50 protein-coding genes are annotated in these 57,671 nt (G+C 71.3%); 26 read left to right on the top strand and 24 right to left on the bottom strand.

The window, feature by feature from the left end; all coding sequences use genetic code 11:
* Positions 1-67: 67 nt before the first annotated feature.
* From ACH442_RS36495 to ACH442_RS36485, 3 genes are all read left to right on the top strand, one after another.
* Positions 68-1,081, top strand: a complete 1,014-nt coding sequence (locus ACH442_RS36495) for a LacI family DNA-binding transcriptional regulator (RefSeq protein WP_396342651.1) — start codon at positions 68-70, stop codon at positions 1,079-1,081.
* A gap of 45 nt (positions 1,082-1,126) precedes the next feature.
* Positions 1,127-2,914: a Xaa-Pro dipeptidyl-peptidase gene (locus tag ACH442_RS36490; protein ID WP_396342650.1), complete on the top strand. Its 1,788-nt coding sequence runs from the start codon at positions 1,127-1,129 to the stop codon at positions 2,912-2,914.
* 168 nt (positions 2,915-3,082) lie between these two features.
* A complete protein-coding gene (locus tag ACH442_RS36485; RefSeq protein WP_396342649.1) occupies positions 3,083-3,274 on the top strand; it encodes a DUF397 domain-containing protein in 192 nt (63 codons plus the stop codon).
* On the opposite strand, the gene ACH442_RS36480 is transcribed toward ACH442_RS36485, so the two are convergent.
* From ACH442_RS36480 to ACH442_RS36470, 3 genes are all read right to left on the bottom strand, one after another.
* Complete coding sequence (locus tag ACH442_RS36480; protein ID WP_396342648.1) at positions 3,208-3,975, bottom strand: DUF6082 family protein; 768 nt, start codon at positions 3,973-3,975, stop codon at positions 3,208-3,210. The two genes, ACH442_RS36485 and ACH442_RS36480, sit on opposite strands and share 67 nt — an antisense overlap.
* Positions 3,976-4,053: 78 nt before the next feature.
* Positions 4,054-4,788, bottom strand: coding sequence for an enoyl-CoA hydratase/isomerase family protein (locus ACH442_RS36475; RefSeq protein ID WP_396342647.1), 735 nt, complete (start codon positions 4,786-4,788; stop codon positions 4,054-4,056).
* Positions 4,789-4,907: 119 nt separating this feature from the next.
* Positions 4,908-6,077 carry an endonuclease gene (locus ACH442_RS36470; RefSeq protein WP_396342646.1) on the bottom strand — a complete coding sequence of 390 codons (1,170 nt, stop codon included), beginning with the start codon at positions 6,075-6,077 and terminating at the stop codon, positions 4,908-4,910.
* Positions 6,078-6,274: 197 nt separating this feature from the next.
* Here ACH442_RS36470 and ACH442_RS36465 point away from each other — a divergent pair, with 197 nt between their 5' ends.
* A complete protein-coding gene (locus ACH442_RS36465; RefSeq protein ID WP_396342645.1) occupies positions 6,275-8,029 on the top strand; it encodes a hypothetical protein in 1,755 nt (584 codons plus the stop codon).
* Between the two features lie 56 nt (positions 8,030-8,085).
* Here the strand turns inward: ACH442_RS36465 and ACH442_RS36460 are convergent, their stop codons facing one another.
* On the bottom strand, positions 8,086-10,707 hold the full coding sequence (locus ACH442_RS36460) for a TIM barrel protein (RefSeq protein WP_396342643.1): 2,622 nt from the start codon (positions 10,705-10,707) through the stop codon (positions 8,086-8,088).
* Between the two features lie 4 nt (positions 10,708-10,711).
* Complete coding sequence (locus tag ACH442_RS36455; RefSeq protein ID WP_396342642.1) at positions 10,712-11,509, bottom strand: citryl-CoA lyase; 798 nt, start codon at positions 11,507-11,509, stop codon at positions 10,712-10,714.
* A gap of 235 nt (positions 11,510-11,744) precedes the next feature.
* Between ACH442_RS36455 and ACH442_RS36450 the strand changes: the two genes are divergently transcribed.
* From ACH442_RS36450 to ACH442_RS36435, 4 genes are all read left to right on the top strand, one after another.
* A complete protein-coding gene (locus ACH442_RS36450; RefSeq protein WP_396342641.1) occupies positions 11,745-13,424 on the top strand; it encodes a PQQ-binding-like beta-propeller repeat protein in 1,680 nt (559 codons plus the stop codon).
* Positions 13,425-13,544: 120 nt separating this feature from the next.
* Positions 13,545-13,847 (top strand): hypothetical protein, encoded by a 303-nt coding sequence (locus ACH442_RS36445; protein WP_396342640.1) that lies wholly within the window; start codon positions 13,545-13,547, stop codon positions 13,845-13,847.
* Positions 13,844-14,785, top strand: a complete 942-nt coding sequence (pqqB, locus tag ACH442_RS36440) for a pyrroloquinoline quinone biosynthesis protein PqqB (RefSeq protein WP_396342639.1) — start codon at positions 13,844-13,846, stop codon at positions 14,783-14,785. Before ACH442_RS36445 ends, pqqB begins: the two co-directional genes overlap by 4 nt.
* A gap of 137 nt (positions 14,786-14,922) precedes the next feature.
* The gene (locus ACH442_RS36435; protein ID WP_396342638.1) at positions 14,923-15,837 is read left to right on the top strand and encodes a shikimate dehydrogenase; all 915 of its coding nucleotides are present in this window, start codon (positions 14,923-14,925) and stop codon (positions 15,835-15,837) included.
* Between the two features lie 5 nt (positions 15,838-15,842).
* Here ACH442_RS36435 and ACH442_RS36430 read toward each other — a convergent pair whose 3' ends face one another.
* Positions 15,843-17,024, bottom strand: coding sequence for a CaiB/BaiF CoA transferase family protein (locus ACH442_RS36430; RefSeq protein WP_396342637.1), 1,182 nt, complete (start codon positions 17,022-17,024; stop codon positions 15,843-15,845).
* A gap of 21 nt (positions 17,025-17,045) precedes the next feature.
* Complete coding sequence (locus ACH442_RS36425) at positions 17,046-17,807, bottom strand: IclR family transcriptional regulator (RefSeq protein ID WP_396342636.1); 762 nt, start codon at positions 17,805-17,807, stop codon at positions 17,046-17,048.
* A 242-nt stretch (positions 17,808-18,049) separates the two neighbouring features.
* On the opposite strand from ACH442_RS36425, the gene ACH442_RS36420 reads away from it, so the two are divergent.
* Genes ACH442_RS36420 through ACH442_RS36390 form a run of 7 tightly spaced genes read left to right on the top strand, consistent with a single transcriptional unit; the run spans position 18,050 to position 26,625 of the window.
* Positions 18,050-19,525, top strand: coding sequence for an aldehyde dehydrogenase family protein (locus tag ACH442_RS36420; protein ID WP_396342635.1), 1,476 nt, complete (start codon positions 18,050-18,052; stop codon positions 19,523-19,525).
* Positions 19,525-21,279 carry a thiamine pyrophosphate-binding protein gene (locus ACH442_RS36415; RefSeq protein ID WP_396342634.1) on the top strand — a complete coding sequence of 585 codons (1,755 nt, stop codon included), beginning with the start codon at positions 19,525-19,527 and terminating at the stop codon, positions 21,277-21,279. The genes ACH442_RS36420 and ACH442_RS36415 overlap by 1 nt, the downstream gene beginning before the upstream one ends.
* A gap of 15 nt (positions 21,280-21,294) precedes the next feature.
* A complete protein-coding gene (locus ACH442_RS36410; protein WP_396342633.1) occupies positions 21,295-22,449 on the top strand; it encodes an ABC transporter substrate-binding protein in 1,155 nt (384 codons plus the stop codon).
* Positions 22,450-22,452: 3 nt separating this feature from the next.
* Entirely contained in the window at positions 22,453-23,322 is an 870-nt protein-coding gene (locus tag ACH442_RS36405; protein ID WP_396342632.1) for a branched-chain amino acid ABC transporter permease, read from the top strand.
* Positions 23,319-25,172, top strand: a complete 1,854-nt coding sequence (locus tag ACH442_RS36400; protein WP_396342631.1) for an ATP-binding cassette domain-containing protein — start codon at positions 23,319-23,321, stop codon at positions 25,170-25,172. The genes ACH442_RS36405 and ACH442_RS36400 overlap by 4 nt, the downstream gene beginning before the upstream one ends.
* Positions 25,169-25,906, top strand: a complete 738-nt coding sequence (locus ACH442_RS36395; RefSeq protein WP_396342630.1) for an ABC transporter ATP-binding protein — start codon at positions 25,169-25,171, stop codon at positions 25,904-25,906. Before ACH442_RS36400 ends, ACH442_RS36395 begins: the two co-directional genes overlap by 4 nt.
* A gap of 44 nt (positions 25,907-25,950) precedes the next feature.
* Positions 25,951-26,625 (top strand): TetR/AcrR family transcriptional regulator, encoded by a 675-nt coding sequence (locus ACH442_RS36390; RefSeq protein ID WP_396342629.1) that lies wholly within the window; start codon positions 25,951-25,953, stop codon positions 26,623-26,625.
* A 28-nt stretch (positions 26,626-26,653) separates the two neighbouring features.
* Here the strand turns inward: ACH442_RS36390 and ACH442_RS36385 are convergent, their stop codons facing one another.
* Positions 26,654-27,058: a YkvA family protein gene (locus ACH442_RS36385; RefSeq protein WP_396342628.1), complete on the bottom strand. Its 405-nt coding sequence runs from the start codon at positions 27,056-27,058 to the stop codon at positions 26,654-26,656.
* 93 nt (positions 27,059-27,151) lie between these two features.
* Here ACH442_RS36385 and ACH442_RS36380 point away from each other — a divergent pair, with 93 nt between their 5' ends.
* From ACH442_RS36380 to ACH442_RS36365, 4 genes are all read left to right on the top strand, one after another.
* Positions 27,152-28,429 (top strand): cytochrome P450, encoded by a 1,278-nt coding sequence (locus ACH442_RS36380; RefSeq protein ID WP_396342627.1) that lies wholly within the window; start codon positions 27,152-27,154, stop codon positions 28,427-28,429.
* Between the two features lie 179 nt (positions 28,430-28,608).
* The gene (locus ACH442_RS36375; RefSeq protein WP_396342626.1) at positions 28,609-29,079 is read left to right on the top strand and encodes a group II truncated hemoglobin; all 471 of its coding nucleotides are present in this window, start codon (positions 28,609-28,611) and stop codon (positions 29,077-29,079) included.
* A 187-nt stretch (positions 29,080-29,266) separates the two neighbouring features.
* Positions 29,267-30,001, top strand: a complete 735-nt coding sequence (locus ACH442_RS36370) for a DedA family protein (protein WP_396342625.1) — start codon at positions 29,267-29,269, stop codon at positions 29,999-30,001.
* Between the two features lie 265 nt (positions 30,002-30,266).
* Positions 30,267-30,596: an STAS domain-containing protein gene (locus tag ACH442_RS36365; RefSeq protein WP_396342624.1), complete on the top strand. Its 330-nt coding sequence runs from the start codon at positions 30,267-30,269 to the stop codon at positions 30,594-30,596.
* Positions 30,597-30,609: 13 nt separating this feature from the next.
* Here ACH442_RS36365 and ACH442_RS36360 read toward each other — a convergent pair whose 3' ends face one another.
* Positions 30,610-30,834, bottom strand: coding sequence for a hypothetical protein (locus ACH442_RS36360; protein ID WP_396342623.1), 225 nt, complete (start codon positions 30,832-30,834; stop codon positions 30,610-30,612).
* A gap of 150 nt (positions 30,835-30,984) precedes the next feature.
* On the opposite strand from ACH442_RS36360, the gene ACH442_RS36355 reads away from it, so the two are divergent.
* The 4 genes from ACH442_RS36355 to ACH442_RS36340 are packed head-to-tail and all read left to right on the top strand — an operon-like array spanning position 30,985 to position 35,430.
* Positions 30,985-32,937: a cytochrome c oxidase assembly protein gene (locus ACH442_RS36355; protein ID WP_396342622.1), complete on the top strand. Its 1,953-nt coding sequence runs from the start codon at positions 30,985-30,987 to the stop codon at positions 32,935-32,937.
* Positions 32,938-32,990: 53 nt separating this feature from the next.
* Positions 32,991-33,533: a copper chaperone PCu(A)C gene (locus ACH442_RS36350; protein WP_396342621.1), complete on the top strand. Its 543-nt coding sequence runs from the start codon at positions 32,991-32,993 to the stop codon at positions 33,531-33,533.
* The gene (locus tag ACH442_RS36345; RefSeq protein WP_396342620.1) at positions 33,530-34,699 is read left to right on the top strand and encodes a Dyp-type peroxidase; all 1,170 of its coding nucleotides are present in this window, start codon (positions 33,530-33,532) and stop codon (positions 34,697-34,699) included. The genes ACH442_RS36350 and ACH442_RS36345 overlap by 4 nt, the downstream gene beginning before the upstream one ends.
* 20 nt (positions 34,700-34,719) lie before the next feature.
* A complete protein-coding gene (locus ACH442_RS36340; RefSeq protein WP_396342619.1) occupies positions 34,720-35,430 on the top strand; it encodes a copper resistance protein CopC in 711 nt (236 codons plus the stop codon).
* 110 nt (positions 35,431-35,540) lie between these two features.
* Here ACH442_RS36340 and ACH442_RS36335 read toward each other — a convergent pair whose 3' ends face one another.
* The 10 genes from ACH442_RS36335 to ACH442_RS36290 form a co-directional block, all read right to left on the bottom strand.
* Complete coding sequence (locus ACH442_RS36335) at positions 35,541-37,721, bottom strand: putative bifunctional diguanylate cyclase/phosphodiesterase (protein ID WP_396342618.1); 2,181 nt, start codon at positions 37,719-37,721, stop codon at positions 35,541-35,543.
* Between the two features lie 98 nt (positions 37,722-37,819).
* Positions 37,820-39,406: an NAD(P)-binding domain-containing protein gene (locus ACH442_RS36330; RefSeq protein ID WP_396342617.1), complete on the bottom strand. Its 1,587-nt coding sequence runs from the start codon at positions 39,404-39,406 to the stop codon at positions 37,820-37,822.
* A gap of 230 nt (positions 39,407-39,636) precedes the next feature.
* Positions 39,637-40,533, bottom strand: a complete 897-nt coding sequence (locus tag ACH442_RS36325) for a hypothetical protein (protein ID WP_396342616.1) — start codon at positions 40,531-40,533, stop codon at positions 39,637-39,639.
* 205 nt (positions 40,534-40,738) lie between these two features.
* Positions 40,739-40,885 carry a hypothetical protein gene (locus ACH442_RS36320; protein ID WP_396342615.1) on the bottom strand — a complete coding sequence of 49 codons (147 nt, stop codon included), beginning with the start codon at positions 40,883-40,885 and terminating at the stop codon, positions 40,739-40,741.
* A 14-nt stretch (positions 40,886-40,899) separates the two neighbouring features.
* A complete protein-coding gene (locus ACH442_RS36315) occupies positions 40,900-41,817 on the bottom strand; it encodes a patatin-like phospholipase family protein (protein WP_396342614.1) in 918 nt (305 codons plus the stop codon).
* A gap of 430 nt (positions 41,818-42,247) precedes the next feature.
* Positions 42,248-43,585, bottom strand: coding sequence for a nickel pincer cofactor biosynthesis protein LarC (larC, locus tag ACH442_RS36310; RefSeq protein WP_396342613.1), 1,338 nt, complete (start codon positions 43,583-43,585; stop codon positions 42,248-42,250).
* 39 nt (positions 43,586-43,624) lie between these two features.
* Positions 43,625-44,287: a nickel pincer cofactor biosynthesis protein LarB gene (larB, locus tag ACH442_RS36305; protein ID WP_396342612.1), complete on the bottom strand. Its 663-nt coding sequence runs from the start codon at positions 44,285-44,287 to the stop codon at positions 43,625-43,627.
* On the bottom strand, positions 44,280-45,107 hold the full coding sequence (gene larE, locus ACH442_RS36300) for an ATP-dependent sacrificial sulfur transferase LarE (protein ID WP_396342611.1): 828 nt from the start codon (positions 45,105-45,107) through the stop codon (positions 44,280-44,282). The genes larB and larE overlap by 8 nt, the downstream gene beginning before the upstream one ends.
* A gap of 9 nt (positions 45,108-45,116) precedes the next feature.
* A complete protein-coding gene (locus ACH442_RS36295; RefSeq protein WP_396342610.1) occupies positions 45,117-46,343 on the bottom strand; it encodes a lactate racemase domain-containing protein in 1,227 nt (408 codons plus the stop codon).
* 129 nt (positions 46,344-46,472) lie between these two features.
* Positions 46,473-47,381: an alpha/beta hydrolase family esterase gene (locus ACH442_RS36290; RefSeq protein WP_396342609.1), complete on the bottom strand. Its 909-nt coding sequence runs from the start codon at positions 47,379-47,381 to the stop codon at positions 46,473-46,475.
* 81 nt (positions 47,382-47,462) lie between these two features.
* Between ACH442_RS36290 and ACH442_RS36285 the strand changes: the two genes are divergently transcribed.
* Together ACH442_RS36285 and ACH442_RS36280 are read left to right on the top strand one after the other, a co-directional pair.
* Positions 47,463-48,059 carry a TetR/AcrR family transcriptional regulator gene (locus tag ACH442_RS36285; RefSeq protein WP_396342608.1) on the top strand — a complete coding sequence of 199 codons (597 nt, stop codon included), beginning with the start codon at positions 47,463-47,465 and terminating at the stop codon, positions 48,057-48,059.
* Positions 48,060-48,069: 10 nt separating this feature from the next.
* Positions 48,070-48,588, top strand: a complete 519-nt coding sequence (locus tag ACH442_RS36280; protein ID WP_396342607.1) for a DUF6985 domain-containing protein — start codon at positions 48,070-48,072, stop codon at positions 48,586-48,588.
* A 321-nt stretch (positions 48,589-48,909) separates the two neighbouring features.
* Here the strand turns inward: ACH442_RS36280 and ACH442_RS36275 are convergent, their stop codons facing one another.
* The 5 genes from ACH442_RS36275 to ACH442_RS36255 form a co-directional block, all read right to left on the bottom strand.
* Positions 48,910-49,737 (bottom strand): patatin-like phospholipase family protein, encoded by an 828-nt coding sequence (locus ACH442_RS36275; protein WP_396342606.1) that lies wholly within the window; start codon positions 49,735-49,737, stop codon positions 48,910-48,912.
* 189 nt (positions 49,738-49,926) lie between these two features.
* Positions 49,927-51,897, bottom strand: coding sequence for a protease pro-enzyme activation domain-containing protein (locus ACH442_RS36270; protein WP_396342605.1), 1,971 nt, complete (start codon positions 51,895-51,897; stop codon positions 49,927-49,929).
* 98 nt (positions 51,898-51,995) lie between these two features.
* Positions 51,996-53,681: a GNAT family N-acetyltransferase gene (locus ACH442_RS36265; RefSeq protein WP_396342604.1), complete on the bottom strand. Its 1,686-nt coding sequence runs from the start codon at positions 53,679-53,681 to the stop codon at positions 51,996-51,998.
* A gap of 76 nt (positions 53,682-53,757) precedes the next feature.
* The gene (locus ACH442_RS36260; protein ID WP_396342603.1) at positions 53,758-56,031 is read right to left on the bottom strand and encodes a putative bifunctional diguanylate cyclase/phosphodiesterase; all 2,274 of its coding nucleotides are present in this window, start codon (positions 56,029-56,031) and stop codon (positions 53,758-53,760) included.
* Between the two features lie 445 nt (positions 56,032-56,476).
* Positions 56,477-56,950, bottom strand: coding sequence for a hypothetical protein (locus ACH442_RS36255; RefSeq protein ID WP_396342602.1), 474 nt, complete (start codon positions 56,948-56,950; stop codon positions 56,477-56,479).
* A 109-nt stretch (positions 56,951-57,059) separates the two neighbouring features.
* Between ACH442_RS36255 and ACH442_RS36250 the strand changes: the two genes are divergently transcribed.
* Positions 57,060-57,338 carry a hypothetical protein gene (locus ACH442_RS36250; protein WP_396342601.1) on the top strand — a complete coding sequence of 93 codons (279 nt, stop codon included), beginning with the start codon at positions 57,060-57,062 and terminating at the stop codon, positions 57,336-57,338.
* Positions 57,339-57,671: the final 333 nt, after the last annotated feature.

The following is a 57,671-nucleotide window of genomic DNA, read 5'->3' as shown; positions in this document are numbered from 1 at the left end:
GTGACGCGGCGGTGGCGGTCCGGGGTGACATACTGGGGCCCTCCGCCGACTGCGCACCCGGAGTGACATGCCCGCCGATGATCCGGCCGTCCGGCTGCCGACCCTGAGTCAGGTCGCGGCGCTGGCCGGTGTCAGCCTGAAAACCGCCTCCCGGGCCCTCAACGGTGAGCCCAACGTCGCCGAGGAGACCGGCCAGCGGGTCCGTGCCGCCGCCGAGCAACTCGGTTACCGGCTCAACGGCCTGGCCCGCGAGCTCCGCCGCGGCGGCCGGTCCGCCATGGTCGGCCTGATCAGCGGCGACCTGGCGAATCCGTTCTACTCCGCGGTGGCCAGTGGCGCCGAGCGGGAACTTCGCCGGCACGGGTTGCTGCTGGTGACCGCCAACAACGACGAGAACGTCACCCAGGAGCGGCAGCTCGTCGACGTCTTCCTGGAACGCCGGGTCCGTGCGCTGCTGATCGTGCCCAGCGGCGGCGGTCAGGAGTACCTGGCCCGCGACGACACCGGTGGCGTACCGGTGGTCTTCCTGGACCGTCCGCCGCAGGGCCTCGCCGCGGACAGCGTCCTGATCGACAACGAGGGCGGTGCCCGCGCGGCCGCCGAGCACCTGCTCGCCGGTGGGCACCGCCGGATCGCGCTGGTCGCCGACCTGGCCCGGACAGCTTCGCAGCGCGCCCGCATCGACGGTTTCGCCGCGGCGATGCGCCGGGCCGGGAACCCGGACTGGGACCGGTATCTGCGCACCGACGTGCACGACGCGGCCACCGCGGAGCGGACGATAGGAGCACTGCTCGCCCTCGACGAACCGCCGACGGCGATCTTCACCACCAACAACCGGCTCACGACCGGCGCGTTGCGGGTGCTGGCCGGCCGTCCCCGGCCGCCGGCACTGGTCGGTTTCGACGACTTCGAACTGGCCGACGTGGTCGGTACCACGGTGGTGGCGCACGACATGGTGGCCCTGGGCCGGGAGGCGGCTCGGCTGGCCTGCGCCCGGATCAGCGGCCACGCCGGCCCGCCGCAGACCGTGGTGATCCCCGCGTCACTGATCCCGCGTGGCTCCGGCGAGATCGCCCCCTGACCGCCGCGGTCGCGCGGGATCGATGGGCGGCGATATGGTGGCGCGATGCGACTTGCCGCATCGATTGCTGTGATTGCCGTGCTTCTCACGCCGTCGGCCGCCACCGCCGCGCCACCGACGGCCACGCCACCGGGCACCCGGCCGACCTACGACTACACGCAGGCCATCCGCGAACAGGTGTGGGTGCAGACCGGTGTGGACAGTGACTTCGACGGGCAGCCCGACCGGGTCGCTGTGCGGATCATCCGCCCGGCCGCGAGCAGGAAGGTTCCCGTCATCTTCCAGGCGAGTCCGTACTACGCCGGGCTCAACGACGTACCCAATCATGACGACATCGACCGGAGCGGCGCCGCCGGCGTCGCGAAAAGCTCCGCCGTGAACCGGGCGGAGAACATCACCTTCGCCGGCTACCTGGACAATTATTTCGTGCCCCGGGGATACGCGGTGATTTTCGCCGACAGTCTCGGCACCGGCGGATCGACCGGCTGCCCGACCTCCGGCGGCCGCAACGAGACGCTCGGGATGAAGTCCGTCGTCGACTGGCTCAACGGGCGCGCGAAGGCGTTCGACGCCGACGGCAACCGGGTCCGCGCGGACTGGTCGACCGGGCGGACGGGGATGATCGGCGTCTCCTACAACGGCACGCTGCCGAACGCGGTCGCGTCGACCGGCGTGGCGGGCCTGGAGACGATCGTCCCGATCGCCGGCATCTCCAGCTGGTACGACTACTACCGCGCCAACGGCGGCGTCGTCGCGCCCGGCGGCTACCAGGGCGAGGACCTCGACGTTCTCGCCCGAGCCGTGCTGACCAGGCAAAATCCTGAAGTGTGCGCGGGCGTCATGGACGCCGTCGAGCGGGCACAGGATCGGGAGACCGGCGACTACAGTGCGTTCTGGGCCGAGCGCGACTACACGCGCGACGTGAACAAGGTGCACGCCAGCGTGTTCCTGGTGCACGGACTGCACGACGAGAACGTCCGCACCCTGCAGGCCGGTCAGTGGTGGGATGCCCTGGCCGCGCGGCACGTCCCGCGCAAGATCTGGCTGCATCAGGCCGCGCACACCGACCCGTTCAACATCCGCCGGGACGTCTGGCTGTCGACGCTGAACCGGTGGTTCGACTACTGGCTGTACCGGATCGACACCGGCATCATGCGCGAGCCGATGGCCGACGTCGAGGTGGCGCCGAACCAGTGGCGGACCGCGCCCACCTGGCCGGTCCCGTCGACGCGCCCGGTGTCGTTGCGCCTGGGCCAGGGCGCCCGGCAGACGTTCGCCGACAATCCGGCGCGGACGGCCGAGGACCTGACCGCCTCCCCGGAGACCGATGACCCGAACCGCCTCGTCTACCTGTTCCCGGCCCTCGCCAGGGAAACCCGCATCTCCGGTACGCCGGAAATCACCGTCCGCGCTGACGTCGACGGCGAGTCCCCCTACCTGACGGCAATGTTGGTCGACTACGGCGCGGCCGAGCGCTATGCAGGGGTGCGGACGCTGCCCGAGCAGGACTGCGTCGGCCCCGGCATCGAGGGTGATCCGGGTTGCTTCAACCGGCGTGAGTACGTGACCGCCACGACGCCGTACGAGATCGTGACCCGCGGCTGGCTCGACGTCCGCAACCGCACGTCACCGGCGCGGACGACACCGGTCGTGCCGGGGCGCCCGTACACGTTCACGTGGAAGCTGCAGAGCACCGACCACGTGTTCGCCCCCGGCCACCGGCTCGGCGTGGTGCTCGTCTCCACCGAGCGTGACCACACGCTCCGCTACCCGGCGGGCACGGTCGTCGGCGTCCAGCCGTCCCTGTCGAGGCTCGACATCCGCCTGGGCTGACCGTCGCGACGACGGGCAGGCGGCCGACGACCCTCGGCTGTCTGCCCGTCGTCCGTTTCCGACTTGCTCGGTGCACAGACCCGTGCGAGTAACAATGCTGCCTCTGGCGCCTGTCCGGGGATACGCTCGGCCCGTCGAGGAAATCGCGGCCGGACAGGATCACACGTGATGTCAGATTTCAAGAAAAGTTCCTACTCGGTGGCCAACAGCGCCTGCGTCGAAGTCGCCATCGACGAGAATCGCGGTGTCGTCATGATGCGCGACTCCAAGGATCCTGCAGGCGCGATCCTTCATTATGAGTCCGAATCCTGGCGAGCCTTCATCGACGATATCCGTGCGGATCGGTTGCGGCGCCTGTAGAGTCCGCCGAGCACTATTCCGCCGGTCAGGGCGATCAGCCAGGGAAGGGCGTGACCTACGCCTCGGGTGGCGGGGCGGGGGCGAGTTGTCGGCGGATCGCAAGCCGCGGCGGCTTCGTGCTCCCGGGTAATTATCTCCAGGAATCGATGACGTTCCGGGCGTAACCGAGTCCCGATCCACTCGCTGCCCACCCGCGACCACCACTGCCGGCTGATGTCACTGCGGAACATGCTCCTGGCCATTCCGTGCAGTTCGGCGTCATCGATTTCGCCGAGTTGCCATATCGCCAGCCAATACATCATGGTGAGATTCGCGTAGATCTCATGTCGTGGATGAGTTGTCGCAGCGGTCTCGCTGTCGAGGACTTCGATCAGTTCCGGATGTTCGATGGCGAGTTTCAGCAGTTCCATGTGCTGCTGGCGATCCAGGTCGGCGAGTTCCTGCCTGATCTGGCGCTGCTGGAAAAGCAGGGACGCACCGACTCCACTGAGCGCGAGCGCGGAGAGAACGGCCGAGACACCGCCGAACGCGTCGCCCACGTCCGCCAGCCTCGCCCACGGCAGGGCGGTGACCGAGAGAAGCATCATCAGCAGAGGCACGGCCAGTGTGAGGACGGCGACCAGGGCGACGCCGGTCGACCACCGGTGTATCCGGTTCCGCCGCATGCCTGCGGGTTTTGCCACGTTGACCCATGCGACCATTCCCTCAGCATGGCCACTCAGGGCAATCGATCGAACACGTGGCGTCGTGAAGGAAACGTCGCCGGCTCGTGATCAGGCCTATCGGGAGCGGAGAGTGGACATGTACCGGCGGAGGCGACCGTCCTCCGTGGCGCGCAGCCAGAGTCGCAGCACGCGGGGGTCGGTGCTCATCCGCTGCACGGCCGGTGCCTGGAGTTGCTCCTTCGTCAGGCGGAAGATTTCCGGCGGGGTGCGTTCCGCCAGTTCGGCCGCCCTGGCCACGGCCGTGGCGAGCAGGCTTTCGGCGGACGCGAGTTCGTCGACCCGGCCGGTGGCGAGGGCGGCCGCGGGGCCGAGCGTGTCGGCGCAGAGTACTGCCCGCCGGGCCTGCGGGACGCCGTAGGCATGGGCCAGGATCTCCAGCGCGGTCGCCGGGAACGGCACGCCGACGGGAAGTTCCGTCACCCCGATGGTGCCGGCGGCCATGACGCGGTGGTCGCACGCGGCGGCGAGGACGGCGCCACCGGCGATCGCGTGACCGTTGAGGGCGGCGACCACGGGCTTGCCGATGCAGAAGACCGCCCGGAAGGCTGCTTCCAGGGCGGGGAGGAACGCATGCACGTACGCCGCGCCGCCGTCGACGATGCGCCACAGGTCCACTCCGGCGGAGAACGCCCGGCCGCTGCCGGTGAGCACGACTGCGCGCGACGAGTCGACGTCGAGCTGGGCGAACGTGGCGGTGAGATGGTCCAGCAGTTCGAGGTCGAGCGCGTTGACCTTGCCGTGGGCGAGCCGCGCCACGGTCACGCCGTCGGTGTTGTCGAGGTCGATCACCGGCACCTCCCGGGTCGGGCTTCTCGACCATACGCCCGGAACCACGTCGGTGGTTCCGGGCGCGGGCGGGACTCCACGGCCGTACCGGAGGAAAGGTTTCGACCGGAACCGGGAGCCTGTCAGAAGATGGACGAGACCCATTCCGGGTGGTCGATGAACGGGTTGCGGTTGTGCTGGTAGGTCGCGTAGATGACCTGGTTGCGGTTCTTCTCGAAGGCGTCCGGCGGGTCCTGGGTGTTCCACTGCTTGAGGACCGAGAGCTTTCCGATGTACGGGTTGGTGCCGTTGCTGACCGACTCGTTGACCTCGAGGTCCGGCCAGGAGTCGTCGCCCTCGTAGCGGACCGCCATGTAGAAGATCATCCGGGCGACGTCGCCCTTGACCGCGTTGCGCGGCTCCCACGAGTCGCCGTCGGTGTAGTTGCCGGGAGCGCCGGTGGCCGCGCTGCCACCGCTGTCGAAGTCCTTGTTGTTGCGCAACGAGTTGACCGCCACGTCCTCCGGCCGCAGGTGGTGCAGGTCGGTGCCGGGGCCGGTGGCGGTGCCGAAGTCACCGTGCGACTTGGCCCAGACGTGCTCGCGGTTCCAGTCGCCGGAGTCGCCGCCGTTGAGCGTCTTCGAGCGGCTGATGCCGGAATAGATCAGGATCACGTTGGCGGAGTTCGACGGGTCCTGGTCGGTGACCTTCAACGCGTCCCAGACAGCGTCGTAGGAAATTTTCGTCACCCCGGTCGAGATGATCGTGTGCAGGGCGGCCTTGAGCGCGGTCCCGGACTTGCCGGAGGCGGCCGCATAGTAGGCGTCGGTGCTGCTGGAGGCGGTCGGGGTGACGGTGCCGGTCGCGGTCGGGCCGGTGGTCGAGGAGGTCCCGAGCGTCATCGCGCTCGGTGACTTGAGGCCGGCGTGCGTGAAGTACGCGGTGAGCGTGCCGGTCACGGACAGCTGCTTGCCGATCAGCGAGGGGTTGCTGAGCAGGCCGAACGACGCCCGGTAGGAGGCGGTGATCTGGACGTACAGCATCTTGGTGGTGCTGGTTTCCGTCTTGCTGTCGGCGATCGCCAGGGCGGTGTCGCCGGTGAAGTCGCTGAACCGGACGGTGCTGGTCGCGGTCGGCTCGCCGACGATGTAACCGGCGACGGTGCCGGAGGAGCCGGTCTGGCTGCTGATCGCCTGCGCGACGGTGAGCGTGGTCGCGGCCGCGGCGGGGACCGAGGCGAGCGTGAACAGCAGCGCGAGGAAGCCGAGGAGGGCGGGGAAGGAGAACGCGAATACGCGTTTCGGTACGGGCATGGGGCTGCTCCGTTCGCCAAGGTTGTATAGACAGCTATATAAGTCTCAGTGATCGCATCGCCCGGGTATCCATACCGAACAGGTCATATGGAGAAGGTTCGTCCGTCGTTCACCTCCCGGTGCCGCCCTCCTGCCTGCCGGGCGTGACCCGGCGGTGGATAACCTCGGTTGGCGAGGGCGAAGGGAAACGGATCGGCTTGGGCATCGAGGAAGACCTGGCGCTGCTGCGTGCCTTCGAACCGGTGGCCAAGTTCACGGAGGGTGAGTGGTTCTACCCGGTCTCCGTGCAGCGGTACGTCGACCGGGCGAGTCTCTGGCGGGTGGAACCCGGCAACAGCCCGGTCCAGGTGGTGCCGCCGGGCGGCCTGAGCGTGGACACCCTGGCCCGGGCCGGAGGCGCCGAGCAGGGCTTGAAGCACTCGTTGTCCGGCATCGGCGGGACGGAGAAACAGCTCGCGCACATCCCGCTGCGCGAACGGCCGCCGCACCTGGCCCGCGCCAGCCGCCTCGCCTCGGTCGGGCTGACCGCGCGCCTGGTCGACGCGATGAACCGGTTCTCGCTGCTGTTCCGCGGCAGCGTCCCCGGTGGCAGCGCGGCCCGCTCGTTCCTGCTGCAGCGTGATCACCTGCGGCCGGACCAGCCGACCTACTACGGGCGGGTGCTGCGCGACGACCCGTGGATCGTCTGCCAGTACTGGATGTTCTACTCGTTCAACAACTGGCGCTCGGCGTTCGGCGGGGTCAACGAGCACGAGGCCGACTGGGAACAGGTCACGGTCTACCTGGACGGCACCGGCGTCACCGGGCCGGACGGCCTGCCGCCGGCCCGGTGGGTGGTTTTCTCGGCCCACGACGAGACCGGCGACGATCTCCGCCGGCGGTGGGACGACCCGGACCTGAGCGTGCACGGCGGCCGCCACCCGGTGGTCTTCGTCGGCGCCGGTTCGCACTCCGGCGCTTATCTTCCGGGCGATTATCTGATCACGGTACGGCCACCGAAGCTGCGCGGACTGGTCGGCCTGCTCCGGGGCTCGGCGCGGCTGGTGGCCCCGTGGTCGGCCGAGGACCGGCACACCGTCGGCATCCCGTACGTCGACTACGCGCGCGGCGACGGCCGCATGATCGGTCCCGGACAGGGCGAGGGCTGGAATGCGGTCCTGATCGGCGACGACACCCCGTGGGTCCGCGACTTCCGCGGCCTGTGGGGCCGGGACACCCGTGACCGGCTCGGCGGCGAACGTGGCCCGGCCGGCCCTCGCTACAGCCGCAACGGCACCGTCCGGCAGGCCTGGGCCGACCCGGTCGGCTGGGCCGGACTGGCCAAGGTCGTCCCCAACCTGCAGGCCGAGCAGCAGCTCATCGAGATCCGTACCCGGCAGAACAGCGACCGGCTGGCCGAGCTGGACCGGGAGATCGGCACTCTGCGGCACGATCTCGCGGTTGCCGCGGCCGGGCTGCCCGTCGCCGGTCCCGAGGTGCGCGGCCTGCTCGCCGAGGAGCAGCGCCTTCGCGGCCTGCAGATCGAACGCACCCGCCTCGCCGATGAGCAGCAACGGTCAGCCACCGCCACCCCGATCGCCCACGACCCGCACGCGCACCTGCTGCACCGGCGGCTCCCGATGGAACCGCAGGCCGGGCTGCTCGGCCGCGCCCGCTCGTGGTGGGCGGTGCTGAGCACCCCGCTGATCCTGCTCGCGCTCGGTGCGGTGGTGAACCCTCGCGGCGTCGCCGGGTCGGAGACCGCCCTGGTCCTGCTGCTGGTCCTGCTCACCGTCGAGGGCGCGGTCCGGGGGAAGTTCCTCGCGGTGCTGCTGCGGCTGCTGCTGTGCTGCGTGGCGATCGGGATCCTGGTGGTGCTCTGGCTCGACGGCCGGTACGTGGTGACGTCGGTCTTCTTCCTGGCCGCGGTGCTGGTGCTGCTGGTCAACATCCGGGAGGCATGGCGCCGGTAGCCGGCCCGCGGTTCTCCCGGCGGCCACCGGCGTTGCTTGCCGCTGCTGACGCGCAGTCAGTGCGGCGGCGTGGTGAGGTAGTCACGGGTGGCGGCCAGTGCCATCCGCGCGTGCTGCTTGCCGCCGACCTGCGCGACCAGCGTCGCCCGCGGGATCTCCAGGGCGTAGGGCAGCCCGGGCGGCAGCGCGCCCAGAATGCCGTGGATGTCGATGCCCCCCTCGCCGGGGAACAGCCGCTCGAACCGCGCGGTGTGGATCAGGCCCGCGTTGGTCGACGGCACGGCCGGCGGCGCGTCGCACACGTGCACGAAGTGGAACCACTCCGGCGGCAGTTGCCGCAGCTCGGCGATGCTGGAACCGGACCGCGCGAAGTGCAGCAGGTCGATCAGGATCCCGGCGTTCGGCTGGTCCGCCTCGCGCAGGATCCGCACCGTGGTGTGCAGGTCCGGCGTCTCGGTCCAGGACGGGAACTCCAGATCCAGGGTCAGGCCGAACGGGCGCGCCATCTCGCACAACCGCGCGTGCCGGTCGATCTTGCGGTTCCGGTCCGGATCCGGCAGCTGCGCGATGACGTGCCGCGCCCCCAGCTCGGCGCCGGCCTCCAGGAACCGCTGGAAGTCGGCCGGATCGTCGTCCGGGCTGATCCGGGCCAGCTCGATGTCGAGCACCTCCACCCCGGTCGCGGCGAGGCGGACCTTGGTGGTGCGCATCAACGCCGGGTCGGTGGCGAGGGGATAGTGCGGTTCCTGCGGGGTGACCCGGGTCAGCCGCAGCCCGACGTAGCGGTAACCGCCCTCGGCCGCCGCGTCGACCAGCTCCGGCGGGGACAGGCTCAGCGCCGTGAGGTGCGCCAGCGAGAAGTCGTGCCGGGTCGCCGGGGCGGTGTCGCGCAGCGCGTGCAGCCGTTGCGAGCGGTGCGCGGCCATCCGGACCGGCGAGCTGACCGCGCCGCCGTACCCGCGGTGGTCGCCGATCCGCTGGATCACCGCGAAGAACAGCCGCGAACCCACGATCTCGGTGTAGAAATGCAGGTAGGCGCCGTGCTCGTCGCGGTCGTAGAGGATCGAGTACGCACGCAGCCGGTCGAGCAGTTCGGCCGGCAGGTCGAGCCGGGCGTCCAGATCGGCGAAATAGTTCTCCGGAATCCGGAGCACCGGAGCACCGAGGGAGCGCATGACCTTCGCCGTGGCGACGGCATCCTCGGTACGGAACGCGACGTACTGCGGATCGGCGACCGCCGGCGCCCAGTCCCCGCGCCGCAGCGGTGCCGTGTTCAGCGCGATCCGCACCCGCTGACCGGGGTCGGTCGCCGCCCGGCTCCGGATCATCCCGAAGGGCGCGGCGACCTCCGAGGTCGCGCTCACCGTCAGCTCGAACAGAGCGCGGTAGAAGAGGGTGTCCTCGTCGAACGCGTCGACCGAGGTGGTCAGCGAGACGTGGTCGATCCCGGTGATCCCGGCGCCGGCCGCGGTGTTCCCGGTCGGCGTGAAATCCCGCAGCCAGGTGTCCCGGTCGGCACCGGTGCGGACCAGGAACACCGCCGTGCCGTCCGGCGCGGCGACGGAGTTGAGCTCGGCCTCGCCGGGTTCGCGCAGGCGCGGCAGCACCGGCGCGAGCAGCATCTCCGCCCGCCGCGTCGAGGTGGCCGGGTCGGCGCCGGCCACGGCGAGGGCGCAGACCGCGGCGGTGCCGGGTGCGACCGTACGCTGTGATCCGAAATTGAGCAGGACGCGGGCGGCATCCTGTTCCCAGAGCTGGACCGGCTTGGTGCGGTGCCGGCCGGTGTGGGCGAAACCCAGCCCGGTCAGTGTCCGCGCCACCAGCGGCCCGGACACCTCGTCGACCGCGATCTCGGTGAACGCGTGCCCGCCCAGCTCCGGCGCCGCCGGCAGCCCGCCGGCCCGGAGGGATTCCTGCAGCGCCAGCAGCGAGCGCATCCCGTCGATCGCCGCGTGCCGGGGATCCTCCTGGCGGTAGACGTCGTTGAAGACCTCCAACGAGAGCGGCCCGTCGTAACCGGTGCTGCGCACGTGGGCGACGAAACCGGTCAGGTCCAGCGAGCCCAGCCCGGGCAGGACCCGCCGCTGCCGGTCCGTCGCATCGGCCACCTGCAGGTGCAGGATCTTCTCGCCGGGAATGACGCGGATCCCGGCCGGGTCGTCGCCGGTCGCCAGCACCTCGAAACTGTCCAGGCACAACCCGAGCGCCGGGTGCCCGGCCCGCCGCACGATCCGCCACGCCCGTGCGTACGTGGTCACGAACCGCCCGCCGGCCTGCGGCTCGTAGGCGATCCGCAACCCCCGCGCCGCCGCCCGTTCCGCCAGCGCGGCGAGCTGCTCCGCCGCCAGGTCGTCGTCGTCCACGGTGTCCCGCGACGCGGAGGAGCGCACCAGGAGCGTCGTCGACCCCAGTTCTTCCAGTACGCCGAACGTCCGCTCGGCCCAGCGCAGCGTCGCCGCGAACTCGCGCGGTGCGACGGCCTCGACGTCACGCGGCGCCTGATAGAGGTCGACGGTCAGCCCGCGCCGCGCGCACTCCTGCCGGATCCGCGCCGGGGACCACGGCGAGGCGACCAGGTCGCTCTCGGCCAGTTCGATGCCCTGGAACCGGGCCGCCGCGGCCGCGGCCAGTTTGTCGTCGAGGATCCCGGAGAGCGAGGCAGTGGCGATCGAGAGCATGACGTCACCCCAGGTAGGTCGGCCGGACGGCGGGCGGGACCGGACCCTTGTTGCGCCGGCCCTGGCCCATCTCCTCCCAGGCGTGGGCGAGTACGCCGACGCTGCGGCTGAGTACGAACAACCCGCGGGCCAGCGGTGCGGGGAAGCCCAGTTCGGCGTAGACGACGGCGGTGGCGCCGTCGATGTTCATCGGTACCGGGGTGGCGCGCCCCCGGGCGAGGACGACCTCGACCGCGCGAGCGGCCGCGACGAACGAGCCCCGGACCACCCCGGCCGCGGCGGCCTCGTCGACCAGCGTCAGCAGCGGATCCCGTCGCGGGTCCCGGGTGTGGAACCGGTGCCCGAACCCGGGAAGGTAGCGGATGCCCCGCGCCCGCCAGGCCGCGACGACCTCAGCGGCGGTTTCCGCGATGTCCTGCGCGGTGGCGCTGTCCGTCGTACCGTCGACGATCTCGGTCAGCAGCTCGACGCACTCCTGGCCGGCTCCGCCGTGTGAGTCGCCGAGCGTGTTGATCGCGCTGGCCATCGCGTTGTTGATGCCCACTCCGCAGGTCGCGGCGATCCGGGCGACCGCGATCGACGGCGCGTGCGGCCCGTGATCGACCCCGGCCACCAGAGCCGCTTCCAGGAGCCGGGCCTGCGCCTGATCCGGCCGCGATCCGCGCAGCATCAGCCACACCATCGCCGCGAATCCGGTGGTCCCGATCAGGTCCTGCACCGGGATGCCACGCAGTTCGATGTGATCGGGCTCGATCCGGGACACCGCGGTGCCCCACCAGTCAGCGACCTCGGTGTCCGTCATACCCGCACTGTAACCCTGGTCCGCTGAGCGGTCCATAAGGTCTGAAGAGTGGAACGTCATCGATGCTTGCATCCGCGCGGACATCGTCTCTATATTGGGCCGGACCGAAAGGCGGCTCATCTGGTCCGCCTGGCGGATCCCGCCGGAAGGGTGGCAACTCCATGGCGAAACTTCCCCGCCGCGCGGTCCTCAGGGGCGCCGCCGTGACCGCTTCTCCACCTCGGGCTCCAACATCGTGTACGCCCTCGACCAGCGCACGGGCGCGATCGTGTGGCAGAAGGCGCTGATCACCACCGGCGAGGGTGGCGCCGACAGCGGCTGTGACCCGGCCAACGGGCAGTGCGGCGGACTGACCGGCACACTGGCCGGCGCGATCGTCCACTTCGACGGGCTGATCTACGTCGGCATGGAGGGCAGCACCGGCGGTGCGCGCGGACGGGCGTACGCGCTCGACGCGGCCACCGGTGAGATCGCCTGGACGTTCTGGTCGGCTCCCGGGCCGGGCGAATTCGGCAACGACACGTGGGCCGGGGACTCCTGGAGGACCGGAGGCGCGGTGCCGTGGATCCATCCCGCGATCGACCCCGAGCTCGGGCTCGTCTACTGGACGTTCAGCGGGCCGTACCCGCGCACCGACGGGTCGTCACGCGCCGGCGACAACCTGTTCGCGAACTCGATCGTCGCGCTCGAGGCGAAGACCGGGAGACGGCGCTGGCACTTCCAGTCCGTCCACCACGACATCTGGGACATGGACAACGTGATGGCGCCGGTCCTCGTGGACGTCCGCGTCGACCGGCGGGTACGGAAAGTCGTCGTCTACGGCAGCAAGGTCGGCATGTACTACCTCCTCGACCGGCGCACCGGCGAGGCCGTGCACGGCATGACCGAGAGACCGGTGCCGCAGGACGTACGCCAGAAGACCGCACCCACGCAGCCGTTTCCCGGAGGGAAGCCGTTCGTCCCGCAGGAGCCGCGGATCGACAAGGCCACCCGCCCGGTGCCGTTCTACGAGACCGGCGGGCTGTACACGCCGCACTGGGACCGGCCGGTGATCATCTTCCCGGGCGCCGGTGGTGGTGCCGACTGGACGCAACTTTCCTTCAGCCCGCACACCGGGTGGATCTACGTCGGCTACGGACTGATCAACTCCGGGTACTCCAACGCCCGGGACGGCCGGGTGAACACGTCGCGGCCGCTGGGGGAGTACTTCGCCGGCGGACTCGCCGCGGTCGACCCGGCCACCAACACTCCCGTCTGGGTCAAGGACGGCGAGTGGTCGCTCGCCCACGGCAACGGCATCCTGACCACCGGCGGGCGGGTGATGTTCCAGGGCGGGCCGGACGGCGTGCTGCACGCCATGAACGACGTCGACGGCGAGGTGCTCTGGAGCTTCCAGACCGGCGCCGGCGTCCACACCAGCCCGATCTCGTACGAGATCGACGGCGAGCAGTACGTCGCGGTGCTCGCCGGTGGCAACGGGCTGCCCTATCCCGACATCCCGAAGGGCGACCACCTGTGGGCGTTCAAACTCGGCGGCACCGTCGCGCCGGCGCCCGCCCCGGTACCGCCGTCGAAGCGCAACGACGTGCGCGCCGCCGCGGTGACCGGCACCACCGTGACACTCGGCCGGGTGTGGAACTCCGCGACCGGTTCGCCGGGGCCGACGGAAAACACCGTCGCACAGAACGCGATGGCGCCGCAGCACCTCGCCGTTGCGGTGGGCGCGACGGTGACCTTCGTCAATCCGGCGGGCAACCGGTTCGCGCACGCGGCGGTTTCCTTCTTCGAGGACGAGTTCGACACCGGAGTTCTGATGCCGGGGGACTCGTACCCGCACACGTTCACCACACCGGGCACCTATTTCTACAACGACGCCGTTTTCCCGCAGAGCACCGGCAAGATCGTTGTGTCCTGACCAGGCTGTTCGTGACATCCGGACGGAGAGAGCACCGATGAGCAAGACCTGGACCAAGGCGAAGACGCAGTGCCTCGAGTCCCGGCCGCAGGTCTGCGCCCACGCCGGGGACGGCCGGCCGTGGCCGCGGACCCGCTGATCGCGGCGCTGCCCGCCGCGGACCCGCTGATCGCGGCGCTGCCCGCCGCGGACCCGCTGATCGCGGCGCTGCCCGCCGCGGCCTCGCCGGACCGATCCTGCTCACCGGGGGCCACGGCGGGTGAGGACCATTCCGGGGCCGGGGTCCCGAGCCGTGCCGGGTTCGCGGCGGCACTGCGTGCGCTGACCGATCCGGCGTGCCGCCTGTCACCCGGTCACGGCCGTTTGCTCGCGGCGATCGAGGTGTCCACGCGCCCGGCGATGATCCCGCGCCGGTGCCGATGAGGATCCGGGTTCTCGGCAGCGCGGCGGGCGGTGGCCTGCCGCAGTGGAACTGCGCCTGTGCGGTCTGCCGGGAAGCACGGATCGAAGGAAACGTTCGCCGTCAGGACACGGTGGCGATCAGCGGTGACGGCATCGCCTGGTATCTGATCAACGCGGCGCCGGACGTGCGCGCGGGAATCCTGTCGACGCCCGAGCTGATGCCGGGTCCGGGACCGCGAGACACGCCGCTACGTGGTGTCCTGCTCACGACGGCCGAGTTGGATCACACGCTCGGGCTGCTGAGCCTGCGTGAGGCGGTGCGGCTCAGCGTCTACGCCACCGCGACCGTCACCGGGGCCCTGACCCGTGCGTTCCCGATCCTGCCGACCCTCGGCCGGTACACCTGCCTCACGACCAACGACCTGTCGGACCTGGTCACGCTGGAGGGTGGGCTGCAGGTTCAGCGCTTGACCGTCGGTTCCCGGCGACCGAGATATACCGACGACTCCGCGTCAGCCGGCGACCAGGGTGATGGTCGCGCGGCCCCCGGCCGGAGCCGGGGCGCGCCGGTCGATGCCGGCCAGACCGGCCGTGCACGGTCCGCCCGCCGATCCGGGGACGCGGGGCCGGGGGACTGGGTCTCCGCGCTGCGGATCACCGACCTCGGGACGAAGGAGGTCTTCGTCTACGCGACCTGCCTGCCCGAGTGGACGACAAGCTTCGACGCGTTCGTCGACGGGGCCGACGACGTGCTGCTGGACGGCACTTTCGGGACCGAGGACGAGCTGACGGCGATGACCGGCGGGCCGGGAGGTGCGCGGTCGACGGGCCACCTCCCGATGGACGTCTCGCGACGTCATGCGGCCCGGCATCCGGGAACGCGGTTCCGATTCAGCCACCTGAACAACACCAACCCGGCCACCGGAGGCGACATCGTTGCCGATGGTGACCGCTTCTGATCAGCTGCGCGAACAACTTCGGGCCGGGCGGCCCGTTCGACGGCGGGGAGATCCTGCCGCGGTTGACCGTCTCTTGACATCGGCAGGTGTCTACGTCGATAACTAACGTACTGGTTCGTACAAAAGGCGGTGGTCCTATGATGACCCGGTCGGATCAGCGATTCCTGGTGGGGCTCATCGGCGCCGGCATCGGCACCTCCATGAGCCCGCCGTTGCATGAACTCGAGGCGGACCGGCAGGGCCTGCGGTACTACTACCACCTGATCGACCTGCAGCACCGGGGACAAACGGTCGGTGAGTTGCTCGGCGCGGCTCGCCGGCTCGGCTTCCGGGGTCTCAACATCACGCATCCGGCGAAGCAGGAAGTGCTCGAGTACCTCGACACCCTGAGTCCGGAAGCGGCCGAGGTCGGCGCGGTCAACACGGTGGTCTTCGAGCCCGGGCGCGCCGTGGGGCACAACACCGACCGGTACGGGTTCGCGGCGGGACTGGCCCGGGCGCTGCCGGAGGTCTCCTTCGGGCACGTGGTCCAACTCGGTGCCGGTGGCGCCGGAGCCGCCGTGGCGTCGGCGCTGGCCGCGGCCGGAGTACGCCGGCTGACCCTGGCGGACCCCGACGGCGAACGGGCCCACCGGCTGGCCGGGGCGATGGCGGTACATCCGTCGATGACGGTGGAGATCATCGTCCCCGGCGAGGTGCCCGGCCGGCTGGCAACCGCGGACGGGCTGGTCAACGCGACTCCGATCGGGATGGAGGGACACCCCGGGGTGCCGATCGCGCCGGAGCATCTGCATCCGGGTCTCTGGGTGGCCGACGTCATCTACCGGCCGCTGGAGACCGAGCTGATCCGGGCGGCGCGCGACCGCGGCCTCCGGGTGGCTGACGGCGGGGGCATGGTGGTGTCCCAGGCGGCGGCGTCGTTCCGCCTCTTCACCGGCCGCGAGCCGGATGAGCGGCGCATGCTCGCGGACTTCGCCCGCCTCGCCGCCTCAGGCCCACGTCACCGGAGCCCGCGCGGCCCGGACGCCGACCGGGAGAGCGCCCGGCCATGAGGACGTCACCTCCGGGACCACCGTTTCAGCAGCGCCGGCAACTCGTCGTTGTGTTCGCCCAGCACCGGCGGACTCCCGGCCGGCGCCAGCCGCTCCCCGTCGAACAGGACGCCACTGCCGGACACCCGGAGAGCCTCGTCCCGATTCAGCACGGCCGGGAACGGCACATCGGCGAGGAAACCCCGCTGCGCGACCTGCTCGGCCGCGACCGCCTGTGCCACCGTCAGGATCCGGGCGGCCGGGACGCCGGCCGCCGACAGCATCCGCTCCCACTCGGCCGCAGGGCGCCGGGCCAGGGCCGCGTTGAGCTGGTCGTTCAGCTCCGCGCGGTGGGCCTTGCGGGCTTCTCGCCCGGCGAACCGCGGGTGCGTGATCAGATCCTCGCGACCCACCAGGCGGCACAGCGTCTCGAACTGCTCCTGGCGGTTGGCGGCGATGTTCAACGGACCGTCGGAGGCGGTGAAGGTGCCCGACGGTGCCGCGGTCGCGTTCTGGTCGCCCATCGGCTGGGGTTCGACACCACTGACCACGTAGTTGGAGACGGCCCAGCCCATCGCGGACAGCGACGCCTCCAGCATGGACACGTCCAGGAACCGGCCCCGGCCGTCGCGCTGGCGCCGGGCCAGCGCCGCCGTGACGGCCAGGGCGGCGCTGAGCCCGCCGACGGTGTCGGCGACCGGGAACCCGACCCGCGTCGGCGCGGTCTCCGGCGTTCCGGTCACCGACATCATCCCGGACAGACCCTGGATGATCTGGTCGTAGGCCGGCGCCTGGCTCATCGGCCCGTCCTGGCCGAACCCGCTGATCGCGCAGTAGATCAGCCCCGGGTTCAGGCCGGACAGCCGCTCCCAGGGGAAACCGATCCGCGCCAGCACCCCGGCCCGGTAGTTCTCCACGAGCACGTCCGCGTGCGTGACCAGATCGGCGAAGATCTCCTTCCCCCGCGGTTCCTTCAGATCGAGCTCGACGGATTTTTTCCCCGCGTTCTGGGCCAGGAAGGAGGCGCCCAGCCCGGCGGCGTTGAGTTCCGGGTCCGGCCCCAGCCGCCGCGCCAGGTCACCGCGCCCAGGAATCTCGATCTTGACGACTTCGGCGCCCAGCAGCCCGAGATGGTACGTGCAGTAGGGGCCGGCCAGGACGTTGGTGAGATCGAGGACGCGTACCCCGTCCAGCGGCCGCTCGTACATGCCTGGTACTCCCGTCGTGTCTCAGAACAGGGGATGGTCGAAACCCCGCTCGTTCAGGTGATCAGCGGCGGCGCCGAGTGCCTTGGCGAACTCGGAGACGCGCTCCTCGGTGAAGCGGACCGTGGGACCGCTGAGGGTCAGCGCCGCGACGACGGTGCCGGCCCGGCCGAGGATCGGCACGGCCACCGCGGACAGCCCGTTCTCCCGCTCGCCGTGACTGGCGGCGAATCCGGCCTCGGCCGCCTCGTCGATCCACTCGCGCATCCGGCGGACATGCCCTTCCCCGTACGGCGAGGACCGCGCGACCCGTTCCAGCAGCGCGGGCGAGGCGTTGCGCAGCAGGATCTTCGCCGACGCCCCGGCCCACAACGGCAACTCGTCACCGACGTGGACCACGTGCCGCAGTGGCTGCGGGGACTCCTGCTGGGCGATGCAGACGCGCACGACGTCGCGTACCACGTAGACGTTGACCGTCTCCCGCTCGCGGGAGGCGAGTTCACGCATCAGGCGCTGGGTCTCCGGAGGCAACTCCCAGCCGCGGCGGGCCAGGTGCGCCCACCGCCACAGCCCCGGCCCCGCCATGTATCCGGAGCTGGTCGCCCACAGCAGACCGCTCTGTTCCAGGGTCTGCACGATCCGGATGACGGTGGTCTTGGCCAGGCCGGTGGCGGCGACGATGTCGCGCACGGCGATGAGCGGACGGTCCTCGCTGAGCAGCGACAGGATGTCCAGAGCGCGCTGGATGCTGCGCACTCCCTGGCCGTCGGCGGGCTCGTTGGTCACGGTGCTTCACTTCCTCCCTCGCGCCGCAGGTGCCGTCGCGGCGCGATCCGGCCGCGTCGTGCGGCCGCAGATGTCGTGGACACCTGCGATTCTGCCGTCCCGGCCGGCGTGTCATCGCCTCGCAACTTTTCGACGTCCGCCTATTGCCTTCGGCTCGCGGCCAACCGTACGTTACACCGGAGTCCACACAGTGGTCCAGAAAGCCATTTGCGGTCCGTGCAGCGGACCTTCTGGAGGTCTCGATGCTCTCCGCCATCCTCGACACCCCATCCGGCGCCGTGGTCGCGGCGCCGTCCCTGCTCGCCGGGAAATGGATCAGCGACGGTCCCGCGGCCGAGCGTGTCGGCCCGTTCAGCCGGACCGTCGTCAGCCGCGCCCGGGTGGCGCAGACCGCCGACGTGCGGCTCGCCGCCGAGTACGCGAGAACCGGTGCCCGTACGATCGCGCGCCTCGCCCCGGCCACCCGGGCCACCGTCCTGGAACGCGCCGCGGCCCTGGCCACCGACCGGCGCGAGGAGTTCGCGCGGCTCATCGCGCGGGAACTGGGCAAGCCGCTCAAGGACGGCCGGGGTGAGCTGGACCGGGTCGCCGACACCTTCACCGTCTGCGCGGCCGAGGCCCGGCAGATCGGTGGCGACCTGCTCCCGGTGGCCGGGTGGGCGCGCGGGGTCGGCACCACCGCGCTGACCTACCGGGCACCGGCCGGCGTCGCGCTGGCGATCACGCCGTTCAACGCGCCGGCCAACCTGCTCGCCCACAAGCTCGGTGCCTCGTTCGCCGCCGGTAACAGCACCGTCGTCAAGGCGCCACCGCAGGCACCGGCGGTGTCGGCCGCGGTCGTCGCGCTGCTCCGGCAGGCCGGTGCGCCCGAGGAATCGGTGCAGCTGCTGCACGGTGGCGGTGAGGTCGGCGCGGCGCTGTGCGCGGCGGCGGAGGTCTCCGTCATCAGCTTCACCGGCAGCGCGGAGACCGGCGCCGCGGTGGCCCGGGCCGCGGGAGCCAAACGCCTCGTGCTCGAACTGGGCGGGAACGCGGCCACGATCGTCTGCGAGGACGCGGACCTGGCGGAGGCCGCGACGGTCTGCGCGCGGACCGGGTACACGAACTCGGGCCAGAGTTGCATCTCCGTCCAGCGGGTCTACGTCCACCGGGACCGCTTCGACGCCTTCGTGGAGAAACTCTCCGCCGAGGTCGCGTTGCTGAAGGTCGGTGATCCGCTCGATCCCGCGACCGACGTGGGGTCGATGGTGGACGAGCAGGCCGCCGCGCGAGTGCTGGGCTGGGCGGCCGAGGCCGTCGACGGGGGAGCGCGGATCACCGTCGGCGGGACCAGGAACGGCGCGACGCTGGCGCCGACGGTGGTGGCCGGGCCCCGGGCCGACGACGACGTGGTGACGAGGGAAGTCTTCGGCGCACTGGTCGCCGTGCTGCCCTACGACAGCTTCGACGAGGTGGTGCAGACCTGCAACCGCAGCCGCTTCGGGTTGCAGGCGGGGATCTTCACCCGCGACATCGGACGGATCCTCACCGCGTGGCGCGACCTCGAGGTGGGCGGTCTCGTCGTCAACGGCTCCTCGAACTTCCGCCTCGACCATGTCCCGTTCGGCGGCGTCAAGGACTCCGGCTTCGGGCGCGAGTCGCCGCGCTGCATGGTCGAGGACTACACGGTGATCAAGACGCTCCTGGTGCGGGGCCTGTCGATCTGGGGAGAGAACTGATGACCGAGCCCAGCACCGCCCCGCCCGCGGCCGGCCGGCGCACCGGCGCCGATGCCCTCGTCGCCCAGCTCACCGCGTACGGGGTGACGACGATCTTCGGCACGTGCGGGCACACCAACATCGCCCTGCTCGACGCCATCGGGCGCAGTGAGATCGAGTTCGTCGTCGCCCGCCACGAGCAGACCGCCGCGCACGCCGCCGACGGCTACGCCCGTGCCACCGGCCGGACCGGTGTCGTCCTGATGCACGCCGGCCCGGGAATGATGAACGCGGTGACCGGCGTGGCCACGGCCGCCATGGACTCGGTCCCACTCGTCGCGATCTCCGGGGACATCCCCTCCTACCTGTACGGGCGTCACCCGCACCAGGAGGTCAACCTGCACGCCGACGCCGACCAGACGGCGATCTACCGCCCGTTCGTCAAGCGCGCCTGGCACGTGCACCGCGTGGCGGATCTGCCCCGGTTCACCGAGCGCGCGTTCTGGACGGCGACCAGTGGCCGTCCCGGCGCGGTGCTGCTCGACGTGCCGATGGATCTCTTCAGCCGAACACTGCCCGAAGGTGACTTTCCGCTGCCCCGGGCGGTGACCACCCCGGACCTCCCGGCTGCCGACGCGGACCGGATCGCCGCCGCGCTGGCAGGCGCCGAACGACCGCTGATCTACCTCGGCGGCGGCCTGCGCGGGGAGAAGAACCTTCAGGACCTCATCGAGCACCTGGACGTCCCGGTGGCCCACTCCCTGATGGCCAAGGGCACCCTGCCCGACGACCATCCGCTGCTGCTGGGCATGCCCGGCTTCTGGGGGCTCGAGGAGACCAACGAGTACGCCCGGAACGCCGACCTGGTCCTCGCCGTCGCCACCCGCTTCGCCGAGACCGACGCCAGCTCCTGGAACCCCGCCCACACCTGGCGTTTCCCGCCGAGCCGGCTGATCCAGATCGACATCGACCCCGCCGAGATCGGCCGCAACTACCCGGTCGAACTCGGTGCGGTGGCCGACGCCGGCCGTGCCGTCGAGCAGATCCTCGCCGCGGCCCGCCGCCAACGCCCCGGCGGCGTGCAGCGCCCCGGCCTGCGTGAGCGCAACGTCGCCGCTCGGACGAGACTCTTCGCCGGCAGCGCCGAACGTGGCCGCAGCGACCAGTTCCCGCTCCGCCCGGAACGGATCCTCGCGGACGTTCGCGCGTATCTGCCGGACGACGCGGTGCTGGTCACCGACGTCGGCTGGAACAAGAACGGCGTCGCCCAGTGCTACCCACTGCCGGCCGGCGGCCGTTTCATCACCCCGGGCGGCGCGTCGACGATGGGCTTCGGCCCGGCCGCCGCGCTGGGCGTGCAGATCGCCGAGCCGGACCGCGTGGTGGTCGCGCTGATCGGCGACGGCGGGATGAGCGCCCAGCTCCCGGCGCTGCCGATGGCCGTCGAGCGCGGTCTGCCGGTGATCTTCCTGGTGATGAACAACCGCGCCCACGGCACCATCTCCGACCTGCAGGCCGGCTTCTTCGGCCGCAGTCACGGCTGCGACTTCACCGATCCGGACGGCAACCCGTACAGCCCGGACTTCGCGGCGCTGGGCCGGTCCTGCGGCCTGGACGGCTACGACGTCACCAGGCCCGCCGACCTGGGCGAGGCGATCAGCACCGCCGTCCGGCGCCGGCGCCCGGCCGTCATCGACGTCCCGATGGTCAACGAACCCGTTCCCACTCCCGGCCATTGGAACATCAAGGACATCTACCAAGGCGTATTCGAATAGAGAGGTGAGACGCACGTGCCCCGACTCCGCGCCACCGCCATGATTTCCGCGCTCCTCCTGACGGCCGGCCTGGGCGCCGCCGCCTGCAGCGCCCCCGGCAGCAACGACGACGACACCAAGTCCGGCGACGGGCCGATCAAGATTGCCCTGGTCGACGCGCAGAGCGGGCAGCTCAGCTCCCTCGGCGCCTGGGAGCTCAAGGGCGCCCGGCTCGCCGTCGACGAGTGGAACGCCGCCGGTGGCATCAACGGCCGGCAGATCCAGCTCGACGTCTTCGACGACCAGGGTGATCCGACCACCGGCACCACCCTCGCCCGCAAGATCGACAGCGAGAACTACCTCGCGATGATCGGCACCGCCGAGAGCGCCGTGACGATCGCGATGGCGCCGATCCTCAAGCAGGCCGAGATCCCGAACATCACCTCCGGCCAGTCACCCGGCCTGGTCGGGGCCGGCTCCGAGTTCCTGTTCCTCAACGGGCCGACCAGTACCACCTACGACGAGACCCTGGCCCAGTACGTCGTCGACCAGCAGGGCCTCAAGAGCATCGCGATGATCACCAACAACGGCTCCTACGGCAAGGGCGAGCACGACGCGTTCCGGAAAGCCCTGACCGGTCGCAACGTCACCCCGGTGGCCGACCAGGTGGTCACCACCGACCAGAAGGACTTCTCCGCCGTCCTCACCGGCATCCGGCAGAAGAATCCGCAGGTGATTTTCGTCGGCGCCGAGGAGGTGGAGTCCGGCCTCGTCGTCAAACAGGCCCGTGACCTGGGCATCACCGTCCCGTTCGCCGGCGCGGCACCGCAGGGGACACCGGTCTTCCTCGACACCGCCGGCGCGAAGGCCGCCGAGAAGACCATCGTCAGCTCGCCCTACCTGAGCAACGACGTCAGCGACGCGTCGAAGAAATTCGCCGCCGCCTACAGGGCCAAGTACCACGAGGACGCCGAACTGCACGGCGCCAAGGCCTACGACGGCGCGCAGATCCTGCTGACCGCACTCAGGACCAGCAACGTCGCCACCGGCAAGGCACTCGCCGGCGCCATCCGGGCCACCAAGTACCAGGGGCTGCTCGGCGACTTCGCGTTCGACGACACCGGGGTCGGCATCTTCGCGACGTCGATCGGCACCATCCAGGACGGCAAGCTCGTCGCGGCAGCGGGCTGATCCATGCAGGTTTTCCTTCAGACGATCGTGGGCGGCGTCAGCCTCGGCGCCGTCTACGCCCTGGTGGCGCTGGGATTCTCCCTGGTCTACCGCACGATGGGGCTGGTCAACTTCGCCCACGGCAACGTGGTCACCGTCGGCGCGTACCTGGCGTCCACCTTCTACCTGACCGCCAAGCTGCCGTTCGCCGTGGCGATGGTGGCCGCCATCGCCGTCACCGCGATGATCGGCCTGGTCATCGAACGGGTGCTGCGCCCGCTGGAGAACCGTGACTTCGACCTGATGCTGATCGGCACCATCGGCTTCGGCATCGTCCTCGACGCCCTGGTCATCGCGATCTGGGGCGCCACCGGGCGGGCCGTGAAGTCCCCGGTACCGGCCGCGCCGCTCGACGTCCTCGGGCTCCGGATCCGGACGTACGACCTGGTGGTGCTCTTCATCGCGGCCGCCGCCACGGTGCTGCTCGTCCTGTTCCTGGCGCGGACCAAACGCGGCGCCGCCATGCAGGCCGTGGCCATGGACCACGAGGCCGCCACCGCGGTCGGCATCCACGTCGGCCGCAGCAACGCGATCGCCTTCATGATCGGTGGCGGTCTCGCCGCGCTGGCCGGTGGCCTGGTCGGCCCGCTGCTCTACGTCAGCCCGGCGCTCGGCGGCGCGCTCGGCATCAAGGGTTTCGCCGCCGCCGTCCTCGGTGGCTTCGGCAGCATCCCCGGCGCGATCGTCGGCGGCCTGGCCATCGGCATCCTCGACTCCTTCACCGCCGGGCACTTCCAGGGCTACTCCGAGCTGGTCACCTTCATCGCCTTCACGGTGATCATCATGGTGCGCCCGACCGGCATCTTCGGCGAGCGGACGGTGAACCGCGCATGAGCACGTCAGCGAACGGAGAACCGCGCCCGGCCGGCGGACGGCGCCCGGGAAGGAAACCTGCTCTCCTGGCGGCCGGGGCGGTGGCGGCCTGGCTGTTGCCCTACGGCCTGGACTCCTACGCCGTTCACGTCGTCGACGTCATCCTCATCTTCGCCGTCCTCGCGATCGGCCTCGGCCTGACCATGGGGATCGCCGGCCAGGTCAACCTGGCCCAGGTGGCGGTCTTCGGCGTCGGCGCCTACGTGACGGCGATTCTCACCACCAGGGCCGGCCTGGGATTCTGGGTCTCCGCGGTGCTGGCGGTGCTGGCCACGGTGGTGATCGGACTGGTCATCGGCATCCCCGCGCTGCGCGTGCAGTCGCACTACCTCGGCATCGTCACGCTCGGGCTGGCGCTCGCGTTCACCAGCTGGGTCACCAACGCGGAGATCTCCGGCGGTGCCGAGGGCATCTCCGGCATCCCGGTGCCGCGGATCCCCGGCGTCGACCTCTCCAGCGAATATCTCTACTACTACCTGGAACTCATCGTCTTCGCGGTGCTGCTCACCTTCGGACTGTTCGTCGTCCGCACCGGCCTGGGCCGGCGGATGCGCGCGATGCGCGACGACGCGCTCGCCGCCGGAGCCCTCGGCGCCGAGGTGCCGGTGCTCCGGATGGCCGCCTTCCTGCTGGCCAGTGTCTACGGCGGCGTCGGTGGTGTGCTCTACGCGGGACTGATCCGCTACGTCGCGCCGGAATCCTTCACCGTCGCCACCATGTTCCTGCTGCTCGCGATGGTGATCATCGGCGGGCGGCAGAGTCTCGTCGGCTGCGTGGTGGGGGCGGCCGGGCTGGCCCTGGTCCGCGAGGCGCTCGTCGACCACCCGCAGATCGCTCAGATCGCGTACGGCTCGGTCGTCGTCCTGGTCGTGGTCTTCGCCCCGACCGGCCTGGCCGGGCTCCCGGTCCGGGTCCGCGTGGCCCTCGCCCGCCGCCGTGGTCACCGGGGCGCTGCCGCGCGATTGAGACCCTTCCGGCGGTACGAACGGAAGGAGCCCGGTGGCGGCGGTGGGGACATTCTTCGCGTCGAGCAGCTGACCATGCAGTTCCGTGGCCTGAAAGCGCTCGACGACGTGTCGCTGACCGTCGCCGCCGGCGAGATCCGCGGTGTCGTCGGCCCCAACGGCTCGGGCAAGACCACGCTGTTCAACGTGGTCAGCGGGCTCTACCGGCCGACCCGCGGGCGGGTCCGGTTCGGTGACGCCGACATGACCGGTAACGCCCCGCACCGGCTGGCCCGGGCCGGCATCTCCCGAACCTTCCAGAACCTGCGGCTCTTCGGCGACCTGACCGTCGAGGAGAACATTCTGGTCGCGCAGGACCGCAGCCGGACCCGGGAGAGCTGGCGTTACCTGCTGCACCCGGTCAGCGTGCTGCGCCGGGACCGGGACCTGCACCGGCAGGCCGGCGAGGTCCTCGACCGGTACGGGCTCGCCGAGTTCGCCGGGCTCGCGCCGAAGTCGCTGCCCTACGGCATCCAGCGCCGGGTGGAGATCGCCCGGGCGGTCGCCGCCGCCCCGGCGTTGCTGCTGCTCGACGAGCCGGCCGCGGGACTCAACGGCGAGGAGGTGCGGCAGCTCGCCGAGATCGTGCGGTCGATCCGGGACAGCGGGATCACCGTGGTCATCATCGAGCACAACATGGGGCTGGTCATGTCGCTCTGCGAACGCGTGACGGTGCTGGCCGGCGGGCGGATCATCGCCGACGGCACGCCGGCCGAGGTGGCCCGCACGCCGGCGGTCATCGAGGCGTACCTGGGTGACTCGATGGACTCCGGCGACCTGCCGCCGATCTCGGAGGTGACGCGATGACCGCGGTGGCGCAGGTGACGACCGGCCGGGCGCTGACCGTCGAGCGCCTGACCGTGCACTACGGCGGTGTCTGCGCCGTACGGGAGCTGGGTCTCGAGGTTCCGGCCGGTGACGCCGTCGGGGTGATCGGTGCCAACGGGGCCGGGAAGACCTCGGCGCTGAAGGCGATCATGGGGCTCGTGCCGCGCCGGGTGCACGCGCTCCGCTTCGGCGACGTGGACCTCCGTGGTGTCGCCGCCCGCGACATGGTCCGGCACGGCATCGGCTACGTGCCCGAGGGACGACATGTCTTCGCCGGGCTGCCGGTGGAGAGGAACCTTCTTCTCGGCGCCTACGCGCGCCGGTGGAACGCGGAGACCCGGGCGACGCTGGCCGAGGTCTACGAACTGTTCCCGGTGCTCGGCGAGATGCGCGGCCGGCTCGCCGGGGCGCTCTCCGGCGGCCAGCAGCAGATGCTGGCGATCGGGCGCGCGCTGATGTCGAAGCCCCGGCTGTTGCTGCTGGACGAGCCGTCGATGGGCCTGTCGCCGAAACTGGTCGAGGACATTCTCGCGGTGCTGCTGCGCCTGCGGGCCGAAGGGCTGAGCCTGCTGCTGGTCGAGCAGAACGCGAAACTCACCTTCGAGGCCACGAGCCGTTGCCTGGTCGTCGAGAACGGCGAGGTGGCGATGACCGGCCCGTCCGAGCGGCTGCGTCACGATCCCCGGGTGCGGCGGATCTACCTCGGTCTCTGACCTCACCTACAGTGGTGCCCAGCGGGGCGACGGAAGGAACGCGCATGTCATCTCCGGAAGCGAGGGAACGCGTCCGGGATCCCGAGCGCACCCGCGCCGAGATCATGGAGGTGGCGACGCACGAGTTCGCCGATCGGGGTTACGCCGGGGCGCGGGTGGACGAGATCGCGGCGAAGACCCGGACCACCAAGCGGATGATCTACTACTACTTCGGCGGCAAGGAAGGTTTGTTCCTTGCGGTGCTGGAGCAGGCCTACCGGCACATCCGCGCGCTGGAGCAGCAGCTCGACGTCGACCACCTCGAGCCGGTCGAGGCGTTGCGCCAGCTGGCCGAACTCACCTTCGATCACCACGAGTCGCATCAAGACTTCGTGCGGCTGGTGGCGATCGAGAACATCCACTACGCCCAGCATCTGCAGCTGTCGCAGTCGCGGGAGGTCCTCGCGGCGCCGGCTCTGGAGGTCCTGACCCGGATCATGCAGCGCGGGCGGGACGCAGGAATCTTCCGCGAGGATCTGGACGCGCTCGACGTCCACATGATCATCAGCGCGTTCTGTGTGTTCCGTGGGGCGAACCGGTACACGTTCCGGGCGATCTTCGGGCGTGATCTTCTGGACCCGGCGTTGCGGGACCATCTGCGGCGGACGATCGGTGACCTGGTCGTCGCGCACGTCACGGCCCGGGCCGACGGGCCGCCGGCAGATCACCGCGCGAGCTGACGGGCCGGCCTCGGCGGGGTCCGTGGTGTCAGCGAGGTGGGGGCCGCAGGCCGGTGAGGCTGGTCAGGGCGGCGAAACCGGCGTCGGTGCCGGGCCAGTGGCGGCGGACGGCGTCGAGACCGGCGCGGCGGACCGTGGAGCGCAGGACGGCCGTGACGATGATGGCGTCGTCGGCGTAGCCGAGTACCGGGATGAAGTCCGGGATCAGGTCGAACGGGATCGCGAGGTACGCGAGCAGCAGCCCGAGGCGGATGCGCACGCCGCGGGGCAGGGTGCGGTCGGCAGCGAGTCGGCGGAGCAGCCGGAGCAGGTCCGGCAACAGGCGCAACGCCTCTCGCAGCTGTAATTTGTCCGGCTTGGCCAGCAGCAGCGCGAGGACGAGCGCGATCCACACCGCCAGCAGCCCCACGCCGATGCTGACGATCCACCTCATGGCCGCCATTGTCCTCGGGTACCGCGAGGATGACTGTGCGGGGTGACGGTGCCGGGGGCGTTTCTGCGGATGTCGCCGGGGCATACGTTCGCCATGCCACTACTGGACGACAGCTTGGGCCTGGCCGCGCAGGGCTACTCCTGGTTTCCGGGACGCCGGCGGCACTCCCCGAACCCGGACGTGCTGCACACCCGGCTGATGGGCAAGCGCGCGGTCGGACTGCGCGGCCCGGCGGCGGTGACATTCTTCTACGACGAGGAGCACATCCGGCGCCACGGCGCGATCCCGGAGCCGGTGCAGGGGACGCTGTTCGGGCACGGGGCGATCCACACGCTCGACGGCATCGGCCACCGCAACCGCAAGATGATGTTCCTGTCGGTGCTCAAGGACGCCCGCCAAGTCGGGCAGCTCGCCGATCAGGTCGGCCGGGCCTGGGACGACGCCGTCCCCGACTGGGCCGGTCAGCCCTCGATCGTGCTGTTCGACGAGACCGCGAAGGTCATCACGAAAGCGGTCTGCGCCTGGGCCGGAGTTCCGGTCACCGACGTGGCCGGGACCGCCGCGGACCTGACCGCACTGGTCGACGGGTTCGCGACGGCCGGCCGGCGGCACTGGCGGGCCCGCAAGGCCCGCGGGCGCCTGGAGCGGTGGCTGTCCGGCCTGATCGAGCAGGCCCGCGCGAACCCGGACGACTCGGTGCTCAGCCAGGTCGCGTCGCTGACCGAGACCGACGGCCGGCGCCTCGAACCGGAGCTGGCCGCCGTGGAACTTCTCAACATCATCCGGCCGACGGTGGCCGTCTCCTGGTTCGTGACGTTCGCCGGGCACGCCTTGCATCGCTGGCCTGAGCTGCGGGAACGTCTGCTGGACGGCGACCTGCCGTACGCCGTCGCATTCGCCCACGAGTTGCGGCGCTTCTACCCGTTCGCGCCGTTCGTCGGCGGCGTCGCGGTGAAGGAGAGTTTCTTCCAGGGGGAGCGGATCCCCGCGGGCGCGATGGTGCTGCTCGACATCTACGGGCAGAACCACGACGAGCGGCTGTGGCCGGAACCGTACCGCTTCGACCCGCAACGGTTCGTGGACCGCGAACCCGGGCGTGACGAGCTGATCCCGCAGGGCGGCGGCGACCCGCGGACCGGGCACCGGTGCCCGGGCGAGGACGTCACGCTCGCGATCCTGGCCACGCTCGCGGTGCGCCTGGCGCGCCTGGAGTACGCCGTACCGGAGCAGGATCTGTCGATCTCGCTGCGGCGGATCCCCGCGTTGCCGCGCAGCCGGATGGCCCTGGAGGTCTCCGGCACCCGGACTGCGGCCGGGCGTGCGGCCGACGGCCACGTGGGCGCCAAGCCCCGCGGATCCGCGGCGCCGTGATGCCGTGACCAAGGCCTTGACCAGCGGATAGGTGGGTGATCGAGGCGCTCAGCCGGTACCTCGGCGATCTCCGGCCCGCCGAGCGTCTCGGTGATCATCGGCGGTCCGCTCGTCCTGGGGCAGATTTCATGCCGGAATGTTTACATACTTACACCGTTGCATCGCTCTATGGTGGACGCATGACGGATGTACCCACCCTGTACGACTGGGCCGGCGGTGCCGAGGCGTTCGAGCGGCTCACCGAGCGGTTCTACCAGAAAGTCCTCGCCGACGAGGTGGTCGGCCCGCTGTTCGCGCACATGGACGCGGATCATCCGCGGTACGTGGCGATGTGGCTCGCCGAGGTCTTCGGGGGTCCCGCCCGCTACAGCACCGAGCGCGGCGGATACGCGCACATGCTCGGTCATCACCTCGGCCGGGCGATCACCGAGCCGCAGCGCCGCCGCTGGGTGAACCTGCTGGCCGACGCGGCGGACGAGGTCGGCCTGCCGGACGACCCGGAGTTTCGAGCCGCGTTCATGGGCTACCTCGAGTGGGGTACGCGGCTGGCCCGGGCCAATTCGCAGCCGGATGCCACGCCGCCGCGCGAGGCGCCCATGCCGCACTGGGGATGGGGCGTGGCGCCGCCGTACCTTCCCGGTGGGGAGTAGCCGCCGGCAGGTGATCTCGTACCGCCCGGCGGAGGCCGAACCGTCAGCCCCGTGGCATTCCGGCGAAACCCGTCCGTCGCCTTCACCTGGTGGGGTTGTCCCTACCCGGATCGGCGGGTCTGCACCATCGCAGCGGTGCCTCCCTCATCCGTACCTTCGGTGACAACGGATCGAGGAAGGACCGGCGATGCTGCACCACCTGATGCCACTGATCAGCTCCCCGTGGATCTACGTGGTCGTCCTCGTGGCCGTCGGGATCGACGGTTTCCTCCCGGTGATGCCGTCCGAGACCCTCGTCATCGGCTTGTTCGCGTTCTCCGCGACGGGCACGCCGAACGTCTTCGCCCTGCTCGGCGCGGTCGCCGCCGGAGGCATCGCCGGCGATCAGATCTCCTACCGGATCGGGCGCCGGGCGGGCCGGCTGACCCACGCGCGGATGGCCGAGGTGCGGGCGAAGGGCGAAAGAGCACTCCAGCGGTACGGCGGGACGGCCATCCTGGTGGGGCGATTCATTCCGTACGGGCGGACCGCGACGACTGTCACCGCCGGCTCGGTGACGTTCCCCAGGGGCAGGTTCCGGCTGTTCAGCGCGATCGCCGGGGTGGCCTGGGCGGTGTACGCGCTCGGCCTCGGCCGGATCGGCGGCGCCACCTTCACCCACCATCCGTTGCTCGGCGCCGCGTTCGGCATGGCACTCGGCATGATCCTCGCCGCGGTCTGCGCCGTGATCGAGAAGCACCGCGGCAGAACCACCCTCGACACGAGCTCCGCCGTGGCCGTCGTGGACCAGTGTTCCGCCGTGGCGGTCGTGGATCGGCGCTCCGAACGGACCGTCCGCGATCGGCGCCGCGGCGAGGCCCGGCCGACGCCGTGCGCCCGCACCGCCCGTCGGATCGCGGCGGCCGGCAGCCTGTCGGGCTGATCATCAGCCCGGCTGATGGCACGCTCATCACGGGCGCCGAGATCCCGGTCGGCGGCGGGATGACCGCGCACGGCGGCGTCAAGCCGATCCGCGACGTGACGCCCTGAGACCGCGCGACCCGGCGCCGCGTTCCCTGACCGGTGCCGCGGCGCGGGTCGGCGGGACCGCGGCGGTGTGCCGCTCACCGGGACGGGCGGGGCCATCACGTACTGTCGCTGAAGTCCGCCTTCTGCGGTGCCGGACCTCGTCAACGCTGGAGTGAGCTGTGGAGCAGGATCACGCGCTGCGCATCGGCGCACCGATGACCGTCGACGACCGGACCGTCCGCGTCGATCTCGCCGGGGAGCTCGACGGGCCGAACACCGCTGCCCTGGTGGCCGCTTTCGACCAGGTGATGACCGCGTCAGGCGCCGCACTGATCACCCTCGGTCTGAGTCGGCTGACGTTCGTCGACTCGGCCGGGCTCCAGGCTCTGGTCGAGTGCCGCCAGGCCGCGGCCGCCGCCGGTCGCCGCCTGGAGTTGCGCGACCCACTGCCGATCGTCCGGCAGGTCTTGACGATCACCGAGCTGCTGGACGATTTCGGTCTGGAGTGATCCCGCCCGGTCGCTAGGCCAGCAGTGATGCGCGGCCCGGTTGCGAGGCGGGGAGCGACGAACGACGCAGCCCGGTCGGGAGCCCGGGAGCCGGCCGCGAGGTGTCCGGCAGCGTCGAGCTGTCCCGGCCGGGTGAGGCCTCGGCCGAGTTCGCAGTGCGGCGATCCTGGGCCCGGAAGCCGGCGGCCATGCCGTGGATGCAGGCAGGCGCGGCCGGCACCAGCGTGGAGACTGCCACGCGGGCGCTGGACCTGCTCGGCCCGCACCGCCGTCGAGTCCGGCCCCCACCGCGGCAAGATCGTCCTCGTTCTCCGACTTCGCGGACCACGCGGCGTGAGATGTGGATCATGCGGGGAACCACATGGGGGGACGGACCGACTGAAGGACCGTGCGAGTAGTACGGACAGCGCCCATAGCGGCAGCCATCGTCGTCCTGATCGGGGCGTTGCGGTTCGGCGGAGCGGTCGACGACACCGTCCTGCCCGGAATCCCCAGCCCGGGCGCCGGCACCGAGTGGGCCCTGCCCGCCGTCACCCTGCTGGCGAACCTGCTGGGGGTCCTCACGGCCGGTCTCACGGTCACCGCCGCGTTCCTGCTGCCGGGTGACGGCGGAAGCGTCGCCGCCCGGGGCTGGTGGCTGCTCCGGCGTACCACGTGGCTCGCGCTCCTCTGGGCGCTCGCCTCGGCCACCCTGATCGTCCTCACCGTCTCCGACGTCCTGGCGGTCCCGGCCGGGCAGCTCAGCCGCCAGGCGGTGGTCAGTTTCGCCTCCGACATCTCGCAGGGGCAGGCCCTGCTGCTGCAGACCGGCCTGGCGCTCGCCGTCGCCGTGCTGAGCCGCGGCGGGACCTCCCGGGGACCGGCCGCGGTCACCGCCCTGCTGGCCACGACCGCGATCGTGCCGCCGGCGTTCACCGGCCATGCCGCGGGCGCCGGGAATCACCAGATCGCCGTGACCAGCCTGGCCGTGCACGTCGTCGCGGCCTCGCTCTGGACCGGTGGACTGGCCGGCCTGCTGCTGGTCCGGCGGCACCGGCGATTCGCGGACACGGCCGGGCGCTACAGCCGGCTGGCGCTGGGCTGCTTCGTGGCGACGGCGGTCAGCGGGGTCGCCAACGCCGCGGTCCGGCTGGGGGACTGGGGTGCGCTGTGGAACTCCCGGTACGGCGTCCTGGTCGCGGTGAAGGTGCTCGCCCTCCTGACCGTCGGCCTGATCGGTGCCGTTCACCGGCGCCGCGCGGTGTGGGCGGAAAGTTTCGTGCGGCTCGCCGCCGGTGAACTGGTGGTGCTCGGTGCCGCCATCGGGCTCGCGGTCGGGTTGTCGCGCACGCCGACGCCGGTCGCCGAGGACGTCGCGGTGCCGGACCCGCTCGTCGAACTGCTCGGTTTCACGCCGCCGGGCGCGCCCACCGCCGTACGGATGGTCGGTGATCTTCTTCCGGACTTCTTCTTCGTCGCCGCGGTGGCAGTCGGTATCGGGGTCTACCTGGCCGGGGTGCGCCGGATGCGCCGGGCGGGTCACGACTGGCCGGTGAGCCGCACCCTGTCCTGGATCGGCGGCCTGCTGGTGCTCGGCGCGTTCACCCTGCTGGGCGTGGCCAAGTACGCCTACGTGCTGTTCAGCGTCCACATGGTCCAGCACATGGTGCTCTCCATGGTGGTGCCGATCCTGCTGGTCGGTGGCGCCCCGGTCACCCTGGCCCTGCGCACGCTGCGACGCCCGGCCGACCCGCAGGTGCGCGGCGCCCGCGAGTGGCTGCTGGTGATCCTCCACAGCCGCGTCGTCCGGTTGCTCGGTCACCCGCTCGTGGCGCTCGGCATCTACGTCGTCAGCCTCTACGGGCTGTACCTGGGGAACCTCCTCGCGACGCTGATGCGGTACCACCTCGGGCACCTGGCGATGCTGGTGCACTTCGTGCTCGCCGGATACCTGCTGTTCTGGGTGCTGATCGGAGTGGACCCGGGCCGGCGCCGGGTGCACCCGGCGATGCTGACCGTCGTGCACTTCCTGGCGATGGTCGCGCACGCGTTCTTCGGTTTCGTGCTGCTGCAGTCCACGACGGTGATCGCCGCCGGCTGGTACACGTCGGTCCACCCCGCGTGGGCGTCGTCGTTGCTCGCCGATCAGCGGCTCGGTGCCGGGCTGGCCTGGGCGTTCGGTGAGCTCCCGGCGGTGGTGATCATGCTGCTGCTGGTGCGGCAGTGGATCCGCTCCGACGAGCGGGAGCAGGCGCGGCTGGACCGGGCCGCGGACCGGGCCGAGGCGAGCGGGGACGAGGACGACCTCGCCCGGTACAACACGTTTCTGGCGCAGGCGTCCGCCCGTACGGGAAAATCCTGAAAAATCATGGTTTGAACGGGAACTTATCGAGGGCGGATCGAGACCTGTAGAGCATGCGAAAGTTCCTCATCGTGGCGGCAGCGCTCGCCCTCGGCCTGACCGGTTGCGGCACGAACGACGGGGTGGCGACGACGCCCCCGGCGGCCGCGGCGACGACCCTGACCGTCAAGGACCCCTGGGTGAAAGCGGCCGACGCGGGCACCATGACCGCCGCGTTCGGCGTGCTGGTCAACGACACCGACCGCGACCTCACCGTGGCCTCCGCGGCCTCACCGGCGTCGCCGATGGAGCTGCACGAGATGACCATGAAGGACGGCGCGATGGTCATGCAGCCGAAGGAGGGCGGCTTCGTCGTCAAGGCGAAGAGCACCCACGAGCTGTCACCCGGCGGCGACCACCTGATGCTGATGAAGCCGGCGCACGACATCAAGGCCGGTGACCAGGTCACCTTCGACCTGAAACTCTCCGACGGTACGACGGTGGCCTTCACCGCCGTCGCGAAACCGTTCGTCGGAGCGGGCGAGAGCTACGCGCCCGGGATGGCGATGCCCTCCGCGGCGCCGGGCATGACGATGCCGTCCCCGGGCCGGTCGTGACCAGCGTCAGCCGGCGGCGCCTCCTCACCGGTGGCGCCGTCGCCGGGCTCGGCGCGGTGGCCGGTGCCGCCGTCGTCGCCGCCGGTGGACAGCCGGCCACGATCCCGGTCGCGCAGACCGGCGACCTCGGCACGGCGACGGTCGCCTTCCACGGCCCGCGCCAGGCCGGTGTCGCCGAGGAGCCGCCCGCACACGCCGCGTTCGTCGCGTTCACCCTGGCCGCGGGCACCGACCGGGCCGCCCTGAGCCGGATGCTGCGGCTGCTCACCGACGACGCGGCCCGGCTCACCCAGGGCATCCCGGCGCTCGGCGACACCGACGCGACCCTGGCCGGGCTGCCCGCCCGGCTGACCGTCACGTTCGGATTCGGACCCGGGCTCTACGCGGCGGCGGGGCGGCCCAGCCCGGTCGCCGCGCTGCCCGCATTCGGCATCGACCGGCTGGAACCGCGCTGGTCCGGCGGTGATCTTCTTCTCCAGATCTGCGCCGACGACCCGCTGACGGTCGCGCACACCCAGCGGATGCTGGTCAAGGACGCCCGGCCGTTCGCCGCGGTCCGCTGGGTGCAGCAGGGCTTCCGCCGCAGCCCGGGCGTGCAGGCGCCCGGCCACACCCAGCGCAACGTGCTCGGTCAGCTCGACGGCACCGCCAACCCGCGCGGCGACCTGATCGACACCGCGGTGTGGAACCCGGACGGCTCGACCACCCTGGTCGTGCGCCGGATCCGCGCCGAGATCGAGAAGTGGGACATCCTGTCGGTGGCCGACAAGGAGAACGCCACCGGCCGCCGCCTGGAGTCCGGTGCCCCGCTGAGCGGCACCGCCGAGCACGACGAGCCGGACTTCACCGCGCTGGACGCCTCCGGGCTGCCCGCGATGCCCGACTACGCGCACGTCACCCGGGCGCACGTGACCGATCCGGCGCTGAAGATCCTGCGGCGGCCGTACAACTACGACGGCGCGCCCGACCCGGCCGGGCACCCGGACGCGGGCCTGATCTTCGCGTCCTACCAGCGGGACATCGCCCGGCAGTTCGTACCCATCCAGCAACGCCTGGCCGACAAGGACCTGTTGAACGCATGGATCACCCCGATCGGCTCCGCCGTCTTCGCCGTCCCGCCCGGTTGCGCCCCCGGCGGCTGGATCGGCGAGCAGTCCCTGTCCTGATCGGACCCGCGTCCGCCGCGATGCCCGCCGCGTCCGCCGCGATGCCCGCCGCGTCCGCCGCGATGCCCGCCGCGTCCGCCGCGATGCCCGCCGCGCTCGTCGCGTCCGTCGCGTCCGTCGCGTCCGCCGCGTCCGCCGCGTCCGCTTCGAGGCGCGCCGTGCCGGCTCCCGGGCGGGTGGTCCCGTTCCTGATCGGTTTGCTGCTCGCGCTCCTCGTGCCGGCGGCGCCGGTATCGGCCCACACACAACTGCTGGGCGCCGACCCGGCGAAGGACGCCGTGCTGACCAGCGCACCCTCCACGGTGACGCTGCGGTTCAGCGAGCGGCTCAACCCCGACTTCACCACGATCGTCGTCAGCGACACCGCCCGGCAACCGGTGCCGGCCGCGAGACCGGCCGTCGACGGGGGAGCGGGCACGATCACTCTCGGACAGGCGCTGGTCAACGGGGTCTACACGGTCGCCTACCGGGTGGTGTCGTCGGACGGGCACACCGTGCAGGGGTCCTACACCTTCACGGTCGCCGATCCGTCGCTGCCCGCCGCCGCGGCTCCCGCCTCCACCGCCCTGCCTGCGGCAGGGACCACCGGTTCGGGCCGCCTCGCTCTGATCGTCGCGGCCACCGCCGGCTTGTTGCTGATCGCCGTCGCCGTCTACTGGTACGCCCGGAGAAGCGCACGTCCTCGCGCCGACGCACCCCGAGACGGGTCGTCCTCCCGATCATCGGGGTGATCCGGTGACGGAACAGGCCCTGGTCGGGCATCGGTCGCTGCTCGGCCGGCCGCCGCGCACCTACGCCGGGTGGGCCGCCCGCAACGCCGGCGCTCTCCGATGACCGCCGGTCACGCCTCCAGGGCGTGCACCCGCGGGCGGAAGTCCGGGACCGCGGCCGGTTTGCCGAAGTAATAGCCCTGGAGCAGGCGGTAGCCGAGCGCGTACAACGCCTCCGCCTGTTCCTCGGTCTCCACCCCCTCGGCCACCGCGGTCAGGCCCAGCCCGTCGCTGACCTGGATCAGCGCGCGGGCGATCACGGCGTGCCGACCGGCCTCGGTGACCCGGTCGACGAACGACTTGTCGACCTTCAGCACGTCGACCGGGACGGTGTGCAGCAGTCCGAGCGACGAGTGCCCGGTCCCGAAGTCGTCCAGCGCGATCCGCACGCCGAGCGCCCGCAACGCGTGCAGCGCGGTCACCGCCTGACCGCCGCCGAACACCGCCGTCTCGGTGACCTCGACGGTCAGGCGGTGCGCGGGCAGACCGGTGCTGGTCAGGATGTCGGCGACCGTCGACGGGAACTGCGGCCGGGCGAGCTGGCGCGCGGACACGTTGACGCTGATCCGGTCCGGCGCGTCCGCGCCCAGCTCGGTGTGCCACGCGACGAGCTGCTCGCACGCGGTCCGCAGGATCCACGCGCCCAGGTCGACGATCAGGCCGTTGCGCTCGGCGACCGGCACGAACTGGGCCGGGCTGACCAGGCCACGCTGCGGGTGCTGCCAGCGGACCAGGGCCTCGACGGCGGTGACCCGGCCCTCCGGCACGGCGATGATCGGCTGGTAGACGACCCGGAAGTCACCGGCCAGCAGCGCGGCCCGCATCTCCGCGCCGAGCCGGGCGTGCTCGCCGGCCCGTTCGTCGAGTGCCGGCGACCAGAGTCGGTAGGGCTCGCCGGTCTCCTTCGCGGCGTGCATCGCGGTCTCCGCGCGTCGCAGCACCTCGACCGGCCCGGCCGCGGCGGCCAGCCCGATGCTCGCGCCGACCAGCAGCTCGTGCCCGCCCGCCCCGACCGGAGCGGCGAGCGCCGCGGCCAGCCGTTCCGCGACCCGGCCGGCGTCCTCCGACCCGGGCACCAGCAGCGCGAACTCGTCGCCGCCGAGCCGGGCCGCGAGCGCGTCCGGGACCGTCGCCACGATCCGCGCGGCGAGCACGGCGAGAACCTGGTCGCCCACCGGCCGGCCCAGCTCGTCGTTGACGTTCTTGAAACCGTCCAGACCCAGGAACAAGACCCGCAGTTCGCCCGTACGGCCGTGGCTCGTGAGGGATTCCTCGAAGTGCCGCCGGTTCGGCAGCCCGGTCAGGTCGTCGTGCATCGCGATCTCGCGCAGCTCGGCCGCCTTCGCCCGCACCTGCCGGGTCAGCCGGGTCATCCGGATCGCGGCCAGCAGGAACATCGCGCCGGAGGCCACCCCGATCACGATGCGGTCCAGCACGTCGTCGCCGACGCCGGGGATCAGCAGCGTCGCCGGGGGCAGCAGCGTGCAGGCGGACAGGAACACCCGCTGGGCGCGGCCGAGCTCGTCCGAGCCCGAGCCGGTTGCGCGGTTCTCGACGGCCATGGACGGGTGCAGGGCGGCGGCGGCCCACAGGATGTACGAGAGGAGCCAGCCGGCATTGAACAGGTACCCGTCGGCGGCGCCGTCCAGGTTGATCATCGAGTACCCGCAGTCGGCGAAGAGCAGCAGCGCCGCCGCCAGCCCGAGCAGCCACGCGCTCGGCGAACCGCCGCGCAAGGTGCCCAGCCGGACCAGCATGGCCAGCAGCAACGCGTCCGCGGCAGGGTAGGCGGTGCTGATGAACCAGGTGAAGGCCGAGGTCGCGGACTCGCCCGCGATCGGGTGCAGCACCAGGATCCAGAAGACCAGTCCGAGCCCGATGCCGGACATCACCGCCGGGGTCAGCGCCGAGCCGTCCCGCCGGGCGCGCAGCAGCAGCCACAGCCCGGCGGCCAGCATCGGATAGCCGGCCAGGTAGAAGGCGTCGGCGACGGACGGGTAGGGGTCCTGGTCGAGGACGTAGCGGTAGTACTCCCAGACCAGGTCGCCGACGACCGACGCGGCCTGACCGGCGGCGAACCAGTACCACGCCGCGGCGTGCCGCGGGCGGTGCAGCCGGACCCCGGTCAGGATCCCCAGCGCGGAGAGCAGCCCGATCCCGTTGTAGATCAGGTTGAACGTCAGGCCGTCCGCGGGCAGGAAGTAGCAACCGGCGGTGATGGCCACGCCGGCCGCCACCCACCCGATCCACACACGCTCTCGCTGCACAGGTCACTGAATCGTCCGACCTTGCCCGTAGCTGAGAGTTGCCCCGGCCACTGCGACGTATCCCTCAGACGTATTGGCGCCGGCTATCGTTCGGTGATCTTGGAATATTTCTCGGTGACGAACTGATCGACGTCCCGATGCAGCTCGAACACGCCCGTCATACCTGACAGCGAAGTACCGTCGACGGCACCTGCGGCCTGAAGCACGGCACCGACGATCAGTGCTCTGGTGAGTTGAATGTCGCGGACCGGAATCGGATCGCACCTGCCGTCGAAGTTGACCGGGAAGCCCCGGTTGGCCACGAAGGCCCGCCTGGTGCCGGTGTCGCCGTGCCGGGACGTCGCCTCGATCATGCCGTGTGCAAGGTCGAACGGGGTCGGCGCCGCGTCGTCGGGGATGATCGGATGAAGCCTCGTCGACCAGTGCCGCAGCCCGCTGAACTCGAGGTCGCCGGAGGAAGCGGAGATGAGGATCGTGTCGTCGCGCAGATATTCGGCCGCGGCCGTATCGATCGAGGTGCCGCCGCTGGCTCCGATGATGATCTCCGACCGTTGCAGCAGGTCGGGCAATGTCCAGTCGATGTCGAAGCCACCCAGCATCTCGGCCAGGGCAAGCTTGTTCGGATTCTTGTCGTGGATACGTACGGTGATGCCGCGACTGGTCATTGCCTTCGCCACGGCCGCACCGACCGCGCCGAAACCGACGATTCCCACATTGCGTAACGGCCGGCCGAGCAGTAGGAGCCACGACTCGATCGTCTCCAGGACGGAACGAGCGATCAGCAGTGATTCCTTGCGAAGTTTCGCCTCGCTGCGCGCGACAGATATGCAGGCGAAGCCGTGCCGGCGGGCGCTCGGGGTCTTCGCGAATCCCTGCACCGCGTACAGGCCGTGTGTCGTCTGTTCGATCGCCACGACGGGCTGCCGGATCTGGCCGTTCGTCACCGCCTGCCCCACGGCGTCGATCAGCGCACCGCCGTCATCGATGACGAGCAGCGGCCGTCCGGCGCGGGACGGATTGTCCTGGACGTAGCGCTCAACCGCGGCGCGGGCCGAGACGCGGTGGATCGACGCATAAGATCCGAAGTCGCGTGCGGCCAGAGGTGGCATGTCGCAGGAGGCGTCGTTGATCTGGATGCCGTGGTTCTTGGCGGCGATGACGGCGAGCCGGTTGGCCGAATATGGTTTTCCGAGAACCTCCGCGAATGTCAGCCCCGGAAGAGCTTTCCTGATGGTCTTCAACTCGGCGATCGTCGAGCCCATTAAATGACGGCACGCCAGGACGTCGGCGTCGGCCATGGGCGACAGTGCGGGAACCTTGAATTGATCCACCAGAGATTCGAGGAGCGGCGGAATCTCGAATCTTCGTTGTTCGGCCGCAACGACGAAATCTGCCAACCGGGGATCACGAGTCTGTTCCAGTGATCGATGAAAAAAGTCCTCGGCGGCGATGGTTTGGGCGGAGACCACGGCAGCGGTGTCGCTGAACTCGGTCACCAAGCTGTGCGCGGTGCTCATTGCGGCGTCATCGCCCCACAGGCAGGCCTTTATCACATCGATCAGGTGATCTGAGGTCTTGTCGAGGCCGTGTGCATTCTCGCCGGCTGCCGGACGTGGGAAAGCGCCGTCCAGAACGATCGCCGGAGCGGCGAAGAGCAGCGCCGTGGCCACGCTTGTCCCGCCGAGGGCACTACGACTGTCGGGCACAGCACACCTCTTGGCAGCGGGGTGACACGCAACCCTGTGGGTGACGCGCGCAGCACCGTATCTCGTCCGTCGCCGAACAGCATACTCACGCCATGTTTCAACGACGCATCAACCGCGAGTAGTGAATGTCGTTCAAAATCGGGGCTGATGACGGCAATCGAACGGATCGTCACGCTGACCGCTACGCAGCGTCATCAGTCGCCGTCGAACCCCAAGTCAGGCGTATGATCACTCGACGGCAGAAAACGATGGTCGGACAGCTCGGGTATGTCACTCAGCAATTTCGCCAGGCGGTTGGCGCGGCGGTAGACACTGAACTTCTGGAAGCCGCGATGCGCGAGAAGCCACGAGCCCAATCGTCCGTACTTCAAGTCGACGGTGATGGAGACGACCTGATCCTCATAAGTTATTCCGGTGACCGCAGTTTGAAGGGGAATGGCGAGGACGTGCGTCGCGCCGAATGAACGCTCGGGCTGGTCGAACGAGGACTTCCGGCGCGCGAGGGACTGAATCGTCGGTAGACCCTCGGCGACACATTGCAGAGCCGCGGGATACTGATCCACCGACTGGCTGTCGTTCGAGAAGACGTTGCGTAGCTCGGTGGCCTGGTAGACGTTGATGAGTTGACTGGTGGAGAAGACACCGACGAACTCCGAGGAATACAGACGGACTCCGGTGGTGCGCCCGGCCTTGTCCCGGATGATCGAACTGACCCGGAACAGATTTGCCTTGCCCAGTGATTGGGGCACCATCTGGGCAGCGCACGTGAGAGCCAGCTGAATGATCCACCGTACGAGGTCGGACTCGGTCACATGACCGCGTTCCTTCCCGGTGTAGAAGACCTTTTGTTGAAGTCTTCTGACGAAGTCCATGAGGTTCCCGAGCGCCAGCGCATATTGAGTCGGCCGCCAGAAGCGGATCGATGACAGCGGTATGCCCTTGCGCGGCTCCTCATTGGCCCGGCGTGGCGACCACTGGAGAGAAACGGCAAGTCCCCACGCGCTCAGCACGGTGCCGATGAGACCGAGGACGGCCAGAACTATTTGAAGCCAGGCGGGAAAGGCGTACGCGGCGCTGTCATTACTACTCACGTGTGGCCCCCCTAGCCCCACCGGAGTGACTCATCCTTGGGTATAGATCCCGGTCTGCCGGCCTACGCCGCCAGGTGGGGTCACAGAATACCCGCGGCCATGCATGATCATTCGCGGATGTCTTTCCCCATCGAGTTAATTCTTCCCCGCCGGGAGCGCTTGACCAATTCGGAGGAATGTGTCGGGTTCGGCGATGCGGGGAGAGTCAGGAGGCGAATGTGGCGATGAGAGCGAGCTCGGCGGGGCGGTTCTCGTGGACGGCGCGGCGGGAACCGGCGTCGCCGATGCGGGCGAACGGCACCCGCTGGGCGAACAGGTAGCCGTGAGCACCGGACGTCTCGTCGTGGATCAACTGGCCGGCCGGCGTCAGTAGCCTGCGTCGTCCAGCGCCTTCGTGGTCAGCGCGCGACCGATGTCGATCATCTCGGCGGCGCGGTGGAAGTCGAGCACGCGGCAAGCGCTGACCGGGATCGTGACCTGGACGTCCGGCGGCAGCCCGGCCATCCGGTACCGCGAGATCAGATCCTGCATCGCGTCCAGCGACAACGACAGCACGTCGGCGATCCGCAGGTCGGCCGGGAGCGCCTCGGGAACGTCCGGGATACCGGCCGGCTCGGCCGCCGGGTCCCGCCCGCTCAGCCGGAACACCTGCCGCAGCCGGACCCGCCAGTCCTCGAACCACTGCGGCTCGGCCGAGGCCCGCACCGGCGCCGCCGACTCCTGCGCCGGGCGTGGCGCCTGCAGCGAGACCGCGATCGTCAGATCCGCCCCGGCGGCCGCGGTCGGCTCGATCGGCACCGGGTTCAGCATGCCGCCGTCGGCCAGGAGCCGCCCGTTGATCACCACCGGCGTGATGACACCGGGAATCGCGATGGACGCGCGCACCGCCGCCCGCAGCGGCCCCTTCTGGAACCAGACCTCACGCCGGGACGCGATGTCGGTCGCGACCGCGGTGTACGGGATCGGCAACTCCTCGATGTCGATGTCGGTGAGGAAGCTGCCCAGGCGGGTGATCAGCCGATCCGCGGCCATCGCGCCGGGCGACGACCACTTCGGGTCGACCAGGCGGAGCACGTCGCGCTGCTTGAGGGCCGACGCCCAGTCGGCGAACTCCTTGAGCTGCCCCGCGGCGAGCACACCACCGACCAGCGCGCCCATCGAGGAACCGGCGACCGCGGCGATCTCGAAACCGCGCTCCTCGAGCACCTGAACGGCGCCGATGTGCGCGAAGCCGCGCGCGCCACCGGAGCCCAGCGCCAGCGCCACCCGCCGCGACCGCACCATGCGCGCATGCTACCGAACCCACCCTCCATCATGATCAACATTGCGCCACGCCGTGCCTCGCCCCACACCCTGCGGACCACGCCACGCCCTGCACCCCGGCCACGTCCGGTTTCCGTCACCTGCCCCGTCAGTTCGGCAGCACCGGCTGCGACGGCCCGCACGGCGCTCGCACGCCGCTCAGCACCTGGCTACCCCGCACCCGCAGCCCAGCGCACCACACCTTCCGCGACCGCACCCATTGCGCCGCATGTCGCCGCGCCACGTTGCACCCGGCGAGTCGTGCCGTGTCGGGTGACGCCACGCCGAGCCGTGCCGTGTCGGGTGACGCCACGCCGAGTCGTGCCGTGTCGGGTGACGCCACGCCGAGCCGCGCCGCCCTCGGGTGTCGCGTGCCCGGCTGCGCTGCGCGGGGCAGTGGTGCCGGTCGCCGTCACGAGGGCGGCGGCGTGGCGCCGAGCGTCAGGCCGGCGGCGGCGGCGGCCTGAGCGGCGCGGGCGAGCGCCTCGCGCTGGGTGATCCCGAGCGCGGCGGCCAGGGCGGCGACGTCGTCGAACTCCGGCATCGCCTGGACGATCCGACCGGCGGCGTGACCGAGTTTGATCGCCACGGGGTGGCCGGCGACCTCGACCCGGACGAACGTGCGGGCCAGGGCGGCTTTCGAGCGCCGCGACGACCGTACGCCCAAAGTGCTCGTCTCTTGAAAGATCCGGTCCCGGACGGCATGTGCCGAGGCAGGCGCACACAGGGCGGTCACGGTGTGCGCGGGCCGCCCCTTCTTCATCAGGATCGGCGTCAGCCAGGCGTCGTCGGCGCCGGCCGCCAGCAGCGCACTGATCACTCCCGGCCACAGGCGGGGGTCGAGGTCGTCGACGTTCGCCTCCAGGACGATCGCCTCCTGCGCCATCGCTGTCCGGGCCGCATCTTCGTGGACCGTGGCGTTCTGAGCCGTGGCCCCTTGAGCCGTGGCCCCTTGAGCCGTGGCCGCCTGAGTCGTGGCCGCCTGAGCCGTGGTTCCCTGGGTCATGGTTTCCTGAATCGACGGTTCCCGGAGGGCTGCTCGGTCGGGCTTCGCGGCGGCCGTGCCGATCAGGACGCGGACGATGTTGGGGCGCCCCGGGGTGTCCCGGGTGCCGGCACCCACGCCGATCGCCGAAACCGTGAGCGACGGCAGATCCTCGCAGGTCGCGGCCAGGGTACGCAGCAGTGCCATGCCGGTCGGGGTGGCGAGTTCCCCGGTGCCGCCGGAACGGATCCGCCAGCCGCGGGCCAGTTCCGCGACGGCCGGGGCGGGGACCGGCAGAATGCCGTGCGCCGCGCGGACCGCTCCCGAACCGACCGCTACCTCGCTCGCCGAGACCGTGGTGACGCCGAGGTCGTCGAGGGCGGCGCAGACCCCGGTGACGTCGGCGATCGCGTCGAGTGCGCCCACCTCGTGGAAGTGCACCTCGTCCGGGGTGACGCCGTGCACGGCCGCTTCCGCCGCGGCGAGCCGCGCGAAGACCTCGGCGGCCCGGGGTGCGTCGCCGAGCAGGCCGCGGATGTCGCGCCAGGTGCGGTGCGGCTGGTCCGCGGCGAGCGGGGTGACGTCGGCCTTATGGGCGCGCAGTCCGGCCCGGCGTACCTCGGTGGTGGTGATCCGCACGGCGCCGGGCAGCACCGCGTCGACGGCGTTCTGAACTCGGGCGAGGTCGGCGCCCGCGTCGAGCAGCGCACCGAGCAGCATGTCCCCGGCGATTCCGGCGGACGCGTCGATCCAGAGATGGGTCACGGAAGCAACTTTCATGCCGGTGCGGTCCGGTGGAGCCGGTCATCGGGGAGCGGTGATCTGGGCGGCGAGGTGCCCGGCGCCGTAGCCGTTGTCGATGTTGACGACCGCGACCCCCGGCGCACACGAGTTCAGCATCGTCAGCAGCGGCGCCAGCCCGCCGAACGCCGCGCCGTAACCCACCGACGTCGGCACCGCGACGACCGGCGCCGTGACCAGGCCGGCGACCACGCTGGGCAGCGCACCGTCCATGCCGGCCGCGACCACGACCGCGTGCGCCGCCCGCAGAGCCGGCAGATGCCCGAGGATCCGGTGCAACCCGGCCACGCCCACGTCGGCGATCAACGACGCGTCCCGGCCCAGGTATCGCGCGGTGAGCAGCGCCTCCCGGGCCACCGGCAGGTCCGAGGTGCCGGCGGCGACCACCAGCACCGGGCCGCCCGAGGGCACGGGAGGTTCCGGCGGCCACGCCAGCAGCCCGGCGTCCGGGTCGTGGACGGCGTCCGGCAACTCGGCGAGCACCGCGGCCACGTGATCCGCGCCGGCCCGCGTGAACAGGGTGATCACATCCGGACGGGCCCGGACGGCGGCGGCGATGGCCCCGACCTGCGCGGCGGTCTTGCCCGCGCAGTAGACCGCCTCCGGGTAGCCACGACGGGCGGTGCGGTCCAGATCCAGGTCGGCGAACGCGGACAGGTCAGTCACGGGCGACCGTGACCAGGGGCAACGTGAACGCACCGGACTGGATGCCGGCCAGGTCGACGGTCGCGAACCGGAACCCGGCGGCGATGATCGCCTCGTGCACCGCGGTGCGCAGCGGCTCGGTGACCGCCCGGACCAGGTCCTCCGCGGGGAGTTCCAGACGCGCGATGTCGCCGTGGTGGCGTACCCGCGAATCCTGCAGACCGAGACGCCGCAAGGCGGCCTCGGCCTGCTCGATCTGGCCCAGTTTCACCGGGGTGACCTCGGCGAAGTGCGGAATGCGGGACGCCAGGCAGGGCGCGGCGGGCTTGTCCGCGCTCGCCACGCCCAGTTCCCGGGCGATCCGCCGGACGTCCGCCTTCGTGAGACCCAGATCGGTCAGCGGTCGCAGCACGCGATGCTCGCTCGCGGCGCGGCTGCCGGGGCGGTCCGGCCGGCGGGCGTCGTCGGCGTTCTCCCCGTACGCGACGGCGTCGAGCCGTTCGGCCCGCACGACCTGCTCGTCGATCGTGGTGAACAGCTCGTCCTTGCAGTGGAAGCAGCGGTCCGGCCCGTTCGCCCGGTAGGCCGCCCGGTCGAGCTCCCGGGTCACCACCTCGACGACGCGAACGCCCAGGTCACGGGCGATGGTGTGAGCCCCGGCGCGCTCGTCGGCGGCGAGGCTGGGGGAGACCCCGAGCAGCGCCACGACTCGGTCCGGGCCGAGAACCCGGGCGGCCAGCGCCAGCAGCACCGACGAGTCGACGCCGCCCGAGAACGCGACGCCGAGCCGATCGATTCCGGTCAGCAGCTCACGCAGGCGCGTGATCGCATCAGCAGTCATGCCGTTATCTCATTCCGAGCCGGCCGGACTGGCAAGCCGGAAGAGGACCTCGCCCGCGTTCGGCACCACGAACGCGCCCGGGTCGGCGAGGTCGACCGCGGCCGGGTCCAGGTAGTCCAGGTTCGCGCGGCGGACCACGTCCTCGGGGATGCCGGTGGCCAGGGTGACGGTGACGCGCAGCCGCTCGCCGGCGCCCGGGTCGTAGGTGCCGGCCCCGCGCAGGTGGGTGGAGTGCGCGAGCACGCCCCAGTGGTGGTGCGCGAACCGGTCCCACTGTTTGAGGAAGTAGTCGCGGCAGTGGTAGCCGATCTCCTCGATCTCCGGGTGCATCGCGGCGATCCTGGTGATGTGCGGCGCGTAGATGATCACCTGCCCGCCGTCGGCCACGACCGGCTCGAGTTTGTAGAAACCTTTCGCCCCGGTCCACATGTCGTCGTACTTCTCCGGGATCACGGAGATGACTTTCTTCACCGGCGCGTCCAGGTACCGCACGTGCGTCTGCGCGGACACGCCGGCACAGGCCGCCCACGCCTCCTCCGGAGGGCCGAACGACGCCGCGTGCAGATCGTTCGTCCCCGATCGGACCACCAGGCACAACGCCAGCCGCCGGGCCGGGATCAACGCGGCGGCCCGGTCGATCAAGGCGCGGACCGGCGTGATCCCGCGCGTTCCGATGATCTCGGCGCTGGTGATCAGCGCCCCGAGCCAGTGCGAGAAGTCGATGATCCCCGCGCCCGCGACCCCGGGCACGAAATACTTGTTACCGCCGGAGAAGCCGACCACCTCGTGCGGGAACACCGGCCCGACGACCAGGCACACGTCGTGCTCGACGACCGCCCGGTTCAGCACCACGTCGACGTCCTGGCTCATCCGGCCGTCGGAGAGTTCCTTCACCCGCGCCGCCGGGATGACCCCGATCGACACCAGCGATTCCTGGTCGTGGTTGCGGACCGTGAAACCCGGGTAGGGCCCGCCCAGGTGCTCGCGCAGTTGCTCCGCGGTCATCGGTGCGTGCGTGCCCAGCGCGATCAGCACGGTCACCGCGGCGGCGCGGCCGTCCAGGGCCTCGTGGAGGGCGCCCATCAGCATCGGCAACGGGCAGCTGCGGGTCGCGTCCGGCACGATCACGCACACCCTCTTGCCGTCCAGCTCCTGCGCGGCGATCCGCTCCCGGACCCAGGCGTGCACGTCCGCCTCGTCGAGCACCTGACCCGGCCCACCGATAGTGCTTGTCATCCCTGAACCTTGCGGCCGCACCCCGTCCCACGGCAAGCCGACCGGGCAACAGACGACCACCCCGGTCGCCGGCCGCGCTCCTCAGCATCGCTCAGGCGGCTGCCGGAGCCCGTCTTACCGGCGCGGCGGTCAGCGGGCGAGGCCGAAGAACTCGGTCACCAGTTCGGCCGTGTTGACGTCCGAGTTGGTTTCTCCGACGACGAACGCGGCCGGAGCGCGCCGCGGGCCCGGGATCGTGTGGCCGCCGCCGTGGACGGTGTAGAGCGCGACCGGCGGACGGCCTGCCTGGCGGTACTCGGTCCGCTCGACCCACGTCCTCGCCTTCGCCGCCGGCGGGCCGGCGATTGCGGTGCTCGTAGCGCCGGGTTTCGCCGTGGCCGCCGGAACCGCGGCCGCTGCCGGAACCCTCGCGCTCACCGGAGTCGCGGTGATCCCGTTACGGGCGGCGAAGTAGGCGGCGGTCTCCGGCATCGACAACGACCGCCCACCGACCTTGAACACCGCACGGGTGAACCAGCTCATCCCGCCGCCCTGATACCTGACGATCGGGTCCTTCGTCCCGTGGATCAGCAGCACCGGCAGCGGCACCGGCGCGGCACCCGCCAGCAGGAAACTTTCTGCCTCCGGCAGGGTGGCGGCGATCACCGTCGCACCGGCGAGCAGGGCCGGCTGCTCATGGGCCAGGCGCATCACCATCTGGCCACCGTTGGAGTACCCGACGGCGAAGACCTTCGCCGGGTCGACGCCGTGACTGACCACCAGTTTCGCGATCACCGCGCGGGTGAAGGCGACGTCGTCGACGTTCTCGATCCGGGCCGGGAAGCGGCTCTCCCGGCGGGCGTCGTTCCAGTTCCGGCGGTAGCCGTCCAGGTACACGACGACCGCGGGCACCGTGTCGAAGATCCGGCCGGTGAAGTCCCGGTGCACCGGCCCGGTCTGCTTCGAACCGTGGAAGACCAGGACCAGGTTCGCCGACGGCCCACCGGTCACGGTGTACGTCCGGGTGCGGCCGTCGACCTCGACGCTGTCATGCAACACGGTAACCCCCAGCAATAAGCAGATAAGCTATCCGCTTCAACGTAGCACAGCCGGATGCGGTATCCGGTTACTCTTGTGGCCATGACCACCGCCCCGCTGCGCAAGGACGCCGCCCGCAACTGGAACCGCATCGTCGAGATCGGCCGGCAGTACGTCGACGACGGCCTGCCGATCCAGCTCAACGACATCGCGCGGGCCGCGGCGGTCGGCGTGGCCACGGTCTACCGGCACTTCCCGACCCCGGAGGCGCTGCTCGAGACGGTCGCCACCCCGGGCCTCGAGGCGCTGGTCGCGCACGCCGAGCACGGCCTGGCCGCGGACGACCCGTGGGCCGCGCTGCGGGACTTCCTGCTCGCCGCCGTCGACGCCCAGGTCATCGACCCCGCGCTGCCGCCGGTCTTCGCCGCGCCGGTGAACGCGCGGCCGCGCACCACCGAGCTGAAACAGCAGATCGTCGACCGGTTCGGGCAACTGCTCGACCGGGCCCACGACGCCGGCGTCGCCGACCCCACGGTCACCAAGGCCGACATCCTGCCGCTGATGTGCGGCGTGATGTTCGCCGCGAACGTCCACCAGGAGGCGGGCGCGGACCGCGCCGCGACCGCCCGGCGCTACCTGACCGTGCTGCTCGAAGGGCTGCGGAAAGTGCCCGCCGGCGGTGTAACAACCGTCATCTAGGGTGTGACCCGTGGAAATTCCGGGGCTCGGTGTGATGGTGCTCGACGAGAAGCTCGGCTACCGGCTGAGCGGGGAGATCCCGGTCCCGGTCCTCGACGGCACGCCCTGCCTGTTCGCCGTCCGCGGCTACGAGGAGGACCCGGCACCGGAGGATTTCCACACGGCTGTCCGGAACTTTCTCGCGCTCGGCCGCGCGGTGCTGAAGGCCGCGGCACCGCACATCTTCGCCTACTACCAGGACGTCACCGCCGGCGCCGACGACGACTGGCTCGTGGCGATCGACAGCCCGGCCGACGTCCTCGACCACGTCCGGTTCGTCGAGCTGGTCACGGTCGAGCGCGACCGCCTCGACGACGGCCACGTCTACGTCTCCGTCGAGGCCGACTGCGACTGGAACGACGAGGACGGCCTGCAACTCGTCTTCCGCGACGGCCTCGCCGTGACCAAGGCCGGCCCGTTCGACGGCCACCTCACCAACGTCGCCGCCTACGCCGACGAGTCCCTGCGCGGCGTGATCTACGCTCGCTGACCCCGCACCCGCCCGGAAGATCAATTTCAAGAGCCTGCTGTCCCGGGTCCGCCGTGGTCCGGACCGCCGCTCCCGCGGGGACCCTTGCGGGCCGAGCAGGGCGCGGGGCGCCCAGAACGCTCAGCCCTCCAGGGCGACGTCCGTGGCTGGTCCCGCTCAGAGCACAGAACCCGCCGACGGCTTCGAGGCGGCCCGCCCGGTCCCGCCGGTCGGAGCCCGCGACCCGACGCGGAGCTCACGTGCGTCCGGGCCGTGAGCCGGGCCGCACGGCGCGGGTCACGGAGTGGCGGAAGCAGCGGAGGGTGGGGGTGGGGGAAGGGGTCAGGACCAGATCCGGCGGACCTCGGGGGCCAGCTCCTCGGCCTGACGCAGACCGGCCTGAACTGCGGCGGGCCGGCGGACCGGGTCCATGAAGTTGGGGCCGAACGCTTCGAGGGCGGCCTCGTCCGGCTCGATCAGCAGCGTGTGGGAGGCCCCCGTCGCGGCGAGTTCGGCGAGGATGCGGTCGCGGCTCAGCCACGCCATCGGAGCGATGACGACCACGTGGGACGCGCCGGCGGCGAGGTCGGCTCCGGCGCCGACCCGTACGCCGCCGTCCATGAACCGCCGGGACCCGATCGTCACCGGCGGCATCAGCCCCGGCACCGCGCAGCTCGCCGCGACCGCTTGCAGCAGCGGCGCACCGGACGACGCGGTCAGCACCTCCTCCTGCCCGTCGGCGGTGTCGACGACGACGAGCCGCAGGTCACGGGCGGGCCAGTCCCGGGTGGGCAGAAGTTCGCCGATGCGGTCGAGCCACTTCTGCTCGTCCACGGTGGACGCGGCCAGGGCCATCGCACCGACCCGGGCGCGGGCCTCCCGCGCCGGGACGGACGGGTCGAGCAGGGCGGACATGGTCGCCATCCACTGGCCGGGGCGGGGCCCGGAGCGGCCGGGCGGCGCGACGACCTCCTGCGCCTGGAGCTTCACCGCCGCTTCCAGGTCGGCACCGGCCGTGATCAGGGTGCCGACGACCGAGCCGGCGGACGTGCCGATGACGGTGCCGGCGTCGGTGAGCGGGACGCCGGCCCGCTGCAGCCCGTGGAGGAGTCCGAGGTGCCAGGCGATGCCGGTCACGCCACCGCCGCCGAGTACGAGTGCCTTGGTCACGATCCCGAACGATAATCGGCCCCGGCGTGGAGCGGAACCGTGCGAGGGCTGCGGGAGTCAGCGTCACGGCGAGTGCGACGGGAGTCAGCGTCGCGGCGGTGGGTGCTCGAGGACGTACGTCTCCATCGGGTTGTTGCTTGACGGCCGGACCCGGGCGGAGGCCGGTCGGTGACCTCCGCCCGGACGGTCTCACCAGCGGCCGGGGACCGCGGAGAAGAACTTCTCGCCGGGTACGCCGACGCCGGTCTCGGCGTCGTAACCGGGCGTGCTGTGGATCGTGGTGGTCTGCACGTCCACCTGCCGCAGGATGTACGCGCGCCCGTCGCCGGCGTCGATGCCGTTGACGAAGTTGGTGCGCGCCTCGTAGAGCGGCGTGCGCGGCGCCGTGATGTCGTTCAGTGCCGAGGTGCCCAGCTCACGGTAGTAGAGCGGGTTCACGAAGCCGAGCGGGTGGTGCGCCTTCTGGTCGGCGATCGCCTGCAGGCCGGCGAGCAGCGGGGAGGCGAGGCTGGTGCCGCCGATCCGGTACTCGTCGTAGTACACGCCGTCCGGGAAGGTCTGGGTCTGGCCGACCCGGAAGCCGGTGTTCGGGTCACCGGGCATGGAGATGTCCGGGGTGGCCCGGTGCGGCGTTGCCGAGAAGTACTCGGAGATCGACCCAGGGACCTTACCGCGCTGGTAGAACGGCTGTTCGAACAGGATGCTGGTGCCGCCACCGCCACCGGAGGTGTAGGCGGACGGGCCCCACTTGCCGTCGGTCAGCGTCTGGTACGCGTTCTGCCAGCCGTGCTCCCAGACCCGGTTGCCCGACTTGTCGATCCCGACGCTGGTGCCACCGACAGCGGTCACGAACGGCAGGTCGGACGGGAAGCTGACCGATTTCGACGGCAGGTCGGTGCCGCCCGAGGTCTGGTCGCCGGCGTCGCCGCTGGAGAAGTCGACGGTGATGCCGGTCAGGGCCGCCTTCAGCGAGAACAGCTGGTAGAACTTGACCGTCTCGGCGCCGAGCAGCTCGACGTCGTCGGTGCCGGAGCCCCACGAGTTGGTGACGATGTCGGCGACGTGATCGTCGATGGTCTGCGCCCACGCCTCGTCGATGCCGGCGAAGCAGTCCGGCGCGCCGACGTAGACGATCTTCGCGCCCGGAGCCATCGTGTGCACGGCCTCGATGTCGAGCGTCTCCTCGCCGTACCAGCCGCTCGCGTCACACTCCTCGACGCTGTTGTACCCGTCGGCCGGAGGCGTGATCTGCCTGAACTGTCCCGGCTTGAGAGCCGGAAGACCATATTTGCGGCTGTACGTGGCCAGGTCCTGCACGATCGTCGGGGACGCGTAGGCGTCGGTGACCGCGACCGTGACGCCGCGACCGTCGAGCCCGCGCTTGAGCTGGTCGGTCACGCCGTACGCGCTCTGGTACTGCTTGGGGGTGTAACCGCAGACGACGTAGGGCTTCTTCTTCCCGTCGGGCGCGGCCGGCAGCGTCGTCGCCAGTTTCTCGCCGTAGTACGACGAGCACGGCGTCCCCGGCCGGAACCCGTCGGCCGGCGGCGGCAGCGTGTCGGCCGGCTTCTTCAGCAGCGAACCCTGGTCGATGCCGACGACCGCGTTGACCAGGCCGGTCACCACGGCCGGCGCGTCGGAGGGCAGGGACAGGTCGGTGCTGTTCGCCTTGACCGTCTTGCCCTCGTAGGTGTACTGGCGGACCGTCGTGCCGAACGTCTTGTCGATCTGCGCGACGGTGCCGGCCGCCTCGACGTACAGCCCGCCGGCGAGCGTGTCCCGCACCTGCAGGCCCTGGCTCGTGAGCCAGGACGTCACCGACTTCACGTCGGCGGCCGCGGGAGCGTAGGCCGCGGTGAACTGCGCGCCGGTCAGGTACTTGCCGTAACTCGCGCCGTCCGGGTCGGACAGGGCCGCGAGCCGCGCTTCCGCGCCGGCCTGGTCGCGCATGGTGAGCAGCAGACCGAAGTGGACGGTGTCGGCGGACGCCGGGGTGCCGGCGTCCTTCGCCTGGCCGATCCACCGCGGCTTGCTGCCGGTGAGCAGATGCCGGCCGGGTCGCGACGCCTGCGCCGGCGTCGCGCCGAGGACCGAGACGACCGCCGCGCCGAGCGCGACGACGGCCGTGACCCGCGACCTCAAGGTCGATGGGATCAACATGCGGGTGTCTCCCTACTTAACTTCGTTATAAGAAGCTGTAGAGCACACGCAACTCCGGTCCATCGACGGAGTCAAGATTTATGAACGTTAAATTGCTGTCACGAGGCCACCGCCAGCCGGTGATCGCTGGTCAGCGGCTGCCCGCGCCACACCGCGTACCGGTGGGCCCAGGCCAGTGCCCGGACGGCCCGCTCGGCGTCCGGGTAGACCGGCGCGCCGCGCTCGCCGAACGCCGGGATGGCGTCGTTGCCGCCGGCCAGCACCGCCGCGATCGTGACGTCCGGATGGTTGTCGACCACCGACCCGAGCGCCGTCATGATCGCGACCGGGCAGTTCGCCCGGGTGCCGACGACCAGCAGGAGGAGCAGGTCGGCCTCGCCGCTGTCGGCGACCGTCTCGGCGGCCGACGCGATCGCCGCCGGGGACGCGTCGATGCCCAGGTCGATCGGGTTGTCGCGGCTCTTCGGCACCTGCCGCCGGGTCCGCTGGGTCAGCGGCAGCACGGTGAACCCGGATGCCTCGGCGTGATCGGCGGCGAGCGCGGTCAGTCCGCCGCCGTTGCCGACGATCGCCATCCGCGCCCCGGCCGGCGGCGGCTGCCCGATCAGCACCCGGGCGGTGTCGAGCATCTCGCCGATGCCGGTGGTGCAGATGACCCCGGCCTGTTCGAGGAGCGCGCCGGCCCGGGTGACGGCCAGGACCGGCTTGCGGCGGCCCAGCGCGCGGACCATCCGGGCGAACTCGCCGGGGTCGCGGATCGACTCCAGGCAGAGCGCGACGGCGCGGGTCGCCGGATCGTCGTACCAGTGCCGGATCAGGTCGTTCTCGTCGACGTCGAGGGCCTCGCCGAGCGAGACGAAACTCGAGATGCCGCAGCCGCCGCGAGCCGCGTCGCCGAGCAGGGCCACGCCCACCGCCCCGGACTGCGAGGCCACCGCGAGACCGCCGGCCGGTGGGCGCACCGGCGACAGACAGGCGTTGAGCCGGGCCCGCGGGCCCGTGCTGATCACCCCGACGCTGCTCGGCCCGAGCAGCCGGATGCCCTGCTCGCGGGCGATCTCCCCGGCCTCGGCCCGGCGCTGCCGATTCACCGGCCCGGAGGCCGCGAAACCCTTGCTCAGCACGACCGCGCAGCGCACGCCGCGTTGCCCCGCCTCCTTGAGCGCGGACGACACGAGATCGGCCCGCACCGCGACGACCGCGAGGTCGGGGGCCTCGGGCAGGTCGGACACGCTGCGGTGGCCGGCCACCCCGCAGACCGGGCGGCCGGCCGGATTGACCGCGTAGAGCCGCCCGGTGAACCCGTAGTCGCGCAGCGCCCGCAGTGTCTCGTGACCGGCCCCGCCGTGCCGCGGCCCGGCGCCGATCACCACCACCGAGCGTGGCTCGAGCATCGGGCGCAGGTCCTCGCCGCGGTCGGTGACGTCCCCGACGAACTCGGTGATCCCGATCGGACGCGCCCGGTCCGCGAGGTGCTCCAGCAGCAGCGTGCTGACGCCGCGCCCGCGGTGATGCGGGGCGACGTGGCTGACCACCTCGGCGCTGGTGCTGCCGAGCCCCAGGCGGGCACAGGCGGCGGCGCCGATCAGGGCCGGGCCGTCGTGCGCCACCACGGTCAGGCGCTCCCCGGCGCCGGCGGCGAGCAGGAACCGCAGATGCCCGGTGCGGTCGGAGGGCCTGGCCAGGCGAAGGGCGACGAGGCCGCCGTCGGAAGCCAGTTCGTAGGCGGTGACGGTCATCGTGATCACGGCCTTCGGGTCAGGACGCCTGTCCCGCGGCGCCACGGCCCATCCTGCCCGGCCCCGGACCGGCTGCAAAGTGCCCCCGGCCGACCGGCCGGGCTTTGGCACGCCCGCCGGATCAGCCCACGGTCACCGCGAGCCGGGCCGAGTAGTCCGCGAACCACTGATCGAAATCGGCCGCCGGCATCGGCCGGGCGTAGTGGTAACCCTGCGCGACGTCGCAGCCGAGCGTGCGCAGCGCGGTCACCGCGGCCTCGTCCTCGACACCCTCGGCGACCACCGACAGGCCCAGGTTGTGCGCGAGCGTGATCGCCGTACGGACCAGTACCTCGTCACCATGGCTGGTCGCCATGGCCTGCACGAACGACTTGTCGATCTTCAACTCGTCGACCGGCAGGTGCTGCAGGTACGTCATCGACGAGTGCCCGGTGCCGAAGTCGTCGATGGAGAGGCTGATCCCGCCGTCGTGCAGGGCGCGCAGCACGGTCAGCGCCTTCTCCGGGTCGGCCATCGCCACGCTCTCGGTGATCTCCAGCTTCAGCAGGTGAGCCGGCAGCCCGGTGCGGTAGAGCAGGCCGAACACCTGCGCGGCGAAGCCCGGGTCGAGCAGGCAGCGGGTGGACAGGTTCACCGCGACCGGGATCGGGGTGCCCTGCTCGGCCCACGTCCCGGCCTGCGCCACCGCCAGCTCCAGCACGTGACTGGTCAGCGGGTGGATCAGGCTGGTCGACTCGGCCATCGGGATGAACACGTCCGGGAACACCTTGCCGCGCACCGGGTGCTGCCAGCGGATCAGCGCCTCGGCGCCGGTGACCCGGCCGGTGGCCAGGCTGACCTTCGGCTGGTAGTGCAGCGACAGCTGGTCCTCGGTGCCGATCGCCCGGCGCAGGTCGCCGAGCAGCTCGAGGCGGCTGGCGGTGGTGCCGTCGGAGGCCGCGTCGTACTGCTGGACCGCGCTGGCCTGCTCCTTCGCCAGGTGCAGGGCGGCGTCGGCGTGCCGCAGCAGCGTCTCCGCGTCGGTCCCGTGCTCGGGGGCCAGGGCCAGGCCGGCGTTGGCCTCCACGTCCACGTGGAAGTCGTCGATGAGGAACGTGCGGTGCAGGACGGCCAGCAGCGCCTCGGCGGTCGCCCGGGCACCGGCCAGGTCCGCGGCGGGCAGCAGCACCGCGAAGTCGTCGGCGCCGCCGACCCGGGCCACCGTGGCCCCGGCCGGGACCACGTCCAGCAGCCGCTGCGCGACCTGGTCGAGCAGCTGGTCGCCGTGCTTGTGACCGAGCACGTCGTTGACGTTGCGGAAGCCGCGCAGGTTCACGTTCAGCACGGCGGCGGGCCGGCCACCGCGCAGGGCGGCCTGCGTCCGCTCGGTGAACAGCGCCCGGTTGGGCAGGCCGGTGAGCGCGTCGTGGGTGGCGGCCCGGCGCACCGAGCGGGCGTGGCTGCGCCAGCTCAGCCCGGAGACCAGGATCGTCAGCAGCGCGCCGAGCAGCAGCGCGAGCGACGCGACGCTGAACCCGCGGGTCCAGCCGGCGCCGTAGACCGGGGCGGAGACCGCCACGTACCAGTCGTTGGCGTTGTTCAGAGTGGCGGGCAGCCGCTGGTAGGCCACACGACGGTCACCCAGCGTGGTCGTGCCGTTCAGCGCACCGCCCTTGACCAGCGGGTCGAACGTCCGGTCGCCGGTGCCGCTGGTGCTGGTCACCGCGCGCGAGTCGACCATGACCCGGCCGGTGCCGGCGTCGATGATCGACGCGGCCCGCCCGCCGGTGGTGGCCGGCATCCGCAGGCTGTCCAAAGCCATCTCGAAGTGCACGATGCCGGTGTGCCCGCTCGCCGAGATGACGATCGAGTTGGAGATCACCGCATGGCGCGTGTCCGGGGACGTGTACGCCTGCGCCTGGTAGACCCGCTCCGGGCCGAGGTTCAGCGTCGGGGCGAAGTACTGGGTCTTGTTCTCGTACTGGCGCAGCAGCTCGGGCACGGCCGGGACGCCGTCGACGACCCGGGCGATCTGCCGGCCGTTGCTGTCGGCGAAGCAGGCCTCGCCGATCCGCCCCGGGTAGAGCTGCTCCAGGTAGGCGAGCGCGTCGTTGACCCGCTCCAGCAGCGGCCCGCCCGCGGCGACCTTCGCCTCGGTGGTGCCGGGCGCCTGGTAGAAGTCGATGAAGACCGGGCTGTCGGCGAGCACCTCGGCGATCGCGCGGGACTGCTCGAAGTAGTTCTTCACCGCGGCGACCTGCTGCCCGAGGGTCAGGTCGAGGGCGTGGTCCTGCTGCGCGACCTGCTTGTCGCGCCCGATGAGCGCACTGGAGAACACGCTGTAGACCAGCACCAGCAGACCGGTGAGGAAAGCAGCCGCACGGGCGTGACGGATCACCGCCGACCAGCCGATCATGCTCCTCCTCGTCCGTGCACATCTGCTTCTGTGCCGACGATCGGCTGGTCCCGGGCCAGCATGAGGGTCAGTGACCAAATTCGGTCGAATTGCAAGATCGCGGCGCACGACCCTACCGCTTCTCGCGGGCTGCGGGTGGGGCAACGGGCAGGCTCACGGCGTACGCGAATCGGGTCTTGATCCGGAGCCGGAGGGGTTCAGCGGGAACGTGCTGTGCACGCCGGCCCCGGCGGCATCGCAGACGCTTGCTGTCGGTAGGCGCATCACCGGACGCTGCCGGGCGCCGGGGTGACCCGGCCGCTGAGCTGATCGGGGCCGTGCGCGGGCCCCTCCCCGATGGGTCCGCGCACGGACCGGGCGAGGCTTGGGGGCGTCCGCGCCCCGCCCGGCGCGGCTCATGGTCCCGGTGCGGTCTCTCGAACCGCTATCGAGTCACTGTCGCTGCTCAGAACGGGTCGTGGCCGGCCACCACGCGGTCCGGCCCCGGCTCGTAGGCCAGGATCGGCACCCGGTCGTCGCCACCGTCCGGGTACAGGGCCACCCGCCGCCCCAGCGCCCGGCCGAGCCGGCGCAGCACCCCGCAGAACAGGTCGAGCCGCTCCTGGCCCTGCACCTCGAACAGGCTCACGTCGGCGGCGATCTCGTCCGGCGTCCACGGGCGGAAGACCAGCTCCAGGTCCGGGCCCGGCCGGACCCGCAGAAACCGGGACCACCCGTCCGTGTCGCCCGGGAAGAAGGCGGCCGCCGACGCCGGCAGGCCGCCGCGCTCGTAGCGCGCGGGCCAGCCCTCGGCGCGGATCAGGGTCAGCAGCGCATCCCAGTCAGCGGTCGTGGTGCCGGTGACGAGCAGGTCAGAGGCGTTGCCGGGCTCCGCCGGATCGCACCGCTCCCGGACGTCACGCCACCGCACCTCGCTCATCCGGACCATCCTGCCGCTCTCACCACTTCCTGATCAACTGGCTTGTGGCGTACCCGTCGCGGGTCGGCCGCGACCGCGGCGCCCCGGCGACCGGTTACGGTTGTTCACCATGACGACCTACTCCGGGCCGGCACGGCTGACCCTCGTCGACGGCACTCAGGTGTCCGGCATGGCCTCGCTGAGCACCAACCAGCGCGGCGGCACCGACGGCTGGGGCGGAACTTTCCGGCCGGACAAGACCAGTGCCGATTTCCACAACGCGGGGGACGGGCTGTCCCTGGAACTGCCCTACGACCAGATCGGATCGGTGGCGGTGACCGGCGTGCGCAAGCTCCTCGCCACCCAGCAGTTGGTGTCGCTGGCCGGTCGCGGGCCGGCCCCGTTCTGACCAGTCCCGTTCTGGCGATCCGCCCGCTTTCACCGCGGGCGGCCGTTCCGGCTACCCTCGTCGTCGCGGCGTCACGCGCGGGCCCGGCGGCCGCGAGCGGCGTCTGCGCGGTGATCACGAACAGCCGGTCGCCCGGTAGGGGGACCGGTCAGTAGCCCTGCCACGACTGCTCGCCGTCGTGGTCGTAGCCGACCTCGGCCACCGAAACCGAGCCGTGGGGGGGGGGGGGGGGGGGGGGGGGGGGGGGGGCGGCCCGGCCCCCCCCCCCGCCGGCGCGGGGGGGCGCGGGCGGGGGGGGGGGGGGGCGGGGGGGGGGGGGGGGGGCGGGGAGGG

Source organism: Actinoplanes sp. NPDC020271, from assembly GCF_044388125.1.
GTDB lineage: Bacteria > Actinomycetota > Actinomycetes > Mycobacteriales > Micromonosporaceae > Actinoplanes.
Note: the sequence above shows the minus strand (reverse complement) of the source record. Positions and strands in the feature narration are given on the sequence as shown.

Bases quoted from the DNA above. Each gene is read 5' to 3' on its own strand.
- ACH442_RS36495 (WP_396342651.1), top strand. From the start codon at position 68: ATGCCCGCCGATGATCCGGCCGTCCGGCTGCCGACCCTGAGTCAGGTC.
- ACH442_RS36490 (WP_396342650.1), top strand. From the start codon at position 1,127: ATGCGACTTGCCGCATCGATTGCTGTGATTGCCGTGCTTCTCACGCCG.
- ACH442_RS36485 (WP_396342649.1), top strand. From the start codon at position 3,083: ATGTCAGATTTCAAGAAAAGTTCCTACTCGGTGGCCAACAGCGCCTGC.
- ACH442_RS36480 (WP_396342648.1), bottom strand. From the start codon at position 3,975: ATGGTCGCATGGGTCAACGTGGCAAAACCCGCAGGCATGCGGCGGAAC.
- ACH442_RS36470 (WP_396342646.1), bottom strand. From the start codon at position 6,077: ATGCCCGTACCGAAACGCGTATTCGCGTTCTCCTTCCCCGCCCTCCTC.
- ACH442_RS36460 (WP_396342643.1), bottom strand. From the start codon at position 10,707: ATGCTCTCGATCGCCACTGCCTCGCTCTCCGGGATCCTCGACGACAAA.
- ACH442_RS36455 (WP_396342642.1), bottom strand. From the start codon at position 11,509: ATGACGGACACCGAGGTCGCTGACTGGTGGGGCACCGCGGTGTCCCGG.
- pqqB (WP_396342639.1), top strand. From the start codon at position 13,844: ATGAGGATCCGGGTTCTCGGCAGCGCGGCGGGCGGTGGCCTGCCGCAG.
- ACH442_RS36435 (WP_396342638.1), top strand. From the start codon at position 14,923: ATGATGACCCGGTCGGATCAGCGATTCCTGGTGGGGCTCATCGGCGCC.
- ACH442_RS36430 (WP_396342637.1), bottom strand. From the start codon at position 17,024: ATGTACGAGCGGCCGCTGGACGGGGTACGCGTCCTCGATCTCACCAAC.
- ACH442_RS36420 (WP_396342635.1), top strand. From the start codon at position 18,050: ATGCTCTCCGCCATCCTCGACACCCCATCCGGCGCCGTGGTCGCGGCG.
- ACH442_RS36415 (WP_396342634.1), top strand. From the start codon at position 19,525: ATGACCGAGCCCAGCACCGCCCCGCCCGCGGCCGGCCGGCGCACCGGC.
- ACH442_RS36405 (WP_396342632.1), top strand. From the start codon at position 22,453: ATGCAGGTTTTCCTTCAGACGATCGTGGGCGGCGTCAGCCTCGGCGCC.
- ACH442_RS36400 (WP_396342631.1), top strand. From the start codon at position 23,319: ATGAGCACGTCAGCGAACGGAGAACCGCGCCCGGCCGGCGGACGGCGC.
- ACH442_RS36395 (WP_396342630.1), top strand. From the start codon at position 25,169: ATGACCGCGGTGGCGCAGGTGACGACCGGCCGGGCGCTGACCGTCGAG.
- ACH442_RS36390 (WP_396342629.1), top strand. From the start codon at position 25,951: ATGTCATCTCCGGAAGCGAGGGAACGCGTCCGGGATCCCGAGCGCACC.
- ACH442_RS36385 (WP_396342628.1), bottom strand. From the start codon at position 27,058: ATGAGGTGGATCGTCAGCATCGGCGTGGGGCTGCTGGCGGTGTGGATC.
- ACH442_RS36380 (WP_396342627.1), top strand. From the start codon at position 27,152: ATGCCACTACTGGACGACAGCTTGGGCCTGGCCGCGCAGGGCTACTCC.
- ACH442_RS36375 (WP_396342626.1), top strand. From the start codon at position 28,609: ATGACGGATGTACCCACCCTGTACGACTGGGCCGGCGGTGCCGAGGCG.
- ACH442_RS36370 (WP_396342625.1), top strand. From the start codon at position 29,267: ATGCTGCACCACCTGATGCCACTGATCAGCTCCCCGTGGATCTACGTG.
- ACH442_RS36350 (WP_396342621.1), top strand. From the start codon at position 32,991: ATGCGAAAGTTCCTCATCGTGGCGGCAGCGCTCGCCCTCGGCCTGACC.
- ACH442_RS36340 (WP_396342619.1), top strand. From the start codon at position 34,720: ATGCCCGCCGCGTCCGCCGCGATGCCCGCCGCGTCCGCCGCGATGCCC.
- ACH442_RS36315 (WP_396342614.1), bottom strand. From the start codon at position 41,817: ATGGTGCGGTCGCGGCGGGTGGCGCTGGCGCTGGGCTCCGGTGGCGCG.
- larE (WP_396342611.1), bottom strand. From the start codon at position 45,107: ATGACTGCTGATGCGATCACGCGCCTGCGTGAGCTGCTGACCGGAATC.
- ACH442_RS36295 (WP_396342610.1), bottom strand. From the start codon at position 46,343: ATGACAAGCACTATCGGTGGGCCGGGTCAGGTGCTCGACGAGGCGGAC.
- ACH442_RS36285 (WP_396342608.1), top strand. From the start codon at position 47,463: ATGACCACCGCCCCGCTGCGCAAGGACGCCGCCCGCAACTGGAACCGC.
- ACH442_RS36270 (WP_396342605.1), bottom strand. From the start codon at position 51,897: ATGTTGATCCCATCGACCTTGAGGTCGCGGGTCACGGCCGTCGTCGCG.
- ACH442_RS36260 (WP_396342603.1), bottom strand. From the start codon at position 56,031: ATGATCGGCTGGTCGGCGGTGATCCGTCACGCCCGTGCGGCTGCTTTC.
- ACH442_RS36255 (WP_396342602.1), bottom strand. From the start codon at position 56,950: ATGAGCGAGGTGCGGTGGCGTGACGTCCGGGAGCGGTGCGATCCGGCG.
- ACH442_RS36250 (WP_396342601.1), top strand. From the start codon at position 57,060: ATGACGACCTACTCCGGGCCGGCACGGCTGACCCTCGTCGACGGCACT.